57 protein-coding genes, 1 tRNA gene and 1 other RNA gene (1 of these 59 running past the window's edge) are annotated in these 57671 nt (G+C 37.0%); 38 read left to right on the top strand and 21 right to left on the bottom strand.

Annotated features, from left to right (window positions below):
• The first annotated feature begins 157 nt into the window (after positions 1-157).
• The 6 genes from dnaA (at position 158) to SMUL_RS00030 (ending at position 8072) form a co-directional block, all read left to right on the top strand.
• Positions 158-1483, top strand: coding sequence for a chromosomal replication initiator protein DnaA (dnaA, locus tag SMUL_RS00005; RefSeq protein WP_025343215.1), 1326 nt, complete (start codon positions 158-160; stop codon positions 1481-1483).
• Between the two features lie 157 nt (positions 1484-1640).
• Positions 1641-2708: a DNA polymerase III subunit beta gene (dnaN, locus tag SMUL_RS00010; RefSeq protein WP_025343216.1), complete on the top strand. Its 1068-nt coding sequence runs from the start codon at positions 1641-1643 to the stop codon at positions 2706-2708.
• A 39-nt stretch (positions 2709-2747) separates the two neighbouring features.
• The gene (gene gyrB / locus SMUL_RS00015; RefSeq protein ID WP_025343217.1) at positions 2748-5060 is read left to right on the top strand and encodes a DNA topoisomerase (ATP-hydrolyzing) subunit B; all 2313 of its coding nucleotides are present in this window, start codon (positions 2748-2750) and stop codon (positions 5058-5060) included.
• Positions 5060-6475, top strand: a complete 1416-nt coding sequence (locus SMUL_RS00020; protein ID WP_025343218.1) for an EAL domain-containing protein — start codon at positions 5060-5062, stop codon at positions 6473-6475. The genes gyrB and SMUL_RS00020 overlap by 1 nt, the downstream gene beginning before the upstream one ends.
• Positions 6472-6867 (top strand): preQ(1) synthase, encoded by a 396-nt coding sequence (gene queF, locus SMUL_RS00025; protein ID WP_025343219.1) that lies wholly within the window; start codon positions 6472-6474, stop codon positions 6865-6867. The genes SMUL_RS00020 and queF overlap by 4 nt, the downstream gene beginning before the upstream one ends.
• Positions 6861-8072, top strand: a complete 1212-nt coding sequence (locus tag SMUL_RS00030) for an HD domain-containing protein (protein WP_025343220.1) — start codon at positions 6861-6863, stop codon at positions 8070-8072. Before queF ends, SMUL_RS00030 begins: the two co-directional genes overlap by 7 nt.
• A gap of 17 nt (positions 8073-8089) precedes the next feature.
• Here the strand turns inward: SMUL_RS00030 and ffs are convergent.
• An RNA gene (ffs, locus tag SMUL_RS16900) (signal recognition particle sRNA small type) lies at positions 8090-8187 on the bottom strand.
• Between the two features lie 51 nt (positions 8188-8238).
• Here ffs and SMUL_RS00035 point away from each other — a divergent pair.
• From SMUL_RS00035 to proX, 6 genes are all read left to right on the top strand, one after another.
• On the top strand, positions 8239-8913 hold the full coding sequence (locus SMUL_RS00035) for a uracil-DNA glycosylase (RefSeq protein WP_025343221.1): 675 nt from the start codon (positions 8239-8241) through the stop codon (positions 8911-8913).
• Positions 8914-9020: 107 nt separating this feature from the next.
• Positions 9021-10031 (top strand): sensor domain-containing diguanylate cyclase, encoded by a 1011-nt coding sequence (locus tag SMUL_RS16440; protein ID WP_025343222.1) that lies wholly within the window; start codon positions 9021-9023, stop codon positions 10029-10031.
• A 29-nt stretch (positions 10032-10060) separates the two neighbouring features.
• Positions 10061-11014: an A/G-specific adenine glycosylase gene (mutY, locus tag SMUL_RS00045; RefSeq protein WP_051492654.1), complete on the top strand. Its 954-nt coding sequence runs from the start codon at positions 10061-10063 to the stop codon at positions 11012-11014.
• 221 nt (positions 11015-11235) lie between these two features.
• Positions 11236-12438: a glycine betaine/L-proline ABC transporter ATP-binding protein ProV gene (gene proV / locus SMUL_RS00050; protein WP_025343224.1), complete on the top strand. Its 1203-nt coding sequence runs from the start codon at positions 11236-11238 to the stop codon at positions 12436-12438.
• On the top strand, positions 12431-13456 hold the full coding sequence (gene proW, locus SMUL_RS00055) for a glycine betaine/L-proline ABC transporter permease ProW (RefSeq protein ID WP_025343225.1): 1026 nt from the start codon (positions 12431-12433) through the stop codon (positions 13454-13456). Before proV ends, proW begins: the two co-directional genes overlap by 8 nt.
• A complete protein-coding gene (gene proX / locus SMUL_RS00060) occupies positions 13449-14456 on the top strand; it encodes a glycine betaine/L-proline ABC transporter substrate-binding protein ProX (protein ID WP_025343226.1) in 1008 nt (335 codons plus the stop codon). Before proW ends, proX begins: the two co-directional genes overlap by 8 nt.
• Positions 14457-14485: 29 nt before the next feature.
• Here proX and SMUL_RS00065 read toward each other — a convergent pair whose 3' ends face one another.
• Positions 14486-15664 carry a multidrug effflux MFS transporter gene (locus SMUL_RS00065; RefSeq protein WP_025343227.1) on the bottom strand — a complete coding sequence of 393 codons (1179 nt, stop codon included), beginning with the start codon at positions 15662-15664 and terminating at the stop codon, positions 14486-14488.
• Positions 15665-15988: 324 nt separating this feature from the next.
• Here SMUL_RS00065 and ttdA point away from each other — a divergent pair, with 324 nt between their 5' ends.
• Together ttdA and ttdB are read left to right on the top strand one after the other, a co-directional pair.
• Complete coding sequence (gene ttdA, locus SMUL_RS00070) at positions 15989-16888, top strand: L(+)-tartrate dehydratase subunit alpha (protein ID WP_025343228.1); 900 nt, start codon at positions 15989-15991, stop codon at positions 16886-16888.
• The gene (gene ttdB / locus SMUL_RS00075) at positions 16885-17499 is read left to right on the top strand and encodes a L(+)-tartrate dehydratase subunit beta (protein WP_025343229.1); all 615 of its coding nucleotides are present in this window, start codon (positions 16885-16887) and stop codon (positions 17497-17499) included. Before ttdA ends, ttdB begins: the two co-directional genes overlap by 4 nt.
• Before the next feature lie 32 nt (positions 17500-17531).
• On the opposite strand, the gene SMUL_RS00080 is transcribed toward ttdB, so the two are convergent.
• Positions 17532-18182, bottom strand: a complete 651-nt coding sequence (locus SMUL_RS00080) for a GntR family transcriptional regulator (protein WP_025343230.1) — start codon at positions 18180-18182, stop codon at positions 17532-17534.
• Between the two features lie 140 nt (positions 18183-18322).
• Here SMUL_RS00080 and SMUL_RS00085 point away from each other — a divergent pair, with 140 nt between their 5' ends.
• The 8 genes from SMUL_RS00085 (at position 18323) to SMUL_RS00120 (ending at position 24519) form a co-directional block, all read left to right on the top strand.
• Positions 18323-19573 carry a 3-isopropylmalate dehydratase large subunit gene (locus SMUL_RS00085; RefSeq protein WP_025343231.1) on the top strand — a complete coding sequence of 417 codons (1251 nt, stop codon included), beginning with the start codon at positions 18323-18325 and terminating at the stop codon, positions 19571-19573.
• Between the two features lie 10 nt (positions 19574-19583).
• Positions 19584-20093, top strand: a complete 510-nt coding sequence (locus SMUL_RS00090) for a LeuD/DmdB family oxidoreductase small subunit (protein WP_025343232.1) — start codon at positions 19584-19586, stop codon at positions 20091-20093.
• A 103-nt stretch (positions 20094-20196) separates the two neighbouring features.
• Positions 20197-20865 (top strand): hypothetical protein, encoded by a 669-nt coding sequence (locus SMUL_RS00095; protein WP_148295252.1) that lies wholly within the window; start codon positions 20197-20199, stop codon positions 20863-20865.
• A 9-nt stretch (positions 20866-20874) separates the two neighbouring features.
• Complete coding sequence (locus SMUL_RS00100) at positions 20875-21501, top strand: tetratricopeptide repeat protein (RefSeq protein ID WP_025343234.1); 627 nt, start codon at positions 20875-20877, stop codon at positions 21499-21501.
• Positions 21502-22059: 558 nt separating this feature from the next.
• Entirely contained in the window at positions 22060-22458 is a 399-nt protein-coding gene (locus SMUL_RS00105; RefSeq protein ID WP_025343235.1) for an LPD29 domain-containing protein, read from the top strand.
• Positions 22459-22539: 81 nt separating this feature from the next.
• On the top strand, positions 22540-23016 hold the full coding sequence (locus SMUL_RS00110; protein WP_025343236.1) for a hypothetical protein: 477 nt from the start codon (positions 22540-22542) through the stop codon (positions 23014-23016).
• A complete protein-coding gene (locus SMUL_RS00115) occupies positions 23013-23552 on the top strand; it encodes a hypothetical protein (RefSeq protein ID WP_025343237.1) in 540 nt (179 codons plus the stop codon). The genes SMUL_RS00110 and SMUL_RS00115 overlap by 4 nt, the downstream gene beginning before the upstream one ends.
• A gap of 25 nt (positions 23553-23577) precedes the next feature.
• Entirely contained in the window at positions 23578-24519 is a 942-nt protein-coding gene (locus tag SMUL_RS00120; protein WP_025343238.1) for an SEL1-like repeat protein, read from the top strand.
• Positions 24520-24597: 78 nt separating this feature from the next.
• On the opposite strand, the gene SMUL_RS00125 is transcribed toward SMUL_RS00120, so the two are convergent.
• The 3 genes from SMUL_RS00125 to SMUL_RS17295 form a co-directional block, all read right to left on the bottom strand.
• Positions 24598-25845, bottom strand: coding sequence for a hypothetical protein (locus tag SMUL_RS00125; protein WP_025343239.1), 1248 nt, complete (start codon positions 25843-25845; stop codon positions 24598-24600).
• A 134-nt stretch (positions 25846-25979) separates the two neighbouring features.
• A protein-coding gene (locus tag SMUL_RS00130; RefSeq protein WP_223809797.1) for an IS3 family transposase occupies positions 25980-27094 on the bottom strand; the annotation gives its coding sequence in 2 pieces (ribosomal slippage) (positions 25980-26902 and positions 26902-27094; 1116 coding nt in all).
• The gene (locus SMUL_RS17295) at positions 27016-29103 is read right to left on the bottom strand and encodes a conjugal transfer protein TraG N-terminal domain-containing protein (protein ID WP_025343242.1); all 2088 of its coding nucleotides are present in this window, start codon (positions 29101-29103) and stop codon (positions 27016-27018) included. The genes SMUL_RS00130 and SMUL_RS17295 overlap by 79 nt, the downstream gene beginning before the upstream one ends.
• Before the next feature lie 723 nt (positions 29104-29826).
• Here SMUL_RS17295 and SMUL_RS00140 point away from each other — a divergent pair.
• The 3 genes from SMUL_RS00140 to SMUL_RS00150 are packed head-to-tail and all read left to right on the top strand — an operon-like array spanning position 29827 to position 32260.
• Positions 29827-30429, top strand: coding sequence for a hypothetical protein (locus tag SMUL_RS00140; protein WP_025343243.1), 603 nt, complete (start codon positions 29827-29829; stop codon positions 30427-30429).
• A 3-nt stretch (positions 30430-30432) separates the two neighbouring features.
• Positions 30433-31101 carry an LptM family lipoprotein gene (locus SMUL_RS00145; protein ID WP_025343244.1) on the top strand — a complete coding sequence of 223 codons (669 nt, stop codon included), beginning with the start codon at positions 30433-30435 and terminating at the stop codon, positions 31099-31101.
• Positions 31058-32260, top strand: coding sequence for an IS256 family transposase (locus SMUL_RS00150; RefSeq protein ID WP_025343245.1), 1203 nt, complete (start codon positions 31058-31060; stop codon positions 32258-32260). The genes SMUL_RS00145 and SMUL_RS00150 overlap by 44 nt, the downstream gene beginning before the upstream one ends.
• A gap of 517 nt (positions 32261-32777) precedes the next feature.
• Here the strand turns inward: SMUL_RS00150 and SMUL_RS00155 are convergent.
• Complete coding sequence (locus tag SMUL_RS00155; protein ID WP_025343246.1) at positions 32778-33581, bottom strand: replication initiation protein; 804 nt, start codon at positions 33579-33581, stop codon at positions 32778-32780.
• A 315-nt stretch (positions 33582-33896) separates the two neighbouring features.
• Between SMUL_RS00155 and SMUL_RS00160 the strand changes: the two genes are divergently transcribed.
• From SMUL_RS00160 to SMUL_RS00185, 6 genes are all read left to right on the top strand, one after another.
• Positions 33897-35450: a primase-helicase family protein gene (locus tag SMUL_RS00160; protein ID WP_025343247.1), complete on the top strand. Its 1554-nt coding sequence runs from the start codon at positions 33897-33899 to the stop codon at positions 35448-35450.
• An 11-nt stretch (positions 35451-35461) separates the two neighbouring features.
• Positions 35462-35650 carry a hypothetical protein gene (locus SMUL_RS00165; protein ID WP_025343248.1) on the top strand — a complete coding sequence of 63 codons (189 nt, stop codon included), beginning with the start codon at positions 35462-35464 and terminating at the stop codon, positions 35648-35650.
• A 277-nt stretch (positions 35651-35927) separates the two neighbouring features.
• A complete protein-coding gene (locus SMUL_RS00170; RefSeq protein WP_025343249.1) occupies positions 35928-36329 on the top strand; it encodes a hypothetical protein in 402 nt (133 codons plus the stop codon).
• Entirely contained in the window at positions 36322-37128 is an 807-nt protein-coding gene (locus SMUL_RS00175) for a hypothetical protein (protein ID WP_025343250.1), read from the top strand. The genes SMUL_RS00170 and SMUL_RS00175 overlap by 8 nt, the downstream gene beginning before the upstream one ends.
• Positions 37125-37496: a hypothetical protein gene (locus SMUL_RS00180; RefSeq protein WP_025343251.1), complete on the top strand. Its 372-nt coding sequence runs from the start codon at positions 37125-37127 to the stop codon at positions 37494-37496. Before SMUL_RS00175 ends, SMUL_RS00180 begins: the two co-directional genes overlap by 4 nt.
• An 11-nt stretch (positions 37497-37507) precedes the next feature.
• The gene (locus SMUL_RS00185; protein ID WP_025343252.1) at positions 37508-38575 is read left to right on the top strand and encodes a type IV secretion system DNA-binding domain-containing protein; all 1068 of its coding nucleotides are present in this window, start codon (positions 37508-37510) and stop codon (positions 38573-38575) included.
• 24 nt (positions 38576-38599) lie between these two features.
• Here SMUL_RS00185 and istB read toward each other — a convergent pair whose 3' ends face one another.
• Together istB and istA are read right to left on the bottom strand one after the other, a co-directional pair.
• Positions 38600-39418, bottom strand: coding sequence for an IS21-like element helper ATPase IstB (gene istB / locus SMUL_RS00190; RefSeq protein WP_025343253.1), 819 nt, complete (start codon positions 39416-39418; stop codon positions 38600-38602).
• Positions 39409-40497: an IS21 family transposase gene (gene istA / locus SMUL_RS00195; protein WP_168156756.1), complete on the bottom strand. Its 1089-nt coding sequence runs from the start codon at positions 40495-40497 to the stop codon at positions 39409-39411. The genes istB and istA overlap by 10 nt, the downstream gene beginning before the upstream one ends.
• Positions 40498-40721: 224 nt before the next feature.
• Here istA and SMUL_RS00200 point away from each other — a divergent pair, with 224 nt between their 5' ends.
• On the top strand, positions 40722-41507 hold the full coding sequence (locus tag SMUL_RS00200; protein WP_235674112.1) for a type IV secretion system DNA-binding domain-containing protein: 786 nt from the start codon (positions 40722-40724) through the stop codon (positions 41505-41507).
• 28 nt (positions 41508-41535) lie between these two features.
• Here the strand turns inward: SMUL_RS00200 and SMUL_RS16910 are convergent, their stop codons facing one another.
• From SMUL_RS16910 to SMUL_RS00225, 5 genes are all read right to left on the bottom strand, one after another.
• Entirely contained in the window at positions 41536-42627 is a 1092-nt protein-coding gene (locus SMUL_RS16910) for a tyrosine-type recombinase/integrase (RefSeq protein ID WP_158506013.1), read from the bottom strand.
• Between the two features lie 238 nt (positions 42628-42865).
• Positions 42866-42953 (bottom strand) — tRNA-Ser (locus SMUL_RS00210).
• Positions 42954-43035: 82 nt separating this feature from the next.
• On the bottom strand, positions 43036-44112 hold the full coding sequence (locus tag SMUL_RS00215) for a methyl-accepting chemotaxis protein (protein WP_025343257.1): 1077 nt from the start codon (positions 44110-44112) through the stop codon (positions 43036-43038).
• 63 nt (positions 44113-44175) lie between these two features.
• A complete protein-coding gene (locus tag SMUL_RS00220; RefSeq protein ID WP_025343258.1) occupies positions 44176-44652 on the bottom strand; it encodes a hypothetical protein in 477 nt (158 codons plus the stop codon).
• Position 44653: 1 nt separating this feature from the next.
• Positions 44654-46240, bottom strand: coding sequence for an aspartate:alanine exchanger family transporter (locus SMUL_RS00225; RefSeq protein ID WP_025343259.1), 1587 nt, complete (start codon positions 46238-46240; stop codon positions 44654-44656).
• A 215-nt stretch (positions 46241-46455) separates the two neighbouring features.
• Between SMUL_RS00225 and SMUL_RS00230 the strand changes: the two genes are divergently transcribed.
• Both SMUL_RS00230 and SMUL_RS00235 read left to right on the top strand, forming a co-directional pair.
• Positions 46456-47784, top strand: a complete 1329-nt coding sequence (locus tag SMUL_RS00230) for an OprD family outer membrane porin (RefSeq protein WP_025343260.1) — start codon at positions 46456-46458, stop codon at positions 47782-47784.
• A gap of 119 nt (positions 47785-47903) precedes the next feature.
• A complete protein-coding gene (locus SMUL_RS00235) occupies positions 47904-48482 on the top strand; it encodes a hypothetical protein (protein ID WP_025343261.1) in 579 nt (192 codons plus the stop codon).
• Here SMUL_RS00235 and SMUL_RS00240 read toward each other — a convergent pair.
• Positions 48463-49659: an IS3 family transposase gene (locus tag SMUL_RS00240; RefSeq protein ID WP_407701804.1), complete on the bottom strand. Its 1197-nt coding sequence runs from the start codon at positions 49657-49659 to the stop codon at positions 48463-48465. The two genes, SMUL_RS00235 and SMUL_RS00240, sit on opposite strands and share 20 nt — an antisense overlap.
• An 88-nt stretch (positions 49660-49747) precedes the next feature.
• Between SMUL_RS00240 and SMUL_RS00245 the strand changes: the two genes are divergently transcribed.
• The 4 genes from SMUL_RS00245 to SMUL_RS00260 are packed head-to-tail and all read left to right on the top strand — an operon-like array spanning position 49748 to position 52971.
• Entirely contained in the window at positions 49748-50956 is a 1209-nt protein-coding gene (locus SMUL_RS00245; RefSeq protein ID WP_025343263.1) for a sensor histidine kinase, read from the top strand.
• A 3-nt stretch (positions 50957-50959) separates the two neighbouring features.
• Positions 50960-51505, top strand: coding sequence for a response regulator transcription factor (locus SMUL_RS00250; protein WP_025343264.1), 546 nt, complete (start codon positions 50960-50962; stop codon positions 51503-51505).
• Entirely contained in the window at positions 51462-52664 is a 1203-nt protein-coding gene (locus SMUL_RS00255; protein ID WP_025343245.1) for an IS256 family transposase, read from the top strand. The genes SMUL_RS00250 and SMUL_RS00255 overlap by 44 nt, the downstream gene beginning before the upstream one ends.
• Positions 52665-52701: 37 nt before the next feature.
• Complete coding sequence (locus SMUL_RS00260; RefSeq protein WP_025343265.1) at positions 52702-52971, top strand: helix-turn-helix domain-containing protein; 270 nt, start codon at positions 52702-52704, stop codon at positions 52969-52971.
• Positions 52972-53015: 44 nt separating this feature from the next.
• Here the strand turns inward: SMUL_RS00260 and SMUL_RS00265 are convergent, their stop codons facing one another.
• The 6 genes from SMUL_RS00265 to SMUL_RS00290 all read right to left on the bottom strand — a co-directional run.
• On the bottom strand, positions 53016-54872 hold the full coding sequence (locus tag SMUL_RS00265) for an aryl-sulfate sulfotransferase (protein WP_025343266.1): 1857 nt from the start codon (positions 54870-54872) through the stop codon (positions 53016-53018).
• Between the two features lie 195 nt (positions 54873-55067).
• Positions 55068-55508 carry a rhodanese-like domain-containing protein gene (locus tag SMUL_RS00270; RefSeq protein WP_025343267.1) on the bottom strand — a complete coding sequence of 147 codons (441 nt, stop codon included), beginning with the start codon at positions 55506-55508 and terminating at the stop codon, positions 55068-55070.
• A 79-nt stretch (positions 55509-55587) separates the two neighbouring features.
• Positions 55588-56256 carry a protein-disulfide oxidoreductase DsbI gene (dsbI, locus tag SMUL_RS00275; protein WP_025343268.1) on the bottom strand — a complete coding sequence of 223 codons (669 nt, stop codon included), beginning with the start codon at positions 56254-56256 and terminating at the stop codon, positions 55588-55590.
• A 10-nt stretch (positions 56257-56266) separates the two neighbouring features.
• Positions 56267-56926, bottom strand: a complete 660-nt coding sequence (locus SMUL_RS00280; protein WP_025343269.1) for a thiol:disulfide interchange protein DsbA/DsbL — start codon at positions 56924-56926, stop codon at positions 56267-56269.
• A gap of 195 nt (positions 56927-57121) precedes the next feature.
• Positions 57122-57661 carry a carboxymuconolactone decarboxylase family protein gene (locus SMUL_RS00285; RefSeq protein WP_223809737.1) on the bottom strand — a complete coding sequence of 180 codons (540 nt, stop codon included), beginning with the start codon at positions 57659-57661 and terminating at the stop codon, positions 57122-57124.
• A gap of 6 nt (positions 57662-57667) precedes the next feature.
• On the bottom strand, positions 57668-57671 hold the end of the coding sequence (locus SMUL_RS00290; protein WP_025343271.1) for a D-2-hydroxyacid dehydrogenase. It continues 929 nt past the right edge of the window; the window shows 4 of its 933 coding nt (coding positions 930-933); the start codon falls outside the window, past its right edge — the gene reads right to left on this strand; it ends in the stop codon at positions 57668-57670.

Consider the following 57671-nt stretch of genomic DNA (forward strand, 5'->3'; position numbering starts at 1 on the left):
TTTTATCCTTTATTCACAGCTTTGTTCACAGGGTGAATAACTTTTTTCACATTATACCCATACCCTCTTTAACATATAACTAATAATAGTTTAGATAAAATAAAACAAACTTATTCACATGATATTCACAGGGTGAAGACTTTTTTAAGGAGTATGTTTGCTAGCAGATACCATCATAGAACTTTTAAAAGAAGAGATCTCTTCACAAGAATATGATCGCTATATTAAACAACTTAAATTCCACGAAAAAGCCTCCAATTCGGATCAAATGGTTTTTCTTGCTCCTAACATTTTGATCGCTAATTGGGTCAAAACAAAATACTCCGATAAAATTGCCCATCTGTTTGAACTCAAGACGGGTAAAAAACCTGAGATCAAAATTGTCCTCAAAGAGCATCTTAAAACCACTAAAGTGAAATCAACCCCTGTTGAGATGATTGATGCGATTAAAAACACCAAAAACACTATTTTAAACCCATCTTACACGTTTGATAGTTTTGTCGTAGGAAGCTCCAATCAATACGCCTACACTGCCGCTAAATCCATTGCAGAAAAACCCGGTGTCATGTACAATCCTGTTTTCATTTACGGTCCTACGGGACTTGGTAAAACCCACCTTATTCATGCCATCGGCAATTATGTTCAAGGCAGAGGTAAAATCGTTATTTATGCGACGATTGAGCAGTTTATGAATGATTTCACCTACAATCTTCGCAACCAATCCATGGACAGATTTCGTGAAAAGTACCGTAGTTGTGATGTTTTGCTCATTGACGATACTCAATTTTTATCCAATAAAATTCAAACGCAAGAGGAGTTCTTTCATACTTTTAATGAACTTCACTCTGCGGGTAAACAGATCGTTTTAACTTCTGATAAACCACCAAAAATGATCAATGGACTTGAAGATCGTCTTAAAAGTCGCTTTGAATGGGGTTTGATTGCCGATATTGGCTTGCCTGAATTGGAAACTAAAATTGCGATCATTAAAAAGAAGTGTGAACTCGATGGTATCAATCTTAACAGCGACATTGTCAATTACATTGCTGCCAATATGGGCGATAATATTCGTGAAATTGAGAGTGCTATTATCAACCTTAATGCCTATGCGTCGCTGATGCGTCAAGAAATTACCCTTGATTTTGCAAAAAACGTGATGCGTGAGCAGATTAAAGAGCGCCGTGAAAACATTAGCCTTGAAGATATTATTCAAATCATCGCTAAAGATCTCAATATTAAACCAAGCGAAATCAAATCAACCAAACGCAGTAAAAATATTGTGGAAGCCAGACGTATTGGTATTTATTTGGCACGTACCCTTACTCCAAATTCTATGCCTTCACTTGCAACCTATTTTGGAATGAAAGATCATACAGCCGTTTCACACAATATTAAGAAAATTAACGAAATTATTGAGACCAATGAGTCCTTTAAACTCAAAGTTGAAGATCTAAAAAATAAAATTTTAACCAAGCAGATGTAAAAAGTTTTGATGATAAATGTGACGAGATGTGAAAAACCCTTGACGCATCTTTCACGCCAATAATCCCTAGTTTGAGGTATAATGTTGATGTTTTCACAATTTCATCCCATTCTACTACTTCATCTATTTTAAATTAAATAATAAAAAAGGAGACTCTATGAAGGTTTCGATAAAAAAGAGCATTTTAGAAAACATGTTACTCAACATTCAACCCTATTTAGAAAAAAAGGATTTGAGTCAGATAACATCCCATGTTTTACTCATTACTGAAGAGAGTCAATTTGTCATCAAAGCAACCGATTATGAGATTGGTTTATGCTACCACACACCTGAAGTCAAAATCATCACAGCAGGAAATGCAACCGCTAATGGTAAAAAACTTCTCGATATTATCAAAAGTTTAAAAGATGACGAAGTTATTTTAGAAACCATCAATGATTACCTCTATATCAAACAGAATAGCTCCAAATTTAAACTTCCGATGCTTAACCCAGTAGATTTCCCACCCTTCCCTCAAATTGACGCTAAGCCCAAATTTGACATCAACAGCAACACACTCGTTCGCTCCATTAAAAAGATAGCTCCTGCCATTGATAGCAATAACCCTAAATTTGAACTCAATGGCTCTTTAATTGATATTAAAGACAACAGCATCAATTTAGTCGCAACCGATACCAAACGTTTGGCAATCGTGCAACTTGAACAGCCGACCGAACATAACTTTACATTGATTATTCCTAAAAAAGCGATCAGCGAAATTCAAAAACTCTTTTTTGATACCATTGAAATTTTTTACGATGAAAACACGCTCATTGCTTCATCGGCTCATTTTACATTTTATACCAAACTGATCAATGGAAAATTCCCAGACTATCAACGCATCATTCCTAAAAATAAAAACTATAGAATTTTACTCAGTCGTGAATCGATGGTGGATTCTATTAAACAGATCTCAATCATCTCTCCTGAAATTAAAATCACTTTTAAACCTGAAAAAATAGTTTTTGAGAGTTTGAACGATGATAATATTGAAGCCAAAACAGAAATTGAGTTTAAAACGGGGCTTGATAGTGACATTTACCTTGCAGTTAACAGTCGTTATATTTTAGATTTTTTATCCAATATCGAAAATAGTAACTTTACCTTAGGTTTCAATGACAGTGGTCTTCCTTTCACGTTAGAGAGTGATAATTTTACAACCATTGTTATGCCAATTATGATCTAAGAAACCAATACAAAAAGATAATAAAGAAGTGGAGAAAATATGAGTACTTACGGTGCAGACAATATTAAAGTTTTAAAAGGCCTTGAAGCAGTACGAAAACGTCCAGGTATGTATATCGGTGATACCAACATTAATGGTCTTCACCATCTTATTTATGAAGTGGTTGATAACTCTATCGATGAAGCAATGGCGGGCTATTGTGATCTCATTAAAGTTGAATTGACACGTGAGGGCTCATGTATTGTTGTTGATAACGGTCGTGGTATTCCTGTGGGTTGGCATGAGGGCGAAAATATGTCAGCAGCTACGGTTGTTTTAACCGTTCTTCACGCAGGTGGAAAGTTTGATAAAGATACGTATAAAGTCAGTGGTGGTTTGCACGGTGTAGGTGTTTCGGTTGTGAATGCACTTTCATCAAAACTGGTTGCGACCATTAAACGTGAAGGCAATGAACACCGTCAAGAGTTTGCTGCTGGTATTCCTCAAACACCTCTTGATGTGGTTAAAACAACGAATCGCACGGGTACCATGATCGAATTTTGGCCAGATTCTACTATTTTTGAAACCACTGAGTTTCAATTTGAAATTTTACAAACACGTTTTAAAGAGCTTGCCTACCTTAATCCAAAAATTACGATTGAACTCAAAGATCAAAGAGACGGACGCGTTGAAGTGTACCATTTTGAAGGTGGTATCAAACAGTTTGTTTTGGATCTCAATAAAAAAGAAAAAGTAGCGGATGCTGTCCACTATACTGCTAGTATTGAAGATGTTGAAGTTGATGTTGCGATGATGTACAACTCAACGTATAGTGAAATTCTCTTCTCTTTTGTCAATAACATCAAAACCATTGATGGTGGAACGCATGAAAGTGGATTTCGTGCGGGTTTAACGCGTGCCATTACGGGTTATATTAGTCTCAATGCAGGTGTAAGAGAAAAAGACGTCAAAATTACAGGTGATGATGTTCGTGAGGGCTTGATCGCGATTGTCAGCGTTAAAGTGCCTGAGCCTCAATTTGAAGGTCAAACCAAAGGAAAACTAGGAAGCTCTTACGTAAAACCAATCGTTCAAAAATTGGTGTATGAGCAACTGGTTAAATACTTTGAAGAAAACCCAATCGAAGCTAAAGCCATTATGAACAAAGCACTTGCAGCAGCACGTGGACGTGAAGCGGCTAAAAATGCAAGAGATTTAACCAGACGTAAAGATGCAATGAGTATCGGTACACTTCCTGGAAAATTAGCGGATTGTCAAAGTAAAGACCCTTCTATTTGTGAACTTTACCTCGTAGAGGGCGATAGTGCGGGCGGTTCTGCTAAACAAGGAAGGGACCGTGTTTTCCAAGCGATTTTGCCACTTAAAGGTAAAATTCTGAACGTTGAAAAAAGCCGTTTGGACAAAATTTTAAAATCCGAAGAGATTAAAAATATGATCACTGCTTTAGGCTGTGGCATTGGTGAAGAGTTTAATGAAGAAAAACTTCGCTATCACAAGCTCATCATCATGACCGATGCGGACGTTGATGGTAGCCATATTCAAACACTGCTTTTAACCTTTTTATTCCGTTTTTTACGTCCTGTTGTGGACAATGGGTATGTCTATTTGGCACAGCCACCTTTGTATCGTTACAAAAAAGGTAAAAAAGAGATTTATCTCAAAGATGACACTGAAATGAATACCTTTTTAATTGAATCAGGTATCGATAACATTGCGATTGAAGGTGTTGGAACACCTGATTTAATTGATTTCTTTAAAATTATTTCTGCGTATCGTGGTATTTTAAAAGAGCTTGAAAAACGCTTTTCTATGATCGAAGTGATTCGTTATTTGATTGAAAACCCTGATTTGATCACGCTTCCAACCGATAAACTCTTTACAGAAATTGAACGATTTATCACAGCCCTTGGGTACAATATTTTGAACCATTACCTCAACGATGAGAGTATTCATCTGTTTATTCAAACCAAAGATGGTTTGGAAGAGCTTCTTTTGGATGAGACATTTTATACGAACCCACTGTATGAAGAGGCACTGTATATTTATTCTAAAATTCAAGAGCGTGATTTTGATGTTTTTGACGGACGTGATCCTGTTGAAGTTTTGGACGAAATTGAAAAAAATGCTAAAAAAGGCGCTTATATTCAACGTTACAAAGGTCTTGGTGAGATGAACCCAGAGCAACTTTGGGAAACCACGATGAATCCTGAAAACAGACGATTGTTACAAGTTAAAGTCGATGATGCTGAAGCTGCTAGTGACACCTTTACACTCTTTATGGGAGATGAAGTTGAGCCTCGTCGCCAATACATTCAAGATCATGCCAAAGATGTAAAACACTTGGACGTTTAATGCTCTATTCTGAGATCAAGGAGAGAGAAAACCGATTTATAACCGCCCTTAAAATCGTGTTTCCTCTCCTACTTCTCATTGGCATTTTTTTTCACTCGTATCAGCTCTTTCCACATACGTCCATTAACTTTATTCTTCTGATTTTATTGATCCCCATTTATGTTTATTATACGGTCTATCTTATCTATTATGGATTTCAGACTTCGTTGATTGACCCGATCACTAAAACATTCACGAGAGCCGAAATTATCGCGAAAATTAAAAAAATTAACGATCGGGAAAATACCGCCGTTATCTTTTTACATGTAAACAATTTAAGCGACATAAATGAGCGGTATGGTATTAATAATGGAGATCTTGTTTTAAGGCAATTTATCCAAAAATTGGAATTTTTTCTAAGAGAACACCGTTTTAAAAAAGTTGCGATTGGGCGTTACAGCAGTGATAGTTTTTTGCTTTATCTCAAACATCCACATAAAGAGCTTCGCCATCTTTTAACGATTTTCACCAAAAGCGTTCAAAATGTGGGTATTTCCAATATTGAAATCAAAGTGGCTTTTTCACTCTTAAGTGCTGCGTATGATAGCGATACACATAACCTCATTGAGCGACTTTTAATGCTGATTGAAGAGCAAAAAAAGAGTGAAGAGACGACACCTCACATCAAACTCAATCAATTTCACATGATTATCGATGAAGCGATCAAACAGCATCAGCTTTTTTTCAAATACCAACCCTCTCTCAGCCTTCAAACAGAGCAGATCAGCATTTTAGAAGTCCTTATTCGCATGGAATCACACATCTATGGATCGCTCTCAAAACAACAAATTCAGCGCATTGTAAACCATACGGGTTATGAGATGGCGTTCGATGAAAAAGTGTTTGAACTTTTGGTCGAAGAGATAGAACCTTTACTTCAAAAAGAGCTGCTTTTTAGTGTTGAGATTTCCCCCGTGACCCTGCGAAATCTCAGTTTTAAACGCTATCTTTTAACGCTTCTTAGCCAACACAAGATTGATCCACACCGTTTTATTCTTGAGATAACAGAGCAAAAAAGTTATGAAAATATGCACCGATTTAGAGAAATCATTGAGAGTTACCAAGAGGTTGGGTTTAAAATAGCACTTGGTAATTTTGGAGGCAACAACTGCGGGTTTGAGTATCTGAAACATTTGCCGATTGATTTGGTAAAGTTTGACATTGAATTTACCAAAAAAATCGAAGATCCAAAATACCAACAGCTTCTTTTACATTATGTGGAACTCATCCAAACGCTTCACATTCAAAGTATGGTAAAATTCGTGGATAAAGAGGCACTTTTGGAAAAAATAAAAGAGATTAGGCCTGATTTTATCCAAGGGTTTTGTATCTCAAAACCTAAAAATTTAGAACAAATAGTAGGAGATATTTTATGAAATACGGTGAACAAATTATTAAAGAATTTGATGTTGAAAAAGATTTGGAAATTTGGCCCAATCAGCATCAAAAAAACTATGTGATTAAACTGACATTGCCAGAGTTTTGTTGTCTGTGCCCACGCAGTGGTTATCCTGATTTTGCGACGATTTATATTGATTATATTCCGAATGGCTTTGTTGTAGAACTTAAAGCGATCAAGCTTTACATTAACAGCTTTATGAACCGCAACATCAGCCACGAAAACAGTGCCAATGAAATTTATGATCTTTTAGATTCCAAGCTCAAGCCAAAATGGCTCAAAGTGGTGGCGGATTTTAATCCACGAGGCAATGTGCATACGGTGATTGAAATTGACTCAAAACAGGTACGAAACGAAAGCGCATGTTAAGTCCAAAACTCATTGAGCAGTTCTTTGGAGCAGCTTCAATTCAACGCTGGAACGATTACCCTCGCATGGTGGAACTCGTCGAGCTTGATAAACAGGCGCACAAATTTATCATCGCCTATTTTTTAGCGCAAATGGAAGAAAAAGATAGCATCAATATGGTCACGATGATCGAAGCGGGTATCTTTGAATTTTTGCGTCGCGTTGTGGTTACCGACATTCGCCCCGATGTCTTTCGTAAGGCACTTCAAAAAAAAGAGAAAGAGATCAATACATGGGTACTGGCTCAACTCTATGATTCGCTCAGTGACATCGAAGATGGCGCGTTTTATGAGCGTTTTAAGAGTTATTTAAATGACAGCTCTATGTATAAAAAAGAGCGTTTCATCCTTAAAGCGGCTTCGTATATGGCGACACGTTGGGAATTTTTGATTGTCTATCAAACCAGTCAATTTCTTAACAATATTGACCGTGTCAAAGAGGCAGTGGAAGAGGAAATTGAAGATTATTATGAGCTCATTGGGGTTCGTAAAATGGCGATGAATAAAAAAATCTCTAAGATCGTTGATCTTAGTGGGCGACTTCGTTTTCAAAAACGGTGGGCGCAAACGCCTCGCATTCCTGAAACCTCCGTGCTTGGGCATATGCTGATTGTCGCCATTTTGGGTTATTTCTATTCACGTTCGATCAATGCGTGCGACAAACGTCTTGAAAACAACTTCTTTTGTGCTCTTTTTCATGACTTTCCCGAAGCGCTCACTCGTGACATTATTTCACCCGTCAAATACTCCGTCAGTGGGCTTGATGACATCATCAGTGAGTTTGAAATTAAGATGATTGAAGAGGAAATTCTGCCGTTTTTACCCGATAATTTGGTTTCAAGTTTCAAATATCTTTTGGGACTCTATGGCGACAATCAAAAAAATGAATTCCTCAATAAAATCAATCACACTGGCATTGAAATTGTCGAAGATTTGAGTGCCTATAATGAAGATAAATACAACGCCATTGATGGCGAAGCGCTAAAAAATTGCGACAGGATAGCCGCATTTATCGAAGCAACGCTTTCTATTTCGCATGGCGTGAAGTCTAAAGAGTTGATTCAAGGCAAAGAGTATATTCGTGGGAAGTTGAAAGAAAAAGGGCAAATGGGCAATGCTGATTTTTATCAATTGGCGTTGGAAATTGAAACGTATTTGGGAGTTTAGGGTGTAGTGTAAAAAACCCTCTCCCAGATGACTGCGGCACACACCTAAAAAAAGCGCTCTGCTGTGTTCCCACCCTGAAGCGTTACTCTTAAAAGACATTGCACAGGTCTAGAAGAAGGCGAAGCGTATTTTACCCAAACATTCTTAAAAAACACAGAGGATATTCATGGTTGATCCAAAAATTGAAGCGAGTTGGAAAAATGTTTTACATGTAGAGTTTCAAAAGCCCTATTTTGAGGCGTTAAAAAGCTTTTTGGTGGAAGAGAAAAAAAACTATACGGTTTATCCCAGCGGAGCCAATATCTTTGCGGCGTTTGATAATACCCCTTTTGAGAGCGTTAAAGTGGTCATTTTGGGGCAAGACCCATACCATGGAGCCCATCAGGCACACGGGCTCTCTTTTTCGGTACAAGATGGAATTCAGCATCCGCCATCCCTTCAAAATATTTTTAAAGAATTACGCGATGATTTGGGGTGTGCGATTCCCAAAAGTGGCAATCTAACTGCATGGGCAAAACAAGGTGTTTTTTTACTCAACACCGTTTTAACCGTGCGTGCCAGTGAAGCCAATTCTCACCGTGGACAGGGTTGGGAAAACTTTACGGACGCTGTAATTAAGACACTGAGCGCTCAAAAAGAGCATTTGGTGTTTATTCTTTGGGGCTCTCCTGCAGGAGCCAAAGCCAGTCTGATTGATAGTAAAAAACATCTCATTTTACGTGCTCCTCACCCTTCCCCGCTCTCTTCGTACCGTGGTTTTTTTGGCTCTAAGCCTTTTTCAAAAAGTAATGAGTACCTTACATGTAAAGGCAAAAAGCCCATCAATTGGTGTTTGAGCTAAATGATTTTTTTGCGTGCAATGCACTAATTTTTGGTTTAATTTTAGTGAGATAATTTTGTTATGTTTGGTGTATACTATTGCGTAACTAAACAGATGGATTTACAATTATGGTAGAGCATGAGTACACTTTTTCCAGCTCTTTAAGTGGAGAGCTTCTTCTCTTTCGTACACTGTGGAACAATTCAAGTGATAACATGTTCATCGTTGCAATAGACAGTGATGGTGATTTTGTCACTGAGGCGTGTAATGCTGTTCTAGAAAAGACGTTTCATCTCGAAAAACATCAAATGAATGGCATAAAATTAAAAGATATATTTGATGAAGTAACATTTAAAATGATAGCCGATAACTACACTCAATGTATTGCGTTAAATAAACCCATTACATACAATGAGAGCGCTATTATCGATCATACGGGCGAGAGATTTTGGAATACAACCATTTTACCTGTCACAGATGAGCGTAGTGGAAATGTAAGAATATTTGGTATTTCAAGAGAATTTACGCAATTAAAAAATGCAGAAAAAGAGCTTCAAAAAGTCAATGAAACTCTTGATAAACAAGTTAAAAAAAGAACAAAAGAGTTAGAAAAAGCCAATAAACAACTCAAGCGTTTATCCACCATCGATGACTTGACTGAACTACCCAATAGAAGATATTTTGAGGAGTATTTTCAAATGAATTGGGAAGTTGCAAAGCAGCAACGTAGTGCTATCTCTCTTGTGATGTGCGATATCGATTATTTTAAAAAAATTAACGATACGCATGGGCATCTTGTTGGTGATCTGGTGCTAAAAGAGATCGCCAAAGCAATACAACTCTCTTCGCCTAAAAAGATCGACTTTGTAGCACGGTATGGCGGTGAAGAGTTTATTATCGTTTTATGCGACACCGATCAAACGGTGGTATATCAACTCTGCACAATCATTCAAGATAACCTTAAAAACATCCACCATAATTGTGTTCACGGTGTTGTTCTAGCGCCCATTACAATGAGTTTTGGCATAAGCCGCACCATTCCTAAACACGAAGATGACCCCGAACAACTGATACGAGATGCTGATAATGCTTTATATAAAGCGAAAAACAGTGGAAGAAACTGCATCATCACCGCTTGAGTCTAATTGACATTTAGATACACTTTCGTATGTATAATGAAGCTCAAAAATTACTTTTAGATTGGTACGCTAAAAACGGTCGTCATGATCTTCCGTGGCGCCAAACCAACGATGCGTACACAATATACCTCAGTGAAATCATGCTGCAACAAACCCAAGTCAAAACGGTTTTGGAGCGCTTTTACTTTCCTTTTTTGGAGCGTTTTCCTACCCTTCAAAGCGTGGCAGATGCGCCGCTCGATGATGTTTTAAAAATGTGGGAAGGACTCGGCTACTACACCAGAGCTCGAAATCTTCACCATACCGCGCTTACATGTAAAGGTATTTTGCCTCAAAATCCTGAAGAGCTTGGCGGGCTTAAAGGCATTGGGAAAAGCACAGCACATGCGATTTGCTCTTTTGCGTACCACCAAGCGCTTCCTATCTTGGATGCCAATGTGAAGCGCGTTTTGTGTCGCTACTTTGCACTCAGTACAAAAGATGAAAAAGCGCTGTGGGAAAAGGCGTGGAAACTTTTAGCCGTAAAGCATCCGTATGAACATAATCAAGCGATGATGGACATCGGTGCAATGATCTGCACACCCAAAAATCCGAACTGTTTGGCATGCCCTCTTGCGTTTACATGTAAAGGTAAAGATGCCCCCGAAAACTATCCAAAAGCGGTTAAAAAAGCCAAAGTTCCAACAAAAAAACGTTTTGCTTTGGTTGTTTTCCAAGAGGGAAAATTGGGGCTTATTCAGCGCAAAGAGAGACTGCTTCATGGACTTTGGGGATTTGTTCAGATCGATGAAAAGCCAAACACGGCACACAGCCTTGGAAGCGTTTCTCACACCTACAGCCATTTTAAACTCGAACTGGAAATCATTCATGATGACGCTTTACATGTAAACGTGGATGGCTATTTTACAGAGGAAGAAATTGAAAACTTAGCACTATCAACCGTCGATAAAAAGATCATTCAAAAGATTTTTAGCCCTAAATAGCTATTTTATGTTACAAATTTACACAAAAAAACTATTTTTCTACTTATATCCTTAAAACTTCCTAAAGTACCACCCCATAGTACCTCATGACCCTTTTAAAGGTCATAAAACTTAAGATTATTTTAAGAATATGCTAAAATTTTAGCTTCCTTTAATTCTCTTTTGCTAAGCTAAAAGGAGAAAGTTATCTCTATTTACTTAATTTTACCTTAGGAGTTAGAATGAAAGAGGTTAAAATTGAGCTAAAAAATGTCTATAAAATTTTCGGAAATTCACCCAAAAAAGCACTTACTCTTTTAAAAAAAGGTATGGACAAAGCGGAAATTTTCAGACGTACTGCTCAAACAATTGGTGTTAATAACGCTAGTTTTCAAATATACAAAGGTGAAATATTTGTTATCATGGGTTTATCAGGATCAGGCAAGTCGACATTGGTTCGACTGTTTAACCGTTTGATTGAACCCTCAAGCGGTTCTATTTTAATTGATGGCGAAGATATTGCCATTATGAATCACTCAGAACTCAGAGCCGTTCGAAGAACTAAAATGAGTATGGTTTTTCAATCCTTTGCTCTTTTACCCCATCTTAATGTGCTTGATAATGCTGCTTTTGGGTTAGAACTTGGAGGTATGGCTAAAGTTGAGCGCTATATCAAAGCCAAAGAAGCACTTGCTCAAGTAGGATTGATCGATTACGTTCATACGTATCCTGATTCTCTGAGTGGTGGTATGCAACAGCGTGTTGGATTGGCACGAGCATTAGCCAATAACCCCGATGTCCTTTTGATGGATGAAGCCTTCTCTGCACTTGATCCGCTCATTCGTAGTGAGATGCAAGATGAACTACTTAAGCTTCAAAGTGAGCAAGAGCGCACCATCGTTTTTATCTCGCATGATTTAGATGAGGCTATGAAATTAGGCGATCGCATTGCTATTATGGAAGGTGGCACCGTCGTGCAAATCGGAAGTCCTGATGAGATTTTAAAAAACCCTGCTAACGAATACGTGCGCTCTTTCTTTAAAGGTGTTAATGTGGGAGGGGTGATTACAGCCAAAGATATTGCCAGTAATCAACAAGTCACAATGATTCAAAAAGATGGACAAGGCACACTGCAGGCACTGCAGATTTTAAAAGAACATGATCGTGAATTTGCCTATATTGTGGATCGAAGAAAACGTTTTTTAGGCATTGTATCGGTGGATAGTTTGCGTGAAAAACCTAAACGAGAAAGCATTGATGTTGCCTTTTTAAAAGAGATTCCAACGATTGATGGTACGGCATGTTTAAATGATATTGTTGGCATTGTGGCAAGTACGCGCTACTCTGTGCCCGTTGTCGATAAAAATCAAAAATACATAGGCGCCATTTCAAAAGCGACCCTTTTAAAAGCATTGGACTACCATGGGGAGGATGACAATGAATGATACAGCAGCAAATCCATGGGCAGAAGCGCCCATCGCACAAGAAGATTGGCTTATTGACACATCCGTTGCTGATCCTACGGTTTCATTTGATTGGCTACATCCTTTTAAAGAGACATTTTTCCCTTTAGATCGCTATGTCGAATCAGGTTTAGCATGGACAGTGGAGCATTTTCGCCATGTCTTTCAATCCATTCGTGTTCCCATTGATGTGGTATTACGTACGATTGGAGATTTTTTTCAATTTGTTCCTTCAACCATTTTTATTGTCGTCGTAACGTTGATTGCATGGCAATTTGCAGGGCGTAAAATTGCGATTGGAACATTTATTTCGCTTATTGTTATTGGCTTAATTGGTGCGTGGAGCGAAGCGATGGTTACCCTCTCTTTGGTGTTTACCTCGTTCTTCTTCTGCGTAGCGATAGGACTGCCTATCGGTATTTGGGTTTCACGTAACGATAGAGCTTCTTTGATGCTTAGACCCGTTTTGGATGCAATGCAAACGACACCGGCGTTTGTCTATTTGGTTCCGGTTGTGATGCTCTTTGGCATCGGCAATGTCCCCGGTGTTGTGGTGACCATTATTTTCGCTCTTCCCCCATTGATCCGCTTTACCAATCTTGGTATTAGGCAAGTGCCTGAGGATTTGATTGAAGTATCACGAAGTTTTGGAGCAACGCCTTGGCAGATGCTGATTAAAGTACAGCTTCCCGTTGCCATGCCAACCATTATGGCGGGTATGAACCAAACATTGATGCTCTCACTCTCTATGGTGGTATTTGCCTCTATGATCGCCGTGGGAGGCCTTGGACAGATGGTACTTCGCGGTATTGGAAGACTTGATGTGGGGTTAGCCTCTATTGGTGGTGTGGGAATTGTTCTTTTAGCCATTGTGCTAGATCGCATTACCCAAGCACTGGGAGAGAAAGATACCCTCCATGCGCATTTTGCGTGGTATGAAAAAGGGCTCATAGGCTTTGTTTATACCACCATCTTAAAACAAAGGAGAAAACATGATTAACGTACTCAAGCAAGGGCTTCTAGGTATTGTTTGCACGATGCTCTTTAGCAGCATCAGTGTTGCAGCAGATTTACCAGGCAAAGGTGTTAAAGTGCATTCCATGCATAGTCCTATTTCTGAGGAGAAATTTCAAACGGTCATTATCAATGAGGCGCTTAAAGCATTGGGATATGACGTTTTACCCATTGATGAAGTCGCTTACGCAGTCATTTATCAAACGATTTCTCAAAATAAAACATCAAAAGATATTTATTATACATCGGTCAATTGGACACCACTGCATGATGCTATGTTTGAAAAAGCAGGTGGAGAGAAAGAGATGTATCGTAAAGGAACGTATGTCTCAGGATGTGCACAAGGTTATTTGATTGATAAAAAAACAGCTGAAAAATATAATATCAAATACATTAACGATCTCAAAGACCCTAAAATCGCGAAATTATTTGATAGCAATAATGATGGAAAAGCTGACTTGGCAGGATGTAATCCAGGTTGGGGATGTGAAAAAGTAATCGAATTTCAACTCGATGCATTTGGTCTTAGAGATACGATTAAACACAATCAAGGTGAGTATTCGGCAATTATTGCTGAAACCATTGCACGATACAAACAAGGTAAACCAATTTTATATTATACATGGACACCGTATTGGGTCAGTGGTATTTTAGTTCCAGGAAAAGATACTGTATGGCTTCAAGTAACGAAGAGTGCGCATCCAATTACCAAAGATACGGCATTAAGTAATGGTCAAAATTATGGCTTTAATGTTAACGCTATGAAAATTGTAGCCAATGGCGATGTCGCGACACAAAATCCTGTGGTGGCTAAGTTATTTGAAGTTGCAACGTTGAATATCAATGACATTAGTGCTGAAAACATGCTGATTAGTAAAGGTGAAAACAGTGAAGAAGACATTGTTCGTCACGCGCAATCGTGGATAAAAGGACATGAAAAAATCTTTCAAGGCTGGATAAACGAAGCGAAAAAAGCCGCAAAATAGTATGAGCTAACGAGAAAAAATTCTTCTCGTTAGCTTCCATGATGCGGAATGTAGCCTCTACTTCCCAAAAGTAACAGCGTTGCGCCACATACGCTGACCACCATCATCACACCCGTGATGGGAAAGAGTGTTGCATCGTGCAAAAAACTTGCGGTAAACCCCATGAGGGCTCCCACACTGTACTGCAAAACACCGATGATGGCATTGGCCGAAGCGCTGATGCTTGGGAAAAACTCCAAGGATAAAGAGACAGAATTTCCAAAAATGAGCCCTAGCGTACCAATGTAGAGTCCAATGAGGGGAAAAAGAACGTAAATACTCTGATCTTGGCAGGCAAACAACGCAATGCCAATGAGTGCTTGAGCGCTCATACCAATGCGAAGCAGAACAAGAGGGTCTTTGTATTTGACAAGCCATGCGTTGATCCTTCCCACGATCATCAGTGTGGTGACATTAAGCGCGAAAAAAAGTGCAAATTGACCTGAGCTGACATGAAAATGTTCCATATAGATGAAGGATGAAGAGGTGATAAACGTATACATCCCTGAAGAAGAGAGAATTTGAGAGACGATAAAAACCATCGCCATTTTATGGCTAAGCACGGTTTTATAGTTCTGAATCGGTGTGACTTTGACTCGTTCTTGCTTCACAGAAGGAAAACGGAAGAGGTAAAAACCGAGCGCAAAAAGGGTGTAAAGGCTTAAAAATATAAAGATGATGTTCCAGTCAAAAAATTTGAGGACTAACGAGCCCATCGTTGGAGCGATCAAAGGTGCCATCAGCATCACCATCGCGATCATGGAGAAGATGCGCGCACTCTCTTTGCCCTCGAACATATCACGCACAATGGCGGAAACATTGACCGTGGCGATGCCTCCACCAAAGGATTGAATCGCTCTTAAGATCCAAAACATTTCGATGCTGTCGGTAAACGAGAGCAAAAGGCTACTGATACCAAATAAAATAAGCCCAATGATGATCATCGGACGTCTGCCGTACGCATCCGAAATGGGACCGCCAAAAAGCTGTCCCATTGCCATACCAAAAAAGAAAAGGCTTAAGCTGATTTCGACATTGGGGATAGAGGTTTGAAGGCTTTTCGCAATGATAGGAAACGCGGGTAGATACATATCAATCGATAAAGGGGTAATGGCAGCAAGGCTTGCAAGGGTTAAGACAATTTGACGCTCGGTAAGTGTGTGGGACATGAAGTTCTCTTTAGATTAGTGTGCGCACATTATAGGGTAAAAGTTTAAATCCTCTGTTAACATACCTGTTTACATGTAAAGGTTGCAGAAGGTAAAAAGATTTGTTAACAGAGCGTTTAAGCTGTTTTGAAAGCAAAGTTCACAACGAAATTTCCTTGAAAAAACGGGGCGCACCTTTGGTGTTTTTGCTTTACATGTAAGCTTCATTTGAGACGAATGCTCTTCTTAGATTAGTTTAAGCCCGCTTTGCCTACAATTAACGGTGATAAAATATCACATATTACAAAAAAGAGATCAAACGGTTTTAATAACAGGAGGTAGACGATGTCTACATGTGAAGAAGAAGCAAAGCTAGTAGCGATTTTAGGAAAATTCATCGACATTGTCTCCAAAGAGCTGCCCGATGATGTGATGAAAAAGCTCACAGAACTTAGAACACAAGAGGAAGCGCCCTTAGCCAAAGCGATTTACGATGTGATGTTTGAAAATATGGATAAAGCCAAAAAGCTAAATCGCCCGACGTGTCAAGATACAGGTGTGATTCAGTTTTTTGTGCGTTCAGGCTCTCGCTTTCCTCTGCTAGGAAAACTACGAAGCATTTTAAGGGAAGCGACGATTAGTGCAACAAAAAGTGCACCCTTGCGCCTCAATGCAGTCGAAGTGTTTGATGAAAAAAACACAGGAACCAATGTAGGAACGGATGTGCCCTTTATCGAGTGGGAGATCGTGGATGATAGTACCAACGTCGAGATCGAAGTGTATCAAGCAGGAGGTGGTTGTTCGCTTCCAGGTCGTAGCATCGTTTTACCTCCCCTTGCGGGCTATGAGGGTGCGATGAAATTTGTCTTTGATACGATTGTCGATTGGGGTATTAATGCGTGCCCACCACTTGTCGTGGGCGTGGGGATTGGAACCTGTTCAACGTCTGCGGCGAAGCTCTCCAAAAAAGCGATGCTAAGACCGATTGGCACTTCTCATCCGCACCCCAAAGCGGCAGCCATGGAAAAAAGCATCGAGGAAGGGCTAAACGCGATTGGTTTAGGACCTCAGGGTATTTCAGGGAAAAACAGCGTGATGGCAGTCCATGTTGAAGGCATGGCGCACCACCCTTCGGTTTTGGGTGTGGGTGTCACGGTAGGATGCTGGGCAAATCGTCACGGCATCATTCGATTTGATGAACATTTAGCGTACGAAGTGGTGTCGCACACAGGAGTGAGTCTATGAAAAAAGTTTTAACAACCCCGATTCAAGATGAAGATATTGCATCGCTTCGCGTGGGAGACATCGTTTATTTGAGCGGCACATTGGTGACATGCAGAGATGAAGGACACCGTAGAGTTGTGGCAGAAAATAGCATGCCCTCCCTTCCGTTGGATCGCATCGCCATTTTTCATGCAGGGCCGATTGTGAGAGACGTGGAAGGTGGTTGGGAGATGGTTTCTATTGGACCCACAACCAGCATGCGCATGGAGCGTTATGAAAAAGAGTTTTTAGCCAAAACGGGCGTTAAATTGGTCATAGGCAAAGGCGGCATGGGCGAAAAAACGGCGCAAGGGTGCAAAGAAAGCTTTGCTGTGCATGCCGTTTTCCCAGGTGGTTGTGGTGTGGTTGCTGCGGAGCAAGTGGAAAAAATCGAAGGTAAAGAGTGGCCAGAATTTGGGATGCCAGAGGCTTTTTGGATACTCAAAGTCAAAGAGTTTGGTCCGTTGATTATCTCGATCGACACAGAGGGAAATAACCTTTTTGAAGCGAATAAAGTGACATTTCATGCACGAAAAGAAGTTGCGCTTAAAGATACTGCCAAACAGATTGTTTCGATGATCGCCAAGAGCTAGAAGATAAGGCGCTTTTAAAAAGCGCCTTGAGGTTATTTAAAATTAGAAAGGGTGCTGTTCATACTGCGAACGATATGTTCGCGCATAATGTTACATGCCCCTTCATAATCTTTTTCAATCAGTTTTTCGACCATTTGGTCGTGTTCAGCGAGTGAAATAGCGGCGTACTCTTGCGCTGTGACCAGACGGTTCATGGAGAGACCATTCCACAAAAGAGCGAGAAAAGATTTGAGTTTTTCACTCCCCGCGGCTTCCCAGATGGTCATGTGAAACGCTTGGTTGGCGATATTATACGCCTCCGTATCGCCTGCTTCTTTGGCACGTTGCCCTTGTTTGTTGATCTTTTTGATCGCTTCAAGAATGTGATCGTTCATATTAGCGCAGGCGCGTCTAAACGCTTCGGTTTCGAGTAAGATGCGCATTTCGTAATGGTCTTTGATCGCCTCTTCCGAGATGCCCTTAACGATGGCGCAACGGTTTTGGCGAAGTTCGATGAGCCCTTCGTTCGCAAGAATCTGAAACGCTTCGCGAACGGGTGTTCGAGACATGCCAACTTGCTCACCGATACTATCTAGGGTGATAGACTGACCCTTGCTGATGCCGCCTGTGAGGATGGAAGAGCGAAGGATCGAAGCGACTTGTTCGCGCGCGGGTAACATCTGTATTTTGGTAAGATTCATCATAAAATGCTCTTTATAATTCTGTATTTATTTAAGTATAGCATGACAAGGCTATCTTTTTCAAGAAAAGTAACAATTTCGTTTTACATGTAACGCTTTTTGGGAATTACATGTAAAACGATACAGGCTCAAAAGGATGAACCATGCACGCGATTGAAAAATTATTAGCCAAAAAAGCAGGCAAAAGAAGTGTTAAAACAGGTGAAATTATCAACTGTGAGATTGATATGGCAGGCATCAACGATCTCTACCTTCAAACCCTGCGCTCTTTTTTTGAGATGGGCGGCACAAAGGTGCATGACCCAAGTAAGGTCATTATGTTTTTAGACCATTATGCACCCGCTTCGACCATCACGCAAGCAACGAATCAGAAGCAGTTTCGAGAGTTTTGCTGGGATCAAGGCATTGATCTTTTGATGGACATCGACCAAGGAGTTTGCCATCAGGTTTTAGCCGATAAAGGCTTAGCGTATCCGGGCGAAATCGTCGTTATCACGGACTCGCATACCACAACACACGGCGCGTTTGGTGCGTTTGGAACGGGTGTGGGAGCGACGGACTTGGCGATCATCTTAGCGACAGGAAAGCTGTGGTTTAGGGTGCCTGAAATCATAAAAATAAATTTTGAGGGAAAATTGCCCAAAGGGGTGTATGCCAAAGATGCGATCTTGCACGCGATTGGCACGCTTGGAGCGGATTATGCCGTCTACAAAGCGGTTGAATTTGGAGGCTCTATGCTTGAGCACTTAAGCATTTCCGAGCGTATGGCACTGTGCAATATGAGCACCGAAATGGGCGCCAAAGCCAGTTACATTCAACCCGATGCGATCACGATGGCGTTTTTAGAAGAGAAAGTGACACGGGCGTATGAGATTTACCACACCGATGAAGATTTTGTTTACGCGGACGAAGTCACATTTGATGTGAGTAACCTCAAACCGCAACTCGCCGCACCTTCAAGTGTCGACAACGTTTTTGATGTGAGTCAGTTTATCGGTCGTCACATCGACCAAGCCTATTTGGGGTCATGTACGGGCGGCAGAGCTGATGACATCGGCATTGCGGCACATATTTTGCAGGGTCGTAAAGTCGCACCGCGCACACGTTTTGTGATCGTTCCTGCCTCCAAAGGCGTTTTACTCGAAGCGATGGAAAAAGGGTATGTGAAAACATTGATCGAAGCGGGAGCGACCTTTGTCACGCCTGGGTGCGCCGCCTGTTTGGGAACGCATGAGGGCATGATCGCTTCGGGTGAAACCTGCATTACCACGACCAATCGCAATTTTCCAGGGCGCATGGGTGACACGAAAGCGGAGATTTTCTTAGGCTCACCCGCAGCGGTTGCCGCAGCAGCTTTGATGGGCGAAATCGTCGACCCTACGCTTTACATGTAAAGGATAAAAAATGCAAAAATTACTCAGTGGCAATGCCTTTGTCTTTGGCAAAAATGTCGATACGGATCAGATTTACCCAGGGCGTTTTGTCGAGTTTACCGATGTGGAAGATGTCGCGAAATACGCGATGTTTGGCGCCGATCCCGAGTTTACATGTAAAGTCAAAAAAGGCGATTTTATCGTTGCAGGGACAAACTTTGGGTGTGGCAGTAGTCGCGAACATGCCGCTATTACGCTCAAAGCTGTTGGCATTGGCGCGATCATCGCAGAGTCGTTTGCGCGCATCTTTTACCGCAATGCAATCAACCTTGGCATTCCTCTCATTGTCTGCCCTAACATCTCAAAACTGATCCAAACAGGCGATCGTTTGAGTCTTGATCTTCACAGTGGCGAAATACGCCTCGAAAAAAGTCTCATCGCAACCGCGGAACCGATGTCAGAATATGTGCTGAACATCTTAGAAAGTGGCGGCATCAAACCGCTGATAAAACAGCAATTAGCGACTGGAAACAGAGCATAAAATGGCTTACATGTAAAGCGTTTCCTTACCTAACTTTTTGGGCTTGTAATGGTTTAAGTTATGCCGTTATAGAATGAAGTGGAAACGAATTTAAAGGAGTCAGGTGATGCTAAGAGAGATGATGGCATGTTTAATCGTTTTAGGCTTCCTTGGTGGCTGTAGTGGCACAGAAAATCACGAAGTGGTAGGCGAAAAAAGCGTTGAAAAAGTCTATCAAGACGCGATCAGAGACGATATTCTAAAAAGCACCAAAGATCCCAAAGAGTACCAACCGCTTTCATGGAAACTGTTGAAAAGCAGTGAAGTGGTAACCAAGCGTCTTGGTAAAAGAGCTGTTTTCATTGTTCATGCGTATAAAGAAAAAAATATTTACGGTGGCGTGATTCAACGTGAAAATATCTATTTTATCGGTGATTCAAAACCGAGCCTGATTATTGACTTTGATATGAAACAGGTTTTTGAAGAGTTCCTCTTCAGTCAGAGCATGCGCGATGTCTTCTCTCAAACGACGTGGAACTTTGAAACCCTGCAAGCAGCATATCCAAAACGCTCCAGTGACCCTGTGGCTAAAGAGAGCGTGAAAGATTTTATCTATGCTATTAAGCATTACAGTAAGGCAGATCAAGAAGTGCTCATGCATTCCATCACCAATGCCAACAACCCGATGTTCATCGCCAAAAACATGGCTATTTTTTTAAACATGCGATCCTTCCCCGAGCTGATGGAAGAGTTATTGTTTGATGAAATAACCTATAAAGGGAAATACAAATAAGGAATTACCATGAAAAAATTTTTACAACTTTTATCTTTTTTAGCACTCTGTGCGCCGTTGTCGTATGCGGATGATTTGATGGATGGAATTAACGCGTATGAGAAGCGTGACTATGGCAGTGCTAGTGCCTCTTTTCAAACCTCATGCGAGAGTGGCAATGCCGAAGCATGCTACAATCTTGCCAATATGTATGACGCAGGACTTGGCGTAACTAAAGATGATCAAAAAGCCGTTACGCTCTTTACCAAAGCATGCGATGGAGGCTTTATGGATAGTTGCTACAACCTTGGGATGATGTACGATAAAGGCGAAGGCGTAAAACAAGACGCGACAAAAGCCGTTTCACTCTACACCAAAACATGCGAAAGTGGACATACTAGGGGATGTTATAACCTAGCACTCATGTTCTATAAAGGTCAAGGCGTCCAAAAAGACTTCGTCAAAGCATCTGGATTGTTCCAAAAAACATGCGAGCAAGGCTATGAAAAAAGTTGTTACAATCTAGGCGTAATGTACCGCGATGGACAAGGCGTTATGAAAAGTAAACAACAAGCTCTTGAGCTTTTCAAAAAAGCATGCGATCAAAATCTCCCAATTGCTTGTAAAAATTATGAAAAATTAAAAAGTGGGATGTAGGAAATCGTAAGGGAAATATTCAAAAATGGCGGGCAGAGGGGGACTCACGAAGGAAGTTCCTCAAAAGCCCTATAATACGAGATTCCAACGCTTCCACATTTTTGGCGGATAGCGATTGTATCATAGTTTTTTTCCTTTGTATCATAGTGTATTTCACCCACTATGATACCTTTTTTACTTCTAAAATGGTATAAATCATAAAAAATTGTAATCATTTTTTATAATTACAATTACATAAAAACAAGCCAATATATTTATATTATACAACTGGACAAACTTTTGTCTTTATAGTTGAAAAATCTACATCTTCTTTTTTTCTTGAGTTCCTTCAACCTTTTTATTCATTTCACTTTACCTTCATACTCTTTCATAAAATTTAAACACATTTAATTTTTCTACAAGAGATATTACAGTCATTTACAATCATAAAACGCCCGAAGAAACTCACGAGACGAAACAAACGAAGATTAAGAGAGATTCTTTCTATAAATTCAAAAACATAGAAAGAGCCACCCTCAAAAATCTTCAAAACAAAGCAAACTTATCAAGGAGATAAAAATGTCAGTTACAGCAGAAGCAACAAGAGCGATTAAAAAAGAGTTAAAGGTTTTATATCCTGAATTGAAGTTTAGCGTTTCTATGCGTGATTACAGCGTTGTAAATGTTATTTTAAAAGAGGGTGATATTGATTTTAAACAATACAAAACCAAAGAAGGAGAAATTTATTATACAGACGATAAACGAGATTATTTTAACGTTAACGATTGCCATATTGATAGCCATTGGAAAGGATTAGCTCGTAAAATTTTTAAAGATATTCTTCAAATCATTTATAAACATTGTGGAAGACATTACGATAGAAATGCAGGGGATATGGGAGCAGATTATGCAGGATGGAATTACTTTATAAGAGTAAGTGTTGGTTCTTGGTGTGAACCTTATGTTAAGAAGGGGTAATCCCTCTTAATTTCATAATATTAAATTAAATCTTAAATATTTTGATAGTAATATATTTTATTAAAAATAGGAGATATAAATATGAAAAAGTTCGTATTTTTGCTTTTTATGTTAACACCGTTTTTATTCGGTGATTATAAGCTTTTAATTAATACTACAGATAATTATAAGCAAGAGAATATTATTTCAGAAGAGACTATTTTTTTTGGTAGCTTTGATGACTATATGTCATACAGACAAGAAATTGCAAAAAAACTATTGGCTGGAACAGCAGGTGGTGCAATTCAAGGACTTTCACAAGGTGCTGCACAATTAGCTCAGGGTTTATCAGGTGGTGTTGCCAGTGGATTAACAGGTGCAGGTGTAGGATTCGTTATTATAGCAATTCAAGAGCAAATTGATAAAAACAGGGCAGATCAACGGTATATTGAACTTCACAAAATAACTTTAAAAGATGGTTCAACAGAGCTAAAAAGCTTCTTCTTTAATGGAAATAAACAGCCTGTCTATACAGAAGAAGAGATAAAAGATTTTATTAAATTGGGAGAAGCTAAATGAAAACATTATTAAGTATTATGGCTTTATCCATTATAGGTTTATTATTTTCAGGTTGTACAACAGGAAAATTAATTTCTGTTCCGAATAATCCGCACGAAAAAGATGTGTCCGTTTTTCAAACGAATGATGGCTATATTATTTTTAAAAATAAATATCCGTATGAAGATAAACCTTACAAAGCTTTTATTCAAGTTGTTGATTCAGTTGTTTTATATGCAAGAGCAAATAATTATAAATATTTTGCTTTTGTTAATGAAGAATTTAACAATTTAAATGGTTTTACGGTTAATAAATATCCTGACTTTAGAAAATTTACTGATTTAAAAAATGGGTATCATGGGAATGGAAAAAAAGTTCAATCTTATCTAGGATCTTATTCCGTAAATTTAGAGGTTCAATTTTTCAAAGAGAGACAAAAAGGGTTATTCCTATATGATGTAGAAGAATTTGAAAAAGACAGAAAAATTTATGAAACAGCAGAAGAAGAAACCATCCCCAAAAATAAAGTTATCAGAGATACATTGCCAAGAATTTAATGAATACAATACAAAAAGGATTTTTATGAAAAAGGTTTTTGTCTTACTATTGTTCATTTTATCTATAAATCTTATTGCAGGTGACTTGGAAAGAGGTCTTGAAGCTTGTGCAAAAAAAGATTATGCAACTGCTTTTGCTCTCTTAAAACCATTGGAACAATCAGGCAATGCAGAAGTTCAATTTAATCTTGGATATATGTATAGTAATGGTAAAGGTATAAAACAAGATTATGCACAAGCAGTTTTTTGGTATACAAAAGCTGCTGAGCAAGGACTTACAGTGGCTCAATTTAATCTTGGAGTTATGTATTACGATGGTAAAGGTGTAAAACAAGATTATGCACAAGCACTTTTTTGGTATACAAAAGCTGCTGAGCAAGGAGACACAATGGCTCAACATAATCTTGGAATTATGTATAGTAATGGTCAAGGTGTAAAACAAGATTATACACAAGCAGTTTCTTGGTATACAAAAGCTGCTGAGCAAGGAGACACAAATTCTCAAGTAAATCTTGGAGGTATATATTACGATGGTAAAGGTGTAAAACAAGATTATGCACAAGCACTTTTTTGGTATACAAAAGCTGCTGAGCAAGGACAGGCATTTGCTCAGCGTAACCTTGGAATTATGTATAGTAATGGTAAAGGTGTAAAACAAGATTATTTTAAAGCTTTTAAGTTTTATACTGAAGCCTGTAATGGTGACGACGCTACTGGGTGCTATAATCTTGCAACTATGTATCTTTTCGGTAATGGTGTAAAACAAGATTATTTTAAAGCTGTTGAACCTTCTACTAAAGCCTGTAATGGAAATGACGCACTGGGGTGCTATAATCTTGGAATTATGTATAAAAATGGTAAAGGTGTAAAACAAAGTAACTCAAAAGCCAAAGAGTTTTTTGGTAAATCATGTGACTTACATGAAGAAAATGGTTGTAAGAACTACGCTGTTCTCAATCAAAAATAGTCTTCAATTATTTAGCGGATATTTCCATAAACCATATTAAGAGAGTAGCTTATTAAAAGCTACTCCCCCCTCAGTCGTTTATTTGGTCAAAAACTTTCCTGCTCCAACAATACCTGCTAATTTTCCTACTGTATTTAAAGCTGTTGAAGCTGTTGCAATCGTAGAACCTGAAACATAATCACCTTGAGCAACGTTGTATAATATATCATTGTTAAATGAGCCAGTCTTACTATACTCTTGAGTTGCTTTTGAAATATTTGTTATATTTTCTCCTGTGATGCTTTGTGTGAATTTACGTTCAAATCCTGAAATATCATTTGTTGAAACAGAAAGACCATCAAGACCACCTTTCACTTTTGAAGCAAGAGCTATTCTTTCGTCACCTGTTGAATTTTGCATAGCTTTTTCAACGTCTAAATAAGAAACATTACCGTTAGTTCTATCAACTTTTATAACTCCCATATGTTCAAATTGATCGTATACACCTTCTATTTTTGATGCTGTTGAGCTTTGAATATTTTTTACTTCTGAAGAGTTCATATAGCTATCTGCTTTTGATTGTAAGCCTGATATATCAATTTTATTCATTTGCGTTTCTAACGCTTCAGCTTGAAGAGTATTTCCACTATTTAAAGCCGATTCTCTTAAATGTTGGAAATGCTCATAACGTTTTAAATCTGCTAATTCAGAACCGCTAAAATGAGTCGATAGCCCTCTATTTAAAGATAACTCTCCTTCTCTTTGAATAGTGTTGATTTGCGAAGTCATAGCATTTCTAGTTAAATCCTCTCTAAAGATTCCTGCATTACCAAATTGAGTAAATAAAAATTCATTAGCTTTTTGATTATCTCCACCGAATGAATTTAAAGCTTTTTCTCTTAAATCTGCTTCGCCTTTCATAAGTTCAGGTAGAACATTAGAAAACGTATTAGCTGAAGATTTAGCATTTTGAATATCACCTATTGTATCTTTAACTTTTAAAACACTTGTATCTTCTGATCTGATACCATTGGAATTAAGACCTTCAATGACTTTCATATCTGCACGCATATTTTGATTATCTGATACACCGCTTGTATAAGCTTTTGTAGCTCCTGCTCCAACGCCTGCACCAAACATAGAACCAAATTTAGATTGCGCTTCACGAGCGATGGTACTAGATGAAGTTTCATTCAATTTTGCATTAAATCTATTTACTTCTTGAGTAGCAAATTTATCAGCAATTCCTTGCCTTACTTGAGTAGCGTTGATACCTGCTTCAAACGCCATTTCTTTAGAGGAGATAATACCGTCATTGTTATAGTCATTTCTCATTGTATTAGGCATTTCTTGCGTTATAAAATCTTGTTTAGATTGTAATGTTGCAAATTCATCTCTTTGACCTTGAGAGCCTATTTCTGATTGTCTCGTTAGGTTCTTAATAGTGGATTCTGGAATGACCCCAAATTTGTAGACACAATTTAATTCTGCGAAGCCATATTTAATTTCTCATTATATCTTTTTTCAAATTCATTGGGTGAAATATAACCAAGATAACTATGCCTTCTAGTTGAATTATAAAACATTTCGATGTAGTAAAATATGTCTGATTGTGCTTCTTCTCGTGTAATATAAATCTGCTTTTTGACACATTCACGCTTAAATGTTTTAAAAAAGCTCTCAGCAACTGCATTATCATAACAATTTCCTCGCCTGCTCATACTAGGGATAAGGTTGTATTTTTGGAGAAGTGCTTGCCACTCGTATGAGCTATATTGTGAGCCTTGGTCTGAGTGTACAATCACTTCATGATGTGGTTTTTGTCTAAAGGTTGCCATTTCCAGGGCTTTTAGAGCCAACCCAGTTGTCATGCGATGACTTGTTGCCCATCCTGCTATTTTTCTGCTAAAAAGATCTAATACAACTGCTAAATAAAACCATCCTTCGTATGTTTTGATATAGGTTATATCTGTTACCCATGTGTGATTTGGCTCTTGAACATTGAAGCACTGTCCAAGATGGTTAGGATGCGCCACATGTCTTTTCCCTTTTTTGTAACGAGGTTTTCTCTGCTTTACACCTGCACCAAAGAGTTTGGCTTCACCCATCAATCTTGCAACGCGTTTTTTATTAACACCAATACCTGATGCCACAAGATCTTTTGTAACAGTTCGATATCCATAAATACGCCCACTATGCTCATAAGCCTCTTTAATGTGGTGCAACACAACTTTATTAGCTATGTCACGCTTTGACTCTGGTTGTTTAGCCCATGCGTAATAACCACTAAAATGAACTTGCAAAGTTTTGCACATTCTTCTCACAGGATAGAGTGGCTCATACTCTTTGATAAAGGCGTACTTTACTTTTGGTTTTTGGCAAAGTACGCTGCGGCCTTTTTTAGAATATCGCGCTCCTCTGTGACTCTTTTTAATTCTGCTTTGAGCTTTCTATTTTCCGATGACAAATCTTTGGAAGCTTGGTGTTGTGAGGTACTTTGCGGATTACTGTAGATTTTTATCCATGCTTTGAGCGAATCAGGATGCACTCCCAATCTTTGTGCAGTATCTTTAATGGGATAACCATTTTTGATAATTTGGTTGACAGCCTCTTGTTTGAACTCGTCTGTGTATAGTTTATTTGCCATGGAATGACTTTCTCCTCTTGGTATTTTATTTGGTCATTATCGACCAGATTAACAGTTTCAAGAGTGTCTAGTATTGTGGGGTCATTCCATTCATTAGCTCTAGTAAAACTATCTTCAGTTAATTTTGAACCGAATTTAGTTTCCATTCCTGCTTTAGCTTCCATTTGTCTAACGCCTTCTCTTCCTGCTCCGTAAGCTGTTTGAGAAGTTAAAAGCGAATTAGAACCCATCGTTCCTGCAAAATCTAAACTAGATTTCTTTCCTTCTTGGGAAAGAACATTAGATAAGCTCCCTACTTGAGACATTTTAGCGGACAACTCATTATAGGGTTTAGAACTGTCATAATTGAGCTTATTTTGAAAGTTCGCACCTTGATTAAGGTTAGTGCCTATCTCTATACCTTCTTTTGTTCCTGCTTGAATATTTTGATAATGTAAAGCTTCTGCATAACTCAAATCTTTACCAGTGGATTGAGATACAGATTCTTTTAATTGGAGAGCTTTAGAATCTGAAGATATACTCATTGCAGATAAATTTTTAGAGAGGCTTTGAGTCATATTTGAAGCGATACTACTTAACATAGTAAAAGAACCGCTCATTAAACCCCACGAGATCATAGGAACAGAAACATATAAATAACCTGCAACTCCTGCCATCGCAGCAGAATCAGAAAGCATTTGCATTGAGTTATATGCTGTTACATCTCCACCGAATGAATTTTCAGCGTATTTCAAAATAAAGAAGTTTAAAATAGAAGCGCAAACACCCCACATTTCTATCCATACTAAAGCTTTAGCATAGTTTTTGAAGATAGATATGCCATTAATCAAACCAATAACAACAATCAAAGGAAATAAAGCATATAAAAGACCTCTTAAAACAACTTGTAAGATCGGTAACATTTTAGACATATAATAGCCACTAGCTAAATTTGTTTGAATATATTCTGCTCTTGTTTTCCTTTCTGCATAAGCAATACCCGTAGGTAATTTTGAATTACTTAAAAAAGAATTGATTAACCCCGATTGTATTGCTAATTCTTCAAAATTAGATTTAGGTAATGAAGTTTGTTTTGTAATAACTTCGACATCTCTATCGTCAACGTTTTTAAAAACTTTTGACATCGTGTCTTTATAAGAAGTTAAATCATTAGAAGATAATTTAGTCCACAAAGCACCACATTCGTATACATCTCCATTAACTGAAGCAGTATAGGAATTAACAGGAATATTACCGACTGTAATAGATGAGGAATACCAGGAATCTAATGTACTTTTAATACTTGTTGAACTATATAATTCATCGATTCTTTTCTGACCTTCGTCTCCCTTCCCTGAAAATGGAACTAAAATACAATCAGCTACAAATCTTTCAACGTCATTACCGAAATTATGTGAAGAGTCATTAAACTTATGATTCAAAATATCAATCGAATCTCTTAGCGAAGAAACATAACCACCACTAGCAAGAGAATAATTACCACTTCCACTATAACTCATTGCTGTTTGAAATAAGTTTGTCAAACCATTACCAAAAGAATTAAAAAATGAATAAGAGTAAGCTAAAACAGTCGGAATGTTCGCAACTGCCGTTCCTGTTGTAATCGTTGTATTATTGTCATAATATAAAGGATAGTTATCTGTTTTAATATATACTGTAGAGCTTACAGAAAAAACAACTGAAAGAACACCAACCACAAAAATCTGATACATTGAAAAGCTTTTTAAACCCTCGGTTCCTAGTTTTCCAGTTATAGCATTGATGAAAACAAAAACACTACCAAACAACGCCACTAATTTTAAAAGAGATAAATAATCTTCACTATGAAATATCATAGCTACTGCATTTAAGATAGAAAACATACTATCAACTTCTTCAGCAGATGATACAGTTACTAAGTAATCGTCAGCTAAAGCACCCAAAGAAAATAAACATAAGATTGAAATTACCTTTATCATTTATATACTCCTGTATTGTTTTTGGGAACCCCTAAAAGGGAAGAAATAATAAGGGAGAGAGATAATAGGTGAGTTCATTAAACGCCATAAAAAGCAGCAATACGGGGAGTGAGCTTTTTAGCTCATTGCAGTTATAGAAACTTTTTTTAGCAAAAGTGCGATTCTAAAAAAAACCGTAAAAAACTTGCAAAATACTTAAATTCTATTTCCAATTAACAGAGAAGACAAAATATGATGTCATTGGCAATATTCGTAGTGACGCAATAAATGACAGATGACAAAATAGAAATAATCCCTTAAATAGGGGGTTAAAAGAGGTTTTATGACGCTGTGACACACAAATAGCTAAAAAAAATTCTCTAAATTAAGAACACTTGTTCTTATGAATCAACAATATTTTAGATGGATTACGTCATAAATGCTTACAAAGCACGATACTATCGAGGTTTGAAGGTGTCATAGTAGCGTCATAACTGCGTCATTGTGCTGTCATCGTGTCATTTATCTTATTTATATATATTTCTTCTAAACTCCCTAAAATAGGGATAAATAAAAGAATATATAAGAGAAGAGTTAACAAATTTAGGGGAATTCTTCTATGACGCAGTAGTGTCATTGTGCTGTCATAGTGTCATTCCACTTTTAAAATTGAAATCGAGCGAAATTCATATTATTAAGACAACTTTTCATAAAATAATAACAATTACAAAAAGGGGTCATAGTATGAGGCTAATGTTATTGGTTTTATTTATGGTTGTTGGTTTATTTGCCAACGAGGTTAAAGTTGACGGAAAGTATAGTAATTTATTAGGCAATCCGTTTAAGAGTGTTTTAGAAACTAAATCACAAGATATTTCTATTGTTTCAAATGAATCAAAGTTAATCTCTTTAACTGTAGAAACAAATAGGAATGATTTTAGTTTTAGTAAACCATCGTTAGAGGTTTTAAACACTTCGTGCAACAATGTTTTAAAATCATTTGTATCAGAAGATTTTAACATCGTACAAACTGCTTCAAGAAAAATCTCGTGTGAAATTCTTCCAACAACAATCGTCAAAATTGATTATGTAATGAAAGACGATAAATTTATGGATCAAATTTCTGACATCGTTATTCACTTAGCAATTAGAGTAAATGATAATGGCAAGGTATATGAAGATAGTATAGATATGAACAAAGACCTTAATCTAAAAGGTGCTATGAAATATGATATCTTTGCAATTAGATCAGAATTGAATTTAGATAGAGAAACAATGGAAGAAAGTATCCAAAAAATTGTAGAAAATGCTATCTATTCAATTTTATCAAAAAATAAAAAAGGATAAGGAATGTTAAATATAATTAAAGGATTATGTATTATTTTATCTTTGACATTTTTAACTGGTTGTGGAACAAAAGGTTTATATCATGAAGATTATGTTTCTAAAGAAATCAAACCTAATTTAAACAAAGTTTCTAATACAAAAGTTTGTTTGAAGGATTATGCTAATGTAATTGCTGTTAGGTCTAATTCAAGACCTAATGTTCCTGCTACTGAAATTGCTCTCAATGCAGGAGAGATTAATACAAATATATTAAATCTTTTTACTAAACAATATTTTACTAAAGTGGAAAAAAATTGTGGTAATGAGTCTATTTATATAGATTCATATATTCAAAGTTTTAAATTTGATTTACATACTTTTGGGGGAGGTGAAATATTTGTCTTAAATAATATAAAAGTTTTCAAAGACAATAAAATTATTTTAGAAAAAACATATGATATTCAAGCTGATAACAAAATTGTATTAGGAATTTTTGCGATTAAAGACACTGCCTTTGATAGTGTAATTGAATTATATCATAGAGCACTTTTTGAATTTTATGAAACAGAATTCAAAAAAGATCTCATAGAGGGACCGTTCAGAATTCTGTGTCAATCGGGTAAAATAACAAATACCCAAGGACACAGATATGAAGATAGAAATAGACGTAGAGCAATTTGCTCAAGATATTAAAGCCGGCAAGAGTATTGGTGGCTCAAATGGAGCCTTAGGATCACTCATCAAACAGCTAACCGAAGCCGCGCTAGCAGCTGAGATAGATTCGCACCTCTCCCAAGACCTCAATAGAAATCGAAAAAATGGCTATAGTTCAAAGACTATGAAAAGCGATCATGGTGCCTTTGAACTTGATGTTCCAAGAGACCGTAACGGTAGCTTTGAACCTGAAATCGTAAAGAAAAACCAGACCAGCATGACGAGTGAAATCGAAGAGAAGATTCTTTCTCTCTTCGCACTTGGCAATAGCTATTCCCAAATAGCCAAACACATAGAGGATTTTTACTGCGTAGGCTTCTCTAAAGCCACTATAAGCGCCGTAACCGACAAGATAATACCAATGCTTCAAGAGTGGAAAACAAGACCCTTAGAAGCTGTGTATCCATTTATATTCTTAGATGCCATTCACTACAAAGTAAAAGAGGATGGTCGCTACATCTCAAAAGCATTTTATACAGTGCTTGGTGTTCGAGTGGATGGCAAGAAAGAAGTCTTGGGACTTTACCTCAATGAAAGTGAAGGCGCCAAATTCTGGCTACAGGTGCTTACCGATTTGCAAAACCGTGGCGTTAAAGATATCCTCATTGCTTCGGTAGATGGGCTTAAAGGCTTTCCAGAAGCGATAAACTCAGTCTTTCCAGATACGGAGGTGCAACTCTGTGTAGTTCACCAAATACGCAACAGTCTCAAATATGTGGGCTCTGCTTATCAAAAACAATTTGCTAAAGAACTCAAAGCCGTCTATCAAGCTTTTACCAAAGAAGAAGCAGAATTTGAGCTTGATAAGTTGGAAGAAAAATGGGGTAAAAAATACCCTATCGTCTTTCAATCTTGGAGAAATAAATGGGATAATTTATCTGTCTACTTCCAATATCCAGAAGATATACGTAGAGTTATTTACACAACTAATATCATCGAATCAGTCCACCGCCAGTTTAGAACTCTAACGAAAACCAAAGGTGCTTTTCCCAATGATGATAGCCTGCTAAAACTACTTTATATGGGGATTCAAAATGCCCAGCAAAAATGGACTATGCCAATTAGAAACTGGAGCTTAACAATCTCTCAATTAGCCATTCACTTTGAGGGACGGCTTGATGACGCTTTAAACTTATGATACAATTTTAGGAATTATCCGATGTTGACACAGAATCTTGAACACTACCCTCATAGAAGCGCTACAATCAAACAAATAGTCTTAGCCCTTTAAGGGCTAGGTCTTTTTCTCTTTCATCTGCACGAAAGCCTAAGAATTCTTTTTTGCGAATTTCTTCTGATTTTTTGTTCATATTTGTGTCCTTTTTTTGCTGTTTTTTTAACTTTTTGGTTAACCTGTTTAAACACCTATGCAGTCGATGTTTTAAAGGTATTGAAATTAAAAAGTTAACCAAGTGTTGATTTTTGGTTAACCTGTTAACGAAGGGCTTTTAAAGCACTATATTCACAACGAAGTTGGGCGTATAGTGCTTTAAGAAAATAGAAAAATAGAAAATTGAGTAAATCAAAAAAAATTCATAAGAAAAAATAGAGACTAAACAAATTGAAAGCTTATGATTGAAGAGAAAAATTTCTAAGATTGAAAAATAATTTTGATGAGAAGAGCAAGAGATTTTAACTCTTACTCTATGATTTTTTTAATTGAAGTTGAACAAAAGACCGATAGGTTTTTTTGATAAATCTCTATTGATAAATTCTCTATATGAAACAGTAAAAGCATTAAGCTCACTAATCTTTTTCAGTGGAACTTTTAGAATCTCTTTTCTTATATACTGAAATCTTTTGTTAGAATTTGGCTCACAAAAAAAATATATTAAGTCACTCAAGCTTATATGAACTTCACTGTTTATTTTCATCCTTTTCATTTGTAAAAAAATATAAATCAGTTGAGTTCTTTTTAATGTTAGGAACTTTTTTTCTTTCTTGCTGAATTCAATTTTGTTAAAAGTGGTTTCAAGAATTTTGAAAGAATTTTTTAATAGAGCTTCTTTAATAGGGTGATTCATATTTAGAACAATGCTATTATTTTTAATCTCACATTTACCAAAGAGTTTTACTTCTTTGTTCAATGCTCTATGATAAATAGTTATATTCTTTAGTTCCTTGAAAACTTTACTCAAAGTTGAATTATCAAGAAGCAATAATTGATAATCCATATCTATAAAATTTTTAATGCTCATTTCATTTAAAAAGCTTAGTAATTCATTTTGATTAAAGATGTAATCTTTTAGAACTATAAAACTTTTATTAGACAATAAAAATCCGAGTCTTAATATTTGTAAAGATATTTGCATAGATACTCTATCTACTTTTTTATTCTCATTATTTAATCCATTCTCTTCATTGTAAAAATCCAAGCTTAATGCAATTTCGTTATCTGAATATGAACCATTTTGTAAATTCTCTTTGAATGTATTGGTTTGCGTTTTATTTAAGTACATTTCTATTCTCCTTTATATTCATTTAAGAATTATATCATTAATTTATTAAAAAATATTCAAAACATTAAATAAAACTTAAAAAATATTGTATAATACTTCAGAAATATTTAAGTTCTTAAAGAATTTTGCAAGTTTTTTAAGATTTTTGAGTCTTTCGCACTTTTTTTAAAACTTGTTCTTACAACCAGTGAAAGGAGTTTGTTGTAAGTCTAATGTTAAAAAGAAGTTAGCCAGAATTTAAGTTGCTTTCATAAGAGAGCTTACAAATTTTTTTATAAGGAGTGCAAAACAAAAAAACAATACGGGAGACGTACAATGAATAATTCACAGTTACACGACTTAAATAAAAGTCTAAAATATTTAACAAAAGACCAAATCTTTAAAGTTATTGATTCATTAAGAGAGCTTGATTTAATAGCAAATGAAGTTCACTTAGAAGAGATATTAAAAAGCGGTCAAATATCAGAAAATATCTTCTTATTCAAAGATGAAAAAGAAGGATATATTATTGAAAGAGACGGACAGATAGATAATCTATCAGAGAATGCTGTTAAATCATATTTGGTTCAAAAATACAACTATTTTAATTTAGCTTTTTTATCTAGCAGGATGCTTGTTATTCCGATGTTAAAAAAGATATTCAATCCTTTAGAAATAAGCAAAATTTACAATGAGGGTGAGATTAAATACTTTAATACATTCTTACCTTCACCATATGTCAAAGCTTCGTTATCAGTAGAAACTAGACACGACTTAGATATTGAGTTTGTAAAAAGAGAATACAACTACATATATACGCTTTTAGAAAATCTTTTCAAAAAAGACGAGTATATAGAATACTTTTTAAACTGGATTTCTTGTGTTGTCAATACACGTCAAAAAATAGGAACGTGTTTAATCATTAGAGGAACTCAAGGAGCAGGTAAAAACTTCTTATTAGATCATATCTTAAAACCTCTTGTAGGTGAAGATTATGCTATAGAACAAGATAATGACCGGTTAAATTCAAAATTCAATTCACACTTAATTGAGAGCTTAATTGTATGTTGGAATGAGATTAAAGGTGATTTTAGAGACTCAAGCACAACAGCAGACAAAATGAAATCTCTCATTACTGAATCAAAAATTGTATTAGAAAAAAAAGGTCAAGACGTTGACACTAAAACTCATACATATTTCAATAGCATAATCTTTTCTAATCACTCACTCCCGTTTCAGATTGATATAGACGATAGAAGATTTACAGTTATTGAAACTAATTCAATAAATCTATCTGATTACGTTCAAAAAAAACACGACATCAAATATAGTGAATTTGAATCATTTATAGAAAAATTTGATAGTCAAGTTAGCAGCTTTTTAAATTACATTGTCTCTTTAAAATATAGTATCTCAAAAGCTCGTAAGAGTTTAGATACAGAATCAAAAAGAGGAATTGCGGAAGCATCATCAAGTCAATTAACAAAATTAAAACACAAATTAAAAGCGAGAACACCTGAATCAATACAATGGATTTTTAATACTTTTTGTGAAATGTTTGTAGCTTCCGAAGATATAAACAAAACACAGTTTGATATTACTTTGAAACGGTTTTTAAAAGAGGTATGTATCGGAAAAGTATCTATTGCTTCTTTAACGTTTGCATACAAATTTTACGTTAATCAAGACGCTATAAATTCAAAAATTCAAAAAGATTTACAGGTTGAATTTGGAGAAACAAAAAGAAATTCATCCGTTGGATATAAATACCTTGGTGAAGAAATTGAGTGCAATTTAGAGTCTCTTTTTGCTGAAGAAGAAGAGTTAAATAATCCTCTTGAAGATAGAGAATTTGATAAAGTAATCGACAAAATATACAACGGAAAATAAGGAGAAATATTATGAAAACATTAATGATTATGTTAATTTGGGTAGTGGTTATAGTTGGGGTAGCAAGTCTTTTTTTATCTTTAATTGGAGTTCAATTTAAAGATTTTGTAGACTTTATGTTTATGCCCTCATTTATTGGTTTTATTGGGTTTGTAGTCTTACTCAAGCGAAAACAACATCAAGCAGGATTACCGTTATAAGAATAAAGAATTTGATTTAAAGGAAGGATTGCACAGATAAAGCGTCGGCAAAATGCCTGACACAACCCTCAAGGGAACCGATATAGTCGACATTTTAGTGTCGGCTATATGTCTTCTTTTTTGAATATTGTCAGACAAAGTGTCCGACAAAACACTCTCAAAGCCTTAAATCTCAATATCTTTCAGTATGACATTATGTCTTATTTTGCGTTTTTACTCAACGCAATACAAAAGGAGTAGCATTCTTAAAAATAACTTAAATATAGGAGAAAACATTATGGAACACGACAATAAAATTAAAAAAACGGTTAGGTTAGAGCCTTCAATTTACGAAGCTGTAGAAGGTTATAGAGGTGCAACTAGAGATAATTTCACAGGTGCTTTTGAGAGTTTAATTTTGAAAGGTTTGGAGAACGTAAATACAACTCAAATGATTTCAAAAGTTATCAAAGATGAACTTAAAAATATTCGACAAGATCAACAAAAAAACACAGATAGAATCATTAGTGTTTTGATGGGTATTACTAGATTTATTGGTCGTATTTATGCTCATACATTTTTGACAGTTGAAGAAGTTAAGCATAAGAATAAAGAGGAAATCAAAGAGTTTGAAAAATTCGGAATTACTAAATCTATTGAAGAGTTAAGGAGTAAAGAAGAGGTAAAAGACAATGAGTAAGTTCAATAAATTTTTTGATTTACAAGATTCAAGCTATAAAGACTTGAGAGTTATATCTCTTAAGTCCGAACAAAAAATGTCTTCAGTTTATGCCTCTTCATCATCAATCGGAATATCACTTAGAACAGGTAATTCAAAAGGTGGTGAAATTTGTAAAGGTCAGACAATTATTACAAAGAGTAATTACGAAATAGCAGGTAAAAAAAATAAAGACGGAAAAAGAAATACAAAAAAAGAAGTTGGTTCTCACGCTGCGGCAAGTTTAGATTATATGGATAATCACGGAGCAAAAGATATAGAAAATGATAATAAAGACTTATCAAATATCTATGACGAAACAGGCGAAAGATTGACTAAAGATGAATTGTCGGATTTGAAAAATACAATGAAAGATCAGGGCATAAGCTCTATGCGTAGAACGATGATAGACATAGGGCAAAAAGGAGACGTAACACGAGAAGAATATATTTACCTTGTTAAAGATATTCAAAATGAATTTATTGAGCAAACAGGTAAAAACTTTGACTATAAAATTGCAATTCATACAGATCACGTAGAAACTGGTGGCAATATTCACGCTCACATTTTATCTTATGGAAACGGAAGAGATACAGGAATGAATAAAGATCAACTTAAACTTTTTAAACAAATCTCAAGAGTTAAAACTGAAAAACTTTTGGAAAGTAAAGATAGAAGTCTTAAAAAAGAGTTGAATAAAGTCCTAGATAAAGCTCAAGATATTTCAAAAACAATAGACAAGCTATTTGACAACAGTAAAGGAGGAGGTTTATCACTATGAAAAATATAATTACATTTCTAAAAGAAAATACGTTGTATATCGACATCATTTTATTAGTTATTTTTTCAATCACATTTTTTGGTACATTCAAAAGTTTTAGTGATTTTTTCACGAGAGAATCAATAATGTCAATTAACGTGATTATGTTCTTTTTTATTATCGGTTGTATGATTAATGAGTATCTTATTGATAAATACTATATCAAAAAAGATCAAGCTCAACAAACTATAGATTATTTTGCAGAACAAAAAAACATCGTTGAATCAGTTGTCGAAGAACAAAAAGAACAAGTTGTTTATGAGTGGGAACTTCAAAGAGAAATACCACCGCAAGAACCAATCACAAGAACAAATGAAAATCCATTTTAAGGAGGCACAAAATGAGTATTGAAAGAAAAAATATAGTTAAATTTGGTAGAAAACTTAAATCAGTTTCGATTATTTCTGCATTTATAGCCTTCTTTTTTGGACTATTAACAACAAGGGATATTCTTTACATCCCTTTTTATGATTTTAGTAATTTATTACCGGTTCATATGTTCCCCTTACCTGATAATTTTTGGCAAAAATCAATAAAAGGATTTTTGATCTACAATCTATCAGCGTTTATTAACTTTTTTACAATATCTTTTATTATCACTTACTTTGTTCATTCAAAACTTTTCAAAGATAGAGAAGGTGAAGAGGTATTTAAAAGAGGTGCTAAAAAGCTTGAAGCTAAGGAACTTGTTAAAGTTATTACAAATGATATGAAAGAAAAAGGCGATAAGCCTTATGTGTTTTTATCTAAAGATAAATTGCCAATTCCATTTAAAGAAACTGTTCGTAATTTTTTGTTTCTTGGCAAAGTCGGAAGCGGTAAAACTCAAGGGATATTTAATCTAGTTTTCGGACTATATAAAAACGAAAAAAAAGAATCCATTGGATTAATTGATTACTCTCAAACACTTATTATCTACGATAGAAAACCTGATTTCACACAGTTATTATATAGACGTGGAACAGGCAAAGATTTTCTATTTGACCCTAGAGATACAGATTGTTTGAAATGGAATATCTTTAATGATCTTTTGACAAGAGATAAAAACATAAATGAATCAATGGTAGATTTTTTCGCTCAAGCTCTTTGCCCTGTTGATTCAGATTCTAAATCTAGCCACTTTCAAGAACAAGCTCAAGCAGTCTTTAAAGCAGTTCTCGTAAAGGTCGCAGGAATGAAAAACCCTAACAATAAGATACTTATTGACTTCTTACAAGCTAATGGCGAAGGAACACAGCTTAGAAACGTTCTAATCGTTGATTCTAACGTTAAAAAATATGGATTACAAAGTTCTGTTATAAATTCTTTGACATTGGGTCAAGGAGGATTAGATAATCAAGGTAACAGTGTTATGTCTTCTCTGAATAAAGCATTTGTCAAGCGAAGCGCAGAAGTCGTCAGTTTTTAATGTAAGAAAGTTGCGAATTGAAACTTAAACCACCTCTGAATTTTGACCTTCTAGGTTTGAAGATTTAGCTTCAAACTTATAGATTTCTGAGTGTAAAACTCCTGTTAGTTTTTTCTCTTTAAGTCGGTAACTGTCTCCTTGAATATTGATGATATGTGAGTGATGTAATACTCTATCTAAAATAGCTGTTGTAACGATTTTATCCCCTGCAAATACTTGAACCCATTTACTGAATACCAAATTTGATGTAAAGATGGTGGAGCTTTTTTCATAGCGTTTAGAGATAATTTGAAAAAAGTGATTAGCTTCTTCTTTACTCATATTAAAGTATCCAATCTCATCGATAACAAGAACCGATGGGCTTGTGATGGATTTGAGAAAGCTATCGTATTTTTTCTCTTTTTTAGCTCTATTGGCACTGCTTAAGAGTTCACTGATGGTGGTAAATCTCACTTTGTAGCGATGTTGTACAGCTCTTAATGCTAGAGCAATAGCCAGATGGGTTTTACCCACACCGCTTTCACCTAAGAGGATGATATTCTCATGCTTCTTTACAAAGGTGAGATTGGATAACTCTTCAATCTGTTTTCTGTTTACGCCTACTGAGAAAGTGTAATCAAATTGCTCTAGGGTTTTAATAACGGGGAAGCCTGCAAGCTTTGTCAATGTGTTTTTGGAGCGTCCTAAGCGATTATCCACCTCTTGGCGTAAGAGTTCCTCAAGGAACTGAACATACTGCCAATTCTCTTTGGCTGCTGTTGTTGCTATCTCATGATAGTGTGTACTAATGGTGGAGAGATTCAGCTCTTTACAGAGTGCTTCAATGGATACAATTAATTCCATAATGCACCACCGTATAATCCAACTGGAAGAATAATATTGGCAACGATCGGGATAAACTCATCGTAGCATTGAATGTCACGATGGGGAATGTAGAGCTTATCGATGTCATGGTATGAATTGATTGGCGTATATTTTTTAGCTACACTTTCAATCAAAGCTTTAGGGTGGATTCCTTGATAGGCTTTAGGCACAGGACGCAGTTGCAGCTGCTCTTGTGCTAATAATTCAAATGGTATCTGTAATGTTGTTTGGTGGATGCGTTTATTGGCGGTATTATCCAACCATTTGAGCACTTCTGCATTCGCATTATCCAGCGTTAATGCATAATGCTTCATAGAAAGTCTCACTATCAATCCATTATGAAAGTTATACCGTAGATAATGGTTAAATCTCTCTACTTTTCCTTTGGTCTTGGCACGGTAGGGTTTGCAGACTTTGATGCTAAAGCCACAGTGTTTGGCAAAGTCCTCAAAGAGTGGATTGAGTTTATGTTTGCCTCTGCCATAACTATTCCGTCCTAAAATAACCGTTTTCATATTGTCATACAAACACTCCGTTGGAACACCTCCAAAGTAGCTAAAGGCATTCATATGGCATCCAATGAGCGTCTCTATCTTCTCATTATTGACATATTCCACATACGAAGCCCTAGAATATCCCATCGTTGCCACAAATGCTGATAAATTATCCTTTGGAAACTCTATCCAATCGACTTGCATCTGTTGGGCAGGTTTGGTTTCAAAGCGAATGATAGGTTCATCCAATTTGGCTCGACTTCTTAACTCATATCTTTGGATAACTTGCTGCAACCAACGCAAACTTCCCTCATAGCCTAGCTTCTTAATCTCTTCATAAATAACCGTTAAAGGGATTTCACTTTTCGTCGCTTCTGCCATCTCTAACATCTTGGCAATATGCGGTAGATAAGGATCAACACTATTGATGACAGGAGGTCGATTAATATGAGGAACATAATCATCAGGAAGATTGGCGTAACGCCTTACGGTATCTCTTGAAATACCTAACTTTCGTGCAATGGCACTCTTACTCAAACCCTCAGCTAAAAACTTCTTTATCATTTTAATTTCACCTTTTTTTAACACTCAACTCCTTTCCAGAAATTTGAAAATGGAGTTTAACCAATTTAACTTGGTTTCTTAAGGTTTTAAATCAAAATGCAACGTTCAAATTACATTTTCAACTGACGAGTTTAGCACTTCGTCTGACAGCATTTCGTGGAATTTGCAGAAGAGAATTTTATTATGAAGAGGGAAATTTTAGTGTAAGAGACTTTATCAATACCATAGATTCAACCCCTGACAGAAGACTTTTTATCGTTAATACTAAAGAAATGGCAGGAGCTTATACAACGTATTTTAGCCTTTTCTTGAATCTCTTCTTTAAAATAGGAACAACATTATCGCAACCTTCAAATAGAAGAATTTTTATGTTGTTTGACGAGATACAAAGCCTAGGAAGTGATGGAAATGAAGCATTAGGAAGACAGATCATAGGAGAGTTATGTAATTTTATGGCTGAATCTCGTGCTTATGGTTATTCTGTAACTGTTGCAACTCAATCGCTCCCACAACTTGAAAGACTTATTAAGAAAGAGGGAACAAGAGAGTTATTTCAACATCTGTCTAATAAGTTTCTGTTTCAATATAACGAACCTGAAGGGTCGGAGTGGCTAAGTAAATATTTAAATGAACAAGAGATAGATAGATTAAAAGAGAGTTATACGCAAAGTGGAGATACAGATTTAAATAAAGATCGTTTTCAAGAGTCAGACGAAGAGAAATTAAAGAGAATTGTCCTTCCTTCTGAATTTAATTCATTGAAGCCCCTAGAAGCCTTTGCAATCGTTGGAGAACATCCAACAAGTAAAATACAGTTCCTTTATAGATTACCGCCTAGAATCTGTAATAACTTGATTGAAAAGCCTTTACCTTTTTTCGATCAAGCGACAATAGAAGCGATGAGGACATTCTATAAATCACAAGCCAAAGAAGAGCAAATAAAAGAGGCTCTTAGAATGGCTCAAGAGACAAAGGAGATAAAAGAAAGTCTCAAAGAAGAATTACAATAATAGCGAAGCCCTTTTCAGGGCTTCCCATTTAATAACTTACGCTATCTACGATTTCTTTTTTTAATAATAAATGAAAACCCTTTGCATAAGTATCTATCGATAAACTAGCTTTCTCCTCTTTTGAATGTCCTACTATCTCTTGAATAGTATATAGATAGTCCTTTTTCGGATATTTGACAAAACATTTTTCCATAAATTTCCCTCTTAATGTGTGGAAAGTCTTATCCCCCGTTTGAGCTATTACTCTATAAAGTTGTTTTAGTATTGCTTTTTGAGCACCATTATCTGTCATTTCCATTTTCTTTTTTTTGTCATAAAGTAATGGGAATTTCATTTTAAGGACTCTCTCTAAAATGTCTTTATGAATTGGAACTTGTCTCTCTCCTGCTGTTGTTTTAGACTTCTCTATGTCAAAGTAATATATCCCTGTCTCTTCGTCTTGTTTAATACTTTCAGGCTTTAGAGCGTGAATTTCGCCCACTCTCATACCAGTGTGCGTAGCAATCAGGAAAATATCTTTAAATTCTTGTTCAAAATCAAATGATAGAATGTTATTAATCTCTTTATCTGTGTAGTTAGTTTTCTTTTTCTTTGTTGCATTTTCAGCCAAATTTTCAACATTTCTAGCATTGTTTTCTTTGATTAGCTTTCTACTAACTCCCCACTCCACGAAATCTTTCGTATACGATAAATAGTTATTAATCGTTTTATGAGCTAGTTTTTTGCTTTTTAGATAATCTCTAAATCGCTCAAAATCTTCTATCGTAAGAGAATCAATATTATCGCGTTTGAAAAATTCTTTAAGCTTATTAAAGGTTGTGGAATATGCTCTGTATGAGCGTTCACCGACTTTTTCGAGGTTCTTTTTGTATACAACAAATTTTACTTCTAAGTCATAAAAGTTATATGAACTTTTTTCTTTAGGATAGGCTTCTTCTTTTTTAACTATTTTCTGAACTTCTGTATAATGCTGTTTGATTACATCACATTTTTTCTGAAGTGCTTCTGATGACAATGTTCGAGCGTAACTCTCTTCGACTTTTTTTAGATATTTGTCGAGTTCTTCATCTGTATCATATTCAAATACATACTTAAAATCGCCTCTCTTAAAAGTAAACAAAAAATCCTCCTCATTCATTAGTTCGACCAATTTTTTACGCTTTAATGCTACTCGTAGCGATTTTGTACGTAGTGAAATTCTATATAACTTATACTTAATTCTTTTTCTGTAGTAAAAAGAATCTCGAACCTTGTATAAATTTTGTGTATCATAGTTTTGGCGGATTGTATCATATAGTGAAGTTGAAAAGTCTTTGGAAGTGCCTATTATAGGGCTTTCAAGAGCGTTGTTATCGTAGTGGCGGGCAGAGGGGGATTCGAACCCCCGGTGAGTTGCCCCACGGCCGCGTTCCAGGCGACTGGATTAAACCACTCTCCCATCTGCCCATTTTGATAGGACTGGAAGTATAACGATTTTGTGCTTATTTGAGGATTAATGGCTTTACATGTAAAGCCATTAATCCTTTTTTTACGATTTACGAATCGCTTTAAAGCCTTCGATGAGTTTCTCAAAGCCGACTTTACTCGAATTTTCAACGGCACGGAATGTCTCTACCCCTTCGTGTAAATTACCCTTATTGCTAAAAATATCAACGGCTTTTTTAAGACCTTCGTGAACTTTCACGTGATGATCACTCACTTCGTTGACAACCGTTTGACTGAGTCTTTGACTAATTCCTGAGAACCATTTTCCAAAACGACACGCGGTGTGTCCTAGAATGTCAACATTTTTGCGACCAAGGGCTGCGTTGTAGCCTTTGAGTTTGAGCATGATGTGGTCAATTTTACCATTGCTAACGGAGATTTCATTGGTGACATTGTCGCATTTGTTGGTAATGCTGACCGAATTTTTGAGCATCGTGCTAATTTGCGCATAAAAATCGTCCAATATTTTCATTGAAGCTTTGGATTCACTTTGGAAGGTTTCGCTGGTGTCTGCCATTGAGTTGGTGTTTTGTTTCAAAACGCTAATATTGGACTCGACCTCCAGTGTCGCTTTTTGGGTACGCTCAGCCAATTTGCGCACCTCATCGGCAACCACAGCAAAACCACGTCCATGTTCGCCCGCCCTTGCCGCTTCAATGGCAGCATTGAGTGCCAAAAGATTGGTTTGATCTGAAATGTCTTTAATGAGATTAATGATGTCACTGATGGCGGAAACACTGCTGGAGAGATTTTCGACATCGTGGGTAAATTTTTGGGTCAATTCTTGAACTTTTTCGAGCGACGCAGAGATCTCTTTGGTCTGGTTTTCAACATTTTGACCTTCTTGCATGGAAGCATCGTTTAGTGTGTTGATCTCGTTGAGCATGGTGAGGCTCTCTTCGACGGTATTTTGTAGAAAATTCATACCATCTTCGTAACTGGCAAGAAGAATCGTCAGAAGTTCCTCTTTGGTTTGATCCGTTGAAGTCTCTTTTGCTTTTTGTTCCATGTGTTGATTCGCATTTTGAAGTTGTTCATTAAGGGTTTTAATTTTTTGAAGTTCGTCTTTGAGTGCTTGATTTTCACTCTCTAGTTTTGAAATACGTTTACCGCCAAACATCGTGTCTCCTTTGGTTTATATGACGAAGATTATAACCAAGAAGCGTGATTTTCGCGTTGCATTTTAATAATACCCCACACAAATTCCATTGGAAAGATTGATCTTTTTCTCAAAAGGTGAAGGTCCGAAATATTTGCATTTTTCAATGTAGATGTGGTAGTTGTAGCTCAGCCCTAGATCATCGTAAAATTTTTGGAGATTGACCAGTTTCACATCGCAGACATCGATGATTTCTAAGGCTTTGTAGATGCAAGAGTTATTGTGTTCTATGAGGTGCGAGGGTGCGAGACCTGTGTATTTGCAAAAGGCTTGGGATTGCACCATGCCTGTGAGGTTTGTGCACTGTTTGACGAGTTCTTTGTACTTTGGAAGGATGCTCTCTTTGCGTAAAAAGACGACTCTAGCGTCATCAAACTTAGCGGCTTCTCCATTTTTCCAGTAACGATACGCATTGGAAGAAATCCCCGCAAGCAGGCTAAACTCTTTGTTTAAAACATAATGGTTCAGCCAATGGTTATGCGTCAGAATGTTCATCTGCATGTTACATTATCTTCATACCCAGTTGCGCAAGGACGATAACGAGCACCAATCCCAGCGGATAAACGGCGGCATACGCGATGGACGGGTAGTCGGTTTTGGTCATATTATTTGCCATCGTTAACGAAGGCGTCGACGTCATCGCACCTGAGATAACGCCCAAAATATCGATAAAGTTCATCTTTAAAATGGTTTTACATGTAAAGGCGATCAAGCTCATGGAAAGTAGCAACGCACCAAGCGCCATGACGATCGGTAAAATCCCATTATTTTCGAGTGATTCGACAAGGTATTTGCCTGCATTCGTACCAAGTGTGGCGATAAAAATGAGTTGACCAAGGGTTTTTAAAAGCGTGGTTGAGTGTGGCGAAAGATTCCACACAATCGGCCCTACGCGACCCAGACGCCCTAAAACAAGCGCGGTAATCAAAATGCCACCCACGAAACTCAGCTTAATCGCCCCAACGCCTGGGATATAAAGAGGAATGCTTCCAAGTAAAATACCAAAAACAACACCAAGTGAGATAGGCAAAAAGTCCGCAGCAGGGTATTTTAAAAGATCATTACCGATCAGTTTTATCACTTTATCGGTGTAAATTTCAGGGGCAACCACGTAGAGTTTATCACCCAGTCGTAAGGTTAAATCAGGATACGCAGGAATATCAATACCCGCGCGTCTGACTTTGGTAATGATGGCGCGAAGGAATTTGAGTTCTTTAATCATGCCGATTTTTTTACCGACGATCTCTTTGTTGGTGGTTAAAAGCCTAAAAACAGACATATTGTCTTGAAACTCATGCTCTTCGCCAATCTCTTCCCCTAAAATAATGCTCAAACTTGCCAGTTGCTCATCGGTACCTACGACCCTGATGACATCGCCAAAACTCAGCGAAACATCGTCACTGGTGTAATCAATGATGGTACCATCGAGTGTCATACGCTCAATCACCGTAGAGGTCATACTCTCGATTTTCGATTTTTTGATTTCAGTCGTTTTAAAATTTTCATTGGTGATGCGAAAATTTCGGGTCAAAATGTCAGGAAAACGGGTTTTTTGTGCCGCCTCATACGCCTCGACCTCTTTTTCGATGTCGACACGAAAGAGCACAGGAAGCACGCGAATCAACAACACCGTTGCCACAATACCAAAGGGATAAACCAAACCAAAGATAACAGAAGTAGTAGGCGTATGTTTGATCTCAAGTGCTGCTGCAAGGGCAGGGACAGAGGTGAGCGCACCTGTAAAAATACCATCGATGATCGTTTTTGGCAGGTCAAAAAAGTAGCCAAAACCAAAAATAATCACAAAAAGAAGGAGCAAAAGCGCTGTGGCAATGAGGTTGAGCTTGAGACCTTCATTTTTGATCGTGTCAAAAAAACCAGGGCCGGACTGAAGCCCGACCGCATAGATAAAAATCGCCAGTCCAAAGTACTGAAATGCATCCGAAATAACCATACCAAAATGCCCTGCGATCAGTGCAACGATGAGCATAGCGGTCACATCAAGTGAGAAGCCTCTGATTTTAATATTACCTAAGATATAGCCAACGGAAATGATGGCAAAAAGGTAGAAAATTTCGTTATTAATCATAAAAAAAGTGCCTTAAAAGAATTAGGCGAATTATACCTTATTTTTGTGGTGTGACTTTTAATAAAAGTAGCATCGTAGGTTCTTGCTTCAACTAAGATTAAGTTTGCAGTAAGCTTTTGGTTAGTCGGGAGCTTTATAATTGAAACTATAAGTTTAAATTTAATATTTAAACTAAATATAAACTTGCCAGTGTGTAAGTAACACAAGGAGAAGAGATGCAATTCGCTAAACTCAGCGTAGTGGCAGCTATGGTTTTGGGGCTTTCAAGTAGTTTATATGCGGCAGATACACTGGCAGATGCATTTAAAAATGGTAAAGTCAGTGGCGAGCTCAAAGCATGGTATTGGGATCAAACGGTAGATACAGCAGGGGCCTCTTCCAATGTAAATATCATTAACACAGCTATTGAATTAGGCTATGTAACCGATACCTTTTATGGGTTACGCATGGGTGTTACATTTCAAGGTAATGCAACACCTTTTGCACAGGCTGATGCGAAAGAGGTGTATAAATACGAACAATGGGCGTCAGGTTCAACACTTTCTGAAGCGTATTTAGGTTATACGATTGGTAAGACGGACATTAAAATTGGGCGTCAATATATCAATACGCCACTCATAGCGGGTAACTATGCACGTATCTTTAAAGAGTCGTTCCAAGGTGTTTCGATTGTCAATACGGATCTTCCTGAGACAAGTGTTTTTGCACATTATATTGATAAAACACAAGGCAGAACAAGCACGGTTATGGGTGATGGAGACGGAGATGCTCCAAATTTTGAAAAAAGAGCTCTGTTTGCTGGTGTTAAAAATGCTGTATCTGTGCCTTTTGATGGTGTATATGGTTTAGGTGCTATCAACAAATCCATTTCAAATTTAACATTAACAGCGCAGTATGTCAAAGCGATGGATACTGCATTCTCGACTATGGCTGTTGATGATGTAGATCTTTACTACACTGAAATGAATTACTCCTATCCTATGAATGGATTTAAGTTAGGTTTTGATGCAAATTTTAGAGGATCAAAAACAGGTAATAATTTAGACTCTTTAAATGATGAAGGACATATGCTCGCAGGTCGCATCAGAGTTTCCGAACTGAATGGTTTTGGGCTTTCCTTTGCAGCGGCGACAACCAGTAAAAATGACGCAGTTATCGAAAGTATAGGGCTTGGTGGTGATGCTTATACCAGTGTTATGATTCGTGGACCATTTAACACAACACCATTAGCCAATAATGATTCGTACAAACTAGAAGTATCGTATGATTTTGCCAAAGCCAATATTCTTGGGCTTACATTCATAGGTCAATACCAATGGACGGATCAAGGTAAAATGGCGGTGACTGCTGGAAATTCAGTCGTTGGAACAAGTGCTGACTTTACAACCTATGCAGCCAATCTAACCTATGCCGTTCCTTATGTTAAAGGCTTCACGACGCAGTTAATTTATGTGACACAAGAAAAAGAAGCAACCAATACCTCAAACGTTGTTACCAAAACCGATACGGATGAGTTATGGTTTAAGGCAAACTATAAATTTTGATTTTTTGTTGGAGTATCTCGCTGTAACGTAGTGGGATACTATTTGAGTTTATCAAACCCTTTGATACGCATTTATTATATGAAAGATATATAATAAAATAATTGATGCAAAGGAAAACGATGAAGAAAATGTTTATTCATTTCATCAAAAATGTTGAAAACTATAAAGTCTATCATATCATTATTATTTTCACACTAGCGTTTCTGTTCATGCTCTTTAATGGCTTCTATCACATACAAAATGAGCTCAGAAGTTTTGCAAATCAAAACCGTGTTTTAATTGCCAAAGATATTGATTATACGATCTCCTCTTGGATAACAGAGCGTATAAATAACTTAGAATCAAGCGTAAAATACCTCAGCCAAGATTTGAAATTTCAAGATGAAAAAAAACTAAAAGTATTTGCAGAGACATTTTTACAAGACAATCGCTACTTTGATGCCATACAAATTTTAATTCCCGGCCAATATTTTTATGTCAATACGATGAAATTTAATGATTACCGTGAAAATCCTACGTATATAGATGAAAAAACGGGGATTGAGCCTTTAAAAACACAATGGTTTTTAGACACAAAGCAACAAAAGAAGACGACCATTTATGGGATGTCTGTTTATAATGGCCTGAAAAATCAAGACAACTTTTCAGCTCAATTAATTTCCACCTCTTACTGTTACCTTACCCTACATTTTTTATAAATTCAAGATACAGATTCATAGGTTTTTGATAGCCAATCGCTGAATGAAATCTCTTAAAATTATATTTATGGATGTAGTTTTTTACACCTTCTTTTAACTCCTTAATAGATTGATAGTCACTGATATAAATATTACCATGTTTAAGAGTTCTAAAAAATCTCTCTATCACAATATTATCAATTGATCTGCCTTTACCATTCATTGAAATCTGAATATCATTTTGTTTCAATACTTGCGTGTGCTCATAACTTGTGTACTGGCTTCCTTGGTCACTATTGAATATTTTAGGCTTTGGATATTTTAATAGTGCAGTTTTAAGCACATCAGTGGCTAATGTTGCATCCATTGAGTTTGAAATTTTATAGGCTAGGATTGCTTTAGTGTGCCAATCAATCACTGCAGCAAGATACATAAAGCCACCATTAGTTCTAATATAAGTGATGTCTCCACTCCAGACTTCATTTGGCGCTGGAACATATATCTGTTTGGTTTTACCTGTTCTACTCCAATACTCTTTAAGTAAGTATGGGAAGATGGTATGCTCAGGGTTTTTGATACTTGTAAGACGCTTCTTGGTTGGATACAGTGCTTGTATGCCCATCAATTGCATATACTTCAATACTCTGTCTTTTCCAATATTGTAGCCATCTTCAAGCAATTGCTGATGAATATAGCGATAACCGTATTCTGAATTATCTGTTGCTATCTCATCTATAGTATGCATTATTTTTAAATTCTGTTCACTAATGGGCACTGGTTTATAATAATGAGTGGCACGACTGATATGCAAAAGTTTACATTGCAGGGTTTTACTTAATTCGAGCTCGTTCTCAACAAGTGTTTTACGCTTATTTAATGAGACCGAGCTCTCTAGCTTTTTTGCTAGCCATTCCTTTTCAACAACGGATTTACCCAGTTGTTTCTGAAGCTCAGCTATCTCTTCATCTTTAGATTTTATCTCATCTTTAAACTCTTGCGCTGCACGAGTGGGTTCAAATGCCAGTGAAGCATTTTCCAAAAATTGCTTTTTCCACTTTGTGATAGATTGTGAAGCTATTTTATATTTAGTGGCTATTTGTGCAATGGTCTCTTCTTCTTTGAGGAGCTCTAACACTATTTTTGTCTTTTGCTCTGCACTGTAACTTTGACCTTTTTTTCTGCTCATTTTTATCTCCATAATGTTGCTATATTTTAACTTTTTTGGAAATAAATCTTGATGAATTTATGTCTTAAATATTCAGGCCATTATAGTTCATGGCTATTTATTGGAAAAAACGCTCAATATTTGCACACCTATTCTTTATAAAGAGAATTTTGAGGGCGTGTTTTGCGGTATTTTAAAAGCTAAGTCACTGTTTGAAAAAATTGAAAAACTCACTTTCCCTCAAAACGCCTCTTATTTTATCAGTGACGACGAGGGAAAGATATTAACGCCTTTTAAAAAGGGTCATTTTCAAGAGGAATTGGAAAAATTTTTCTTGAATAAAATTGATTTAAATACAAAGGAACCGCAAAAACTCATCATCGACAACGCAGTCATTACATTATCCAAATTTCAACGTTTTAACTGGTATATAGGCGTTGTAACGGATAAAGAGGATATTTTACAAGAAAGCAGGCAAAGGGTCACGAGTCATGCCATTTGGTTACTGCTTTGTTTTATTTTGCTGCTTATCGTCGTCAATAGCGCGCATGAATTTTTACGTCGCAGAGTTGAGCGTAAGCAAAAAGAATATGAATTTATGTTGGCACATCGCTCACGTATCTCGGAGATTGGAGAGTTGATTTCTGGCATTAACCATCAATTGCGTCAACCCATTAATGCAACCGCATTGGTGGTCAGTAGCACTTTAGACCTCTCAGAACGCAATCTTTTAGATAAACAAACGTTAGAAAACAATCTCAAATTGTGTCAAAAATCAATTAGTTTGATGGACAAAACCATCGGGATTTTTCGTAATTTTTATCGTTGTAGTGAGACGGTTACGGAATTTTCTCTGTTAGATTGTATGAAAAGTGTTTTACATGTAAATTATATAGAATTGACAAAAAGCAACATTAACATTGAAATGGATGAAAAAAGCTTTGAAAATATTCGCGTTATTTCGATAGAAAACTTTGTCCAACAAATTCTTTTAGTATTGATTCAAAATGCCAAAGAGTCGTTAAATGCGTCGGATTTGCAAGGTAAAGAGGCATTTCATAAAAAGATCATTCATATTGCAGTGATACTTGAGTATGGAAAAGTTCTTATTGATATTTCTGATGGGGGTGGAGGCATTAGCAAAGAAGTGCAAGAAACGCTCTTCTCAGAATTCAAAATTTCTAAAAAATACGAAGGTTCAGGTATTGGGCTTTATTTCGCTAAAAAGCTGGCAAAAGAGAAACTGTTGGGAGATTTAGTTTTATACAACGCTTCTTCTCCAACAACATTTCGTCTGATTTTCCCTCAATATATTTCAAAGAAAGAGTAAAAGATGCACATTACCACATTGAATTTATTAAAACATTTATCTATTTTAGTGGTAGAAGATGATGATATAGCGCGCATGATGATTGCTCAAGGGACTAAGCCTTATTGCGAGTCGTATTATGAAGCAAAAGATGGGCTTGAGGGACTGGAAGTTTTTAAAGAGCATCGTGTAGATATTATCGTGACTGATATTCACATGCCCGGAATTAACGGTTTTGAGATGATGAAAGAAATTTTAACACTAAAGCCTTCCCAACTTTTCATTGTGATGACATCATTTGATACGGACAAAAATCTTATCTCAAGCATTCATGAAGGAGCGTGCAGTTTTTTGCGCAAACCGATTGAGATTAAAGAGTTGCAAACCGCCCTTTTGATGACTTCAGGGCGCATTGAACAAACATTAAAACAGCTAAGACCCGATATTACGATCGATAGTCGAAAAGAGGGACCGTTCAGAATTCTGTGTCAATCGGGTAAAATAACAAATACCCAAGGACACAGATATGAAGATAGAAATAGACGTAGAGCAATTTGCTCAAGATATTAAAGCCGGCAAGAGTATTGGTGGCTCAAATGGAGCCTTAGGATCACTCATCAAACAGCTAACCGAAGCCGCGCTAGCAGCTGAGATAGATTCGCACCTCTCCCAAGACCTCAATAGAAATCGAAAAAATGGCTATAGTTCAAAGACTATGAAAAGCGATCATGGTGCCTTTGAACTTGATGTTCCAAGAGACCGTAACGGTAGCTTTGAACCTGAAATCGTAAAGAAAAACCAGACCAGCATGACGAGTGAAATCGAAGAGAAGATTCTTTCTCTCTTCGCACTTGGCAATAGCTATTCCCAAATAGCCAAACACATAGAGGATTTTTACTGCGTAGGCTTCTCTAAAGCCACTATAAGCGCCGTAACCGACAAGATAATACCAATGCTTCAAGAGTGGAAAACAAGACCCTTAGAAGCTGTGTATCCATTTATATTCTTAGATGCCATTCACTACAAAGTAAAAGAGGATGGTCGCTACATCTCAAAAGCATTTTATACAGTGCTTGGTGTTCGAGTGGATGGCAAGAAAGAAGTCTTGGGACTTTACCTCAATGAAAGTGAAGGCGCCAAATTCTGGCTACAGGTGCTTACCGATTTGCAAAACCGTGGCGTTAAAGATATCCTCATTGCTTCGGTAGATGGGCTTAAAGGCTTTCCAGAAGCGATAAACTCAGTCTTTCCAGATACGGAGGTGCAACTCTGTGTAGTTCACCAAATACGCAACAGTCTCAAATATGTGGGCTCTGCTTATCAAAAACAATTTGCTAAAGAACTCAAAGCCGTCTATCAAGCTTTTACCAAAGAAGAAGCAGAATTTGAGCTTGATAAGTTGGAAGAAAAATGGGGTAAAAAATACCCTATCGTCTTTCAATCTTGGAGAAATAAATGGGATAATTTATCTGTCTACTTCCAATATCCAGAAGATATACGTAGAGTTATTTACACAACTAATATCATCGAATCAGTCCACCGCCAGTTTAGAACTCTAACGAAAACCAAAGGTGCTTTTCCCAATGATGATAGCCTGCTAAAACTACTTTATATGGGGATTCAAAATGCCCAGCAAAAATGGACTATGCCAATTAGAAACTGGAGCTTAACAATCTCTCAATTAGCCATTCACTTTGAGGGACGGCTTGATGACGCTTTAAACTTATGATACAATTTTAGGAATTATCCGATGTTGACACAGAATCTTGAACACTACCCGAAAAGAGGTCATTTATAAAGATAAAGAGCCTATTTTTCTGACGCATAAGAACCATAAAATCTTTTGGTTATTGTGTTATAACTTTGGACGGCTCGTGACGTATGAAATGTTTGAAGACTATGTTTATGATGGTGAAGCGATCAATAAAAGTGTTTTGCATGTTGCTATTTTACGTATCAAACAACAGCTTGGCAAAATCAATATCGAAAATGTGACGAATTCAGGATATGTTTTAAAGCCTTATAGCGGTGAGTAAAGTTAGTCCCAAGAGAAATTTCTCTTGGGACTTGAATGCGTAGATTATTTTGAGAATGCTTTTTCAATGCTAAATGGCATTGCTTGATAACCTGTTGTATCTTTGAGTTGGATTTCAACAGAAGGTTGTTTTGCACCGTATTTGAACTCCATAATGAATGGATTTGGATCAGATTTGAATCCACCTGTCGCAAGATCAAAATCCGCACCTGCAGTTGCAGAGTACGTAAAGACAGAGTCTTTATCAGTTTGATATTCAGTAATGGATGTAACAGGGCTGAACCATTTGTTGCCTCTCTCTTTACCAAATTCCCATACTTGCTCAACAGTCATTTTCTTTTGATCAACTTTATAAATAACCGCACGAGAGTATTTCATACTTGGCATTGCAGGTTGTTCCATACCACGGCTATCACCATTGTCAAACGCACTTAGATAAAGGATTTCACCTTTTGATTTTGAATCGATTTTAAATGCGGTATGCTGTGTCCATGTCCAGTCAAATCCACCTTTGTCACTCTCATAACCTGGGCATTTTGAACCGCTTGGACCACAATCAATTTTATTGCCTTTTGAATCAACCGGTGTTAAGAGTTTATCTTTGTACTTAGCATTCCAGCCTTCAGGGCTACCTAAAATCCATTTCACTTGTTTATCACGGCCAATTTTGATCATTGCAGATTGGTGGCGTGAACTGATGATGATAGAGTTGTCTTCCGCATCGTGGTCAACGCTGTTAACGTGTGCCCAGTTACGTCCAGGACCAGAACCTACAACATCACCAAATTTATCGGAAGCATCTTGTTTTGCTAACTCTTCAGCAGAGAGCGTATGTCCTGCTTTTGAGGCGTCGATATTTAAACAGACAGCGCCTTGGTCAAGCACTTTCATATTAATATCTCTGTATGGATCAAGGATAGAGTAGAGTTTCCATTCATCAAGCACTTTTCCGCTTTGTGGTTCAACTTCGATGATCACGTCTCTAACGGTTCGTACGTTTTTACCATCTAAACGTTTTTGGTTGGCACTACCAACACGCATAAAGTAGTGTCCGTTTGGAGAAACGTCAAGTGAGTGTGAAAAGTCGTTGTAACCTGCTGGAAGTTGGCGATTGAAAATCTCTTTACCCATGATGTCGTACTTAACATATCGCTGACCATAACCCCATGTCATAGCACCATCAACGTTTTGTTTGAAGCCCATCATAACACCAGCTTTGTAAATGGAGTTAATATCATAAATAGGTTGTGCGTTCATGAACCAGCGTACTTCTCCTTTAGTATCAATGATGAAATTTTGTGGATAGTAATTCCACTCCAATGCACCACCCATAGGGTTGTTCCAAACCGCACGTGTTCCTTTTCCCGCTTTTGGTAGGAAGTTGTTAACAAAGTAAAGTCTGTCTGAAAACTCTTTATCGACTTTAACGACATCCGCTGATGAGAAGAGTGAAGCTTTGGTTGTCGCTAGACCATTTGGATCGGAATAAACGCCTGTGGTATAGATTTTGTAGCTTTCTTTAATGTGTTCACCTTGAGCGTTGTTGACGCTTTTAGTGTATTCAACTTCAACCGTGTTCTGATAATCTGCATAAAGACCAAATACAGGGATACCACCATGGGTCAGTACATTTTGGTCGGTAACTTTGTACTTAATTTCTTGTCCACCTGGTTTTGGAACGATTCGTACCGAAACATCTTTGAGATCATAACCACCACTGCGAATAACAGCTGTAAGCGGTGCAACTTCATAAGGATTGACAACCACCTCACCAATTTTTCCTGGGATTGCATAATCTACTTTTGGACCACTGGCTCCACCAATTGCAAAGGACATCGTTGGAACGACACTTAAGACAATACCTGCAACAATGGCAGATGACAACATTTTACGGACTCTCATAAAATCTCCTTTTGAATTTTTTCTTTAAGTTATGATCTAATTTAAAAAACTTAGTGTAAGTATAAAACCTGCGCCTAACGGGAGAATAACGTTAATATTAATTTTTACTGAAATAGTAAAATAGAGAAGATCATGATTTTTATAAAAAGGAGAAGGTGGCATCTACACACCTGGATAGATAAATTTTGTTAGTTACTAGTGTTCATAGGGAATAGTGTTAACCCCGTTTTTAAGAGCTTCTTGAATGCCACCACTTAAGTTAATAACATGTGTATAGCCTTGTGCGACAAGAAAATGAGTAACTTTCATTGAGCGGTTACCTGAGCGACATAGAATAACAAATGTGTCATCCTTTTTAACAATGGCATTTAACGCTTCTAAAAATTCTTTTTCGTTATAGCTTTGATCTTCTTTGTAAAATGTTATGAGGTAGCTTTGGGGTATAACACCCGTTTCATGCCATTCTGGTTCGGTTCTAATGTCTATGATGGGAATGTTTTGTGATAAAAAAGCATTGCGGAGAGGTTTACTTTTGATGGTAGGTGTTTTTTTTGGCTCATTATTATTCGCTTGAAGTAAAAGCATTCCACTGAAGCAAAACAGAGCAATGCAGATAAATATCAAAAAAATTTTCATAATGAACTCCAAAAAGATGATGAAGAAGAGGCAAGCTTGCAAGGATTAAAAGCAAGCTTACCCGATAGAAAAAAGATGATTACGCTTTTTTAGACTGGATCATTTTAAGAATCCAACTCGCACCCATAGCGCCAAGCAGAATAAAGCAAACGATGTAGGCAAAGAGGCACGCTTGTGCCATATTGACCGAATGAGATGCTGGGAAAAGGTACCAACCATCTGCATAAAAATCAACAAGAAATTGTTGTAATCCGCTAAGTTCTACACCATCTGGAACAATAGGACTATCAAATCCACAATCGCCTGTGGGTTTAAACCAATCGGGTGCCCATGTGTCCATAGGAAGACCAAAAGGAAAACGAGGCTCCGCTGAGCAGCCTTGAACACCAAAGGGATTATCGCTGTGCGCGGCATGGTGAATGGCATTAAGCTTTGTGCTATACATAATTCCTTGAATGATTCCCCAAAAACCAAAGACATAGCCAATAATTTTCAGTACACTATTTTTAGGATCAATGGCTGCAACCAATCCACCAATTGCCATACAAAGGAAAGCAAAACGAATGTAAACGCACTGTTCACATGGTTTCATATACACATAGTGTTGAAACAGTGTATGCGCAACTAAGATTAAAAAGATACTGGCTCCTGCCATGACGAGCCATAAAAAACGCTCATCTTGCCATTTTGCAATCGCACCCATTGGGCAGGATTTAAACTCCTGCCACATGCTTTTAAAAAAATTCATTGTTTATTCCTTATTTGGTAAGAAGCTCTTTAATGAGCTCTACCATACCATCGGGTGACGTGATAGACGCTGTTTTAATCAAATATTTTCCGTTGACAACAAAGGCAGGAACACCTTGGACTTTGGCGACTTCGTAGCTTTGTTCCCACTCTGCAAGAAGTGCTTTCACTCGTGGATCTTCTTTAGCTGTATCAAACTCTGCTTTGCTTAAACCACTCGCTTTAAGTCCTGTCTCCAAGAAGCTCTCGGCACCTGCATCCCAACGCTCTTTTTTATCATGGTATGCGTTGTAGTATGCCATTTTTGCTTTTTTGAATTGTGATTTTTCATCAAAAGCAGATTTGAGTCCGTTGTCTTGATCTTTTACTAATAATGTCGCAAAAAGTTGGCTAGCGGTTTCACCGTATTTGCCTTTTGTTTTGAGATGGAATGGTCTAAATGTAACACCTTCTGGTAGTTTCGGAACAATCACAGGTGTAACGGCTTTGTCGTATTTGTAGCAGAATGGACAATCATAACTAAAGACTTTGATGAGTGTTTTATCTGCATTTGCAATCGGTTTTTCAAGTTTCACATAGTCTGTGCCTTCTGTGAAACCAAAACTAGCTGTCGCAACGAGCAGACTTAACGCTAAACCTTTTGCAAGTGATCTTGGTAATTTGAAACCCATGGTAACTCCTTTAAACTTTAAATTTGAAACCATTATAAAGGAGTGAACTAACATAGGTATCACGCACATATTAAATTTTACTTAAATAGAAAGTTTATTTTTAAAAGTGAGTTTGCATCTTTACATGTAAAGATAAAAAGAGAAGAAGAGCCCTGTATTTTAATACCTAAGGCTCTTAAGCAGAATCGTTAAAAATTAAAAATCTTTCTCGATTTTAAACGCATCAAAGATAATGTCGATGGCAGACATGCGTGCACCGTGGTTTGTTGCATCCAGTATTTCACCATCGGTATGGCCAAGATCACGCAACGCTTGGACATCTTTGGCTTCAACGTCGTGAGGTGTTCGTACTGCTTTGAGAACAAACAGAAGCATCGCTTTTTCTTTGGTGTCTAGTTTGGCATCGTTTGGATTGGCTCGCATCGCTTCGACATCCTTTGGTGTCCATCCCATCATGTTGATGAGGATTGAGGCGTTAAAATCAACGCAATAGCTACAGCTGTTTTTATCGGAAATCAGCATACGAATGCTTGCTAAAAGCGGCATCGAGAGGGCTTTTTGTTTGACCATGTAGTATTCGATGAAACTCATTTGCTGTTTGATGAGCTCAGGACTTGCGCTAAAGATCTGCGCTGAATTGCTTACGCGTCCTCGCATCGCTTCTATTTTTCCATAAAGCTCGGCGAGCTCACCTGTGGCGTTTTCGGGTTTGACGGTTGTGATTAATGGCATCATATCTCCTTAA

It is taken from the genome of Sulfurospirillum multivorans DSM 12446, assembly GCF_000568815.1.
Lineage (GTDB): Bacteria > Campylobacterota > Campylobacteria > Campylobacterales > Sulfurospirillaceae > Sulfurospirillum > Sulfurospirillum multivorans.

Bases quoted from the DNA above. Each gene is read 5' to 3' on its own strand.
- dnaN (WP_025343216.1), top strand. From the start codon at position 1,641: ATGAAGGTTTCGATAAAAAAGAGCATTTTAGAAAACATGTTACTCAAC.
- gyrB (WP_025343217.1), top strand. From the start codon at position 2,748: ATGAGTACTTACGGTGCAGACAATATTAAAGTTTTAAAAGGCCTTGAA.
- SMUL_RS00020 (WP_025343218.1), top strand. From the start codon at position 5,060: ATGCTCTATTCTGAGATCAAGGAGAGAGAAAACCGATTTATAACCGCC.
- queF (WP_025343219.1), top strand. From the start codon at position 6,472: ATGAAATACGGTGAACAAATTATTAAAGAATTTGATGTTGAAAAAGAT.
- SMUL_RS00030 (WP_025343220.1), top strand. From the start codon at position 6,861: ATGTTAAGTCCAAAACTCATTGAGCAGTTCTTTGGAGCAGCTTCAATT.
- SMUL_RS00035 (WP_025343221.1), top strand. From the start codon at position 8,239: ATGGTTGATCCAAAAATTGAAGCGAGTTGGAAAAATGTTTTACATGTA.
- SMUL_RS16440 (WP_025343222.1), top strand. From the start codon at position 9,021: ATGGTAGAGCATGAGTACACTTTTTCCAGCTCTTTAAGTGGAGAGCTT.
- mutY (WP_051492654.1), top strand. From the start codon at position 10,061: ATGTATAATGAAGCTCAAAAATTACTTTTAGATTGGTACGCTAAAAAC.
- proV (WP_025343224.1), top strand. From the start codon at position 11,236: ATGAAAGAGGTTAAAATTGAGCTAAAAAATGTCTATAAAATTTTCGGA.
- proW (WP_025343225.1), top strand. From the start codon at position 12,431: ATGAATGATACAGCAGCAAATCCATGGGCAGAAGCGCCCATCGCACAA.
- proX (WP_025343226.1), top strand. From the start codon at position 13,449: ATGATTAACGTACTCAAGCAAGGGCTTCTAGGTATTGTTTGCACGATG.
- SMUL_RS00065 (WP_025343227.1), bottom strand. From the start codon at position 15,664: ATGTCCCACACACTTACCGAGCGTCAAATTGTCTTAACCCTTGCAAGC.
- ttdA (WP_025343228.1), top strand. From the start codon at position 15,989: ATGTCTACATGTGAAGAAGAAGCAAAGCTAGTAGCGATTTTAGGAAAA.
- ttdB (WP_025343229.1), top strand. From the start codon at position 16,885: ATGAAAAAAGTTTTAACAACCCCGATTCAAGATGAAGATATTGCATCG.
- SMUL_RS00080 (WP_025343230.1), bottom strand. From the start codon at position 18,182: ATGATGAATCTTACCAAAATACAGATGTTACCCGCGCGCGAACAAGTC.
- SMUL_RS00085 (WP_025343231.1), top strand. From the start codon at position 18,323: ATGCACGCGATTGAAAAATTATTAGCCAAAAAAGCAGGCAAAAGAAGT.
- SMUL_RS00090 (WP_025343232.1), top strand. From the start codon at position 19,584: ATGCAAAAATTACTCAGTGGCAATGCCTTTGTCTTTGGCAAAAATGTC.
- SMUL_RS00100 (WP_025343234.1), top strand. From the start codon at position 20,875: ATGAAAAAATTTTTACAACTTTTATCTTTTTTAGCACTCTGTGCGCCG.
- SMUL_RS00105 (WP_025343235.1), top strand. From the start codon at position 22,060: ATGTCAGTTACAGCAGAAGCAACAAGAGCGATTAAAAAAGAGTTAAAG.
- SMUL_RS00110 (WP_025343236.1), top strand. From the start codon at position 22,540: ATGAAAAAGTTCGTATTTTTGCTTTTTATGTTAACACCGTTTTTATTC.
- SMUL_RS00115 (WP_025343237.1), top strand. From the start codon at position 23,013: ATGAAAACATTATTAAGTATTATGGCTTTATCCATTATAGGTTTATTA.
- SMUL_RS00120 (WP_025343238.1), top strand. From the start codon at position 23,578: ATGAAAAAGGTTTTTGTCTTACTATTGTTCATTTTATCTATAAATCTT.
- SMUL_RS00125 (WP_025343239.1), bottom strand. From the start codon at position 25,845: ATGCCTAATACAATGAGAAATGACTATAACAATGACGGTATTATCTCC.
- SMUL_RS17295 (WP_025343242.1), bottom strand. From the start codon at position 29,103: ATGATAAAGGTAATTTCAATCTTATGTTTATTTTCTTTGGGTGCTTTA.
- SMUL_RS00140 (WP_025343243.1), top strand. From the start codon at position 29,827: ATGAGGCTAATGTTATTGGTTTTATTTATGGTTGTTGGTTTATTTGCC.
- SMUL_RS00145 (WP_025343244.1), top strand. From the start codon at position 30,433: ATGTTAAATATAATTAAAGGATTATGTATTATTTTATCTTTGACATTT.
- SMUL_RS00150 (WP_025343245.1), top strand. From the start codon at position 31,058: ATGAAGATAGAAATAGACGTAGAGCAATTTGCTCAAGATATTAAAGCC.
- SMUL_RS00155 (WP_025343246.1), bottom strand. From the start codon at position 33,581: ATGTACTTAAATAAAACGCAAACCAATACATTCAAAGAGAATTTACAA.
- SMUL_RS00160 (WP_025343247.1), top strand. From the start codon at position 33,897: ATGAATAATTCACAGTTACACGACTTAAATAAAAGTCTAAAATATTTA.
- SMUL_RS00165 (WP_025343248.1), top strand. From the start codon at position 35,462: ATGAAAACATTAATGATTATGTTAATTTGGGTAGTGGTTATAGTTGGG.
- SMUL_RS00170 (WP_025343249.1), top strand. From the start codon at position 35,928: ATGGAACACGACAATAAAATTAAAAAAACGGTTAGGTTAGAGCCTTCA.
- SMUL_RS00175 (WP_025343250.1), top strand. From the start codon at position 36,322: ATGAGTAAGTTCAATAAATTTTTTGATTTACAAGATTCAAGCTATAAA.
- SMUL_RS00180 (WP_025343251.1), top strand. From the start codon at position 37,125: ATGAAAAATATAATTACATTTCTAAAAGAAAATACGTTGTATATCGAC.
- SMUL_RS00185 (WP_025343252.1), top strand. From the start codon at position 37,508: ATGAGTATTGAAAGAAAAAATATAGTTAAATTTGGTAGAAAACTTAAA.
- istB (WP_025343253.1), bottom strand. From the start codon at position 39,418: ATGGAATTAATTGTATCCATTGAAGCACTCTGTAAAGAGCTGAATCTC.
- istA (WP_168156756.1), bottom strand. From the start codon at position 40,497: ATGATAAAGAAGTTTTTAGCTGAGGGTTTGAGTAAGAGTGCCATTGCA.
- SMUL_RS00215 (WP_025343257.1), bottom strand. From the start codon at position 44,112: ATGTTTGGCGGTAAACGTATTTCAAAACTAGAGAGTGAAAATCAAGCA.
- SMUL_RS00220 (WP_025343258.1), bottom strand. From the start codon at position 44,652: ATGCAGATGAACATTCTGACGCATAACCATTGGCTGAACCATTATGTT.
- SMUL_RS00225 (WP_025343259.1), bottom strand. From the start codon at position 46,240: ATGATTAATAACGAAATTTTCTACCTTTTTGCCATCATTTCCGTTGGC.
- SMUL_RS00230 (WP_025343260.1), top strand. From the start codon at position 46,456: ATGCAATTCGCTAAACTCAGCGTAGTGGCAGCTATGGTTTTGGGGCTT.
- SMUL_RS00235 (WP_025343261.1), top strand. From the start codon at position 47,904: ATGAAGAAAATGTTTATTCATTTCATCAAAAATGTTGAAAACTATAAA.
- SMUL_RS00240 (WP_407701804.1), bottom strand. From the start codon at position 49,659: ATGGAGATAAAAATGAGCAGAAAAAAAGGTCAAAGTTACAGTGCAGAG.
- SMUL_RS00250 (WP_025343264.1), top strand. From the start codon at position 50,960: ATGCACATTACCACATTGAATTTATTAAAACATTTATCTATTTTAGTG.
- SMUL_RS00255 (WP_025343245.1), top strand. From the start codon at position 51,462: ATGAAGATAGAAATAGACGTAGAGCAATTTGCTCAAGATATTAAAGCC.
- SMUL_RS00265 (WP_025343266.1), bottom strand. From the start codon at position 54,872: ATGAGAGTCCGTAAAATGTTGTCATCTGCCATTGTTGCAGGTATTGTC.
- SMUL_RS00270 (WP_025343267.1), bottom strand. From the start codon at position 55,508: ATGAAAATTTTTTTGATATTTATCTGCATTGCTCTGTTTTGCTTCAGT.
- dsbI (WP_025343268.1), bottom strand. From the start codon at position 56,256: ATGAATTTTTTTAAAAGCATGTGGCAGGAGTTTAAATCCTGCCCAATG.
- SMUL_RS00280 (WP_025343269.1), bottom strand. From the start codon at position 56,926: ATGGGTTTCAAATTACCAAGATCACTTGCAAAAGGTTTAGCGTTAAGT.
- SMUL_RS00285 (WP_223809737.1), bottom strand. From the start codon at position 57,661: ATGATGCCATTAATCACAACCGTCAAACCCGAAAACGCCACAGGTGAG.